The organism is Pseudomonas sp. B22129 (assembly GCF_044218875.1).
Lineage (GTDB): Bacteria > Pseudomonadota > Gammaproteobacteria > Pseudomonadales > Pseudomonadaceae > Aquipseudomonas.
The window spans coordinates 1,259,910-1,317,580 of the sequence record NZ_CP162592.1; the positions used below are offsets into that span (position 1 = coordinate 1,259,910).

32 protein-coding genes, 2 tRNA genes and 4 rRNA genes (2 of these 38 cut by a window edge) are annotated in these 57,671 nt (G+C 58.0%); 20 read left to right on the forward strand and 18 right to left on the reverse strand.

All coding sequences use genetic code 11. The annotated features are described in order from the left end of the window. The 7 genes from AB4P94_RS05740 to AB4P94_RS05770 form a co-directional block, all read right to left on the reverse strand. Nucleotides 1-198: the beginning of a TonB family protein gene (locus AB4P94_RS05740; protein ID WP_395609770.1), read on the reverse strand. It extends 429 nt beyond the left edge of the window; only the first 198 of its 627 coding nucleotides appear in the window; the start codon lies at nucleotides 196-198; its stop codon lies beyond the left edge, outside the window. Between the two features lie 99 nt (nucleotides 199-297). Beyond that, nucleotides 298-1,146, reverse strand: a complete 849-nt coding sequence (locus tag AB4P94_RS05745; RefSeq protein ID WP_395609771.1) for an ABC transporter permease — start codon at nucleotides 1,144-1,146, stop codon at nucleotides 298-300. An 11-nt stretch (nucleotides 1,147-1,157) separates the two neighbouring features. Beyond that, nucleotides 1,158-2,009 (reverse strand): ABC transporter ATP-binding protein, encoded by an 852-nt coding sequence (locus tag AB4P94_RS05750; protein WP_395609772.1) that lies wholly within the window; start codon nucleotides 2,007-2,009, stop codon nucleotides 1,158-1,160. 21 nt (nucleotides 2,010-2,030) lie between these two features. Next, the gene (locus AB4P94_RS05755) at nucleotides 2,031-2,924 is read right to left on the reverse strand and encodes a TauD/TfdA dioxygenase family protein (protein WP_395609773.1); all 894 of its coding nucleotides are present in this window, start codon (nucleotides 2,922-2,924) and stop codon (nucleotides 2,031-2,033) included. Nucleotides 2,925-3,139: 215 nt separating this feature from the next. Further along, on the reverse strand, nucleotides 3,140-4,504 hold the full coding sequence (locus AB4P94_RS05760; protein ID WP_395609774.1) for an HlyD family type I secretion periplasmic adaptor subunit: 1,365 nt from the start codon (nucleotides 4,502-4,504) through the stop codon (nucleotides 3,140-3,142). Then, the gene (locus AB4P94_RS05765; protein ID WP_395609775.1) at nucleotides 4,494-6,650 is read right to left on the reverse strand and encodes a type I secretion system permease/ATPase; all 2,157 of its coding nucleotides are present in this window, start codon (nucleotides 6,648-6,650) and stop codon (nucleotides 4,494-4,496) included. The genes AB4P94_RS05760 and AB4P94_RS05765 overlap by 11 nt, the downstream gene beginning before the upstream one ends. A 41-nt stretch (nucleotides 6,651-6,691) precedes the next feature. After that, the gene (locus AB4P94_RS05770) at nucleotides 6,692-8,050 is read right to left on the reverse strand and encodes a TolC family outer membrane protein (protein ID WP_395609776.1); all 1,359 of its coding nucleotides are present in this window, start codon (nucleotides 8,048-8,050) and stop codon (nucleotides 6,692-6,694) included. 339 nt (nucleotides 8,051-8,389) lie between these two features. Here AB4P94_RS05770 and AB4P94_RS05775 point away from each other — a divergent pair, with 339 nt between their 5' ends. Next, a complete protein-coding gene (locus tag AB4P94_RS05775) occupies nucleotides 8,390-23,206 on the forward strand; it encodes a retention module-containing protein (protein ID WP_395609777.1) in 14,817 nt (4,938 codons plus the stop codon). Nucleotides 23,207-23,358: 152 nt separating this feature from the next. Further along, entirely contained in the window at nucleotides 23,359-23,697 is a 339-nt protein-coding gene (locus AB4P94_RS05780) for a hypothetical protein (protein ID WP_016968775.1), read from the forward strand. A 150-nt stretch (nucleotides 23,698-23,847) separates the two neighbouring features. On the opposite strand, the gene lapD is transcribed toward AB4P94_RS05780, so the two are convergent. Next, nucleotides 23,848-25,794, reverse strand: coding sequence for a cyclic di-GMP receptor LapD (lapD, locus tag AB4P94_RS05785; RefSeq protein WP_395609778.1), 1,947 nt, complete (start codon nucleotides 25,792-25,794; stop codon nucleotides 23,848-23,850). 13 nt (nucleotides 25,795-25,807) lie between these two features. Next, nucleotides 25,808-26,431: a cysteine protease LapG gene (gene lapG, locus AB4P94_RS05790; protein ID WP_254865877.1), complete on the reverse strand. Its 624-nt coding sequence runs from the start codon at nucleotides 26,429-26,431 to the stop codon at nucleotides 25,808-25,810. 320 nt (nucleotides 26,432-26,751) lie between these two features. On the opposite strand from lapG, the gene AB4P94_RS05795 reads away from it, so the two are divergent. The 5 genes from AB4P94_RS05795 (at nucleotide 26,752) to AB4P94_RS05815 (ending at nucleotide 33,375) form a co-directional block, all read left to right on the forward strand. Next, the gene (locus AB4P94_RS05795) at nucleotides 26,752-27,462 is read left to right on the forward strand and encodes a GntR family transcriptional regulator (protein ID WP_395609779.1); all 711 of its coding nucleotides are present in this window, start codon (nucleotides 26,752-26,754) and stop codon (nucleotides 27,460-27,462) included. Between the two features lie 363 nt (nucleotides 27,463-27,825). Continuing rightward, on the forward strand, nucleotides 27,826-28,584 hold the full coding sequence (locus tag AB4P94_RS05800; RefSeq protein ID WP_395609780.1) for a DUF3050 domain-containing protein: 759 nt from the start codon (nucleotides 27,826-27,828) through the stop codon (nucleotides 28,582-28,584). Then, nucleotides 28,581-29,528, forward strand: coding sequence for a diiron oxygenase (locus AB4P94_RS05805; protein ID WP_395609781.1), 948 nt, complete (start codon nucleotides 28,581-28,583; stop codon nucleotides 29,526-29,528). The genes AB4P94_RS05800 and AB4P94_RS05805 overlap by 4 nt, the downstream gene beginning before the upstream one ends. Beyond that, nucleotides 29,525-32,920 carry an amino acid adenylation domain-containing protein gene (locus tag AB4P94_RS05810; protein WP_395609782.1) on the forward strand — a complete coding sequence of 1,132 codons (3,396 nt, stop codon included), beginning with the start codon at nucleotides 29,525-29,527 and terminating at the stop codon, nucleotides 32,918-32,920. The genes AB4P94_RS05805 and AB4P94_RS05810 overlap by 4 nt, the downstream gene beginning before the upstream one ends. Then, nucleotides 32,917-33,375, forward strand: coding sequence for an SRPBCC family protein (locus tag AB4P94_RS05815; RefSeq protein ID WP_395609783.1), 459 nt, complete (start codon nucleotides 32,917-32,919; stop codon nucleotides 33,373-33,375). Before AB4P94_RS05810 ends, AB4P94_RS05815 begins: the two co-directional genes overlap by 4 nt. Before the next feature lie 39 nt (nucleotides 33,376-33,414). On the opposite strand, the gene AB4P94_RS05820 is transcribed toward AB4P94_RS05815, so the two are convergent. After that, nucleotides 33,415-35,295: a methyl-accepting chemotaxis protein gene (locus AB4P94_RS05820; protein ID WP_395609784.1), complete on the reverse strand. Its 1,881-nt coding sequence runs from the start codon at nucleotides 35,293-35,295 to the stop codon at nucleotides 33,415-33,417. A gap of 280 nt (nucleotides 35,296-35,575) precedes the next feature. Here AB4P94_RS05820 and AB4P94_RS05825 point away from each other — a divergent pair, with 280 nt between their 5' ends. The 3 genes from AB4P94_RS05825 to AB4P94_RS05835 all read left to right on the forward strand — a co-directional run bounded on the left by AB4P94_RS05825 (nucleotide 35,576) and on the right by AB4P94_RS05835 (nucleotide 39,617). Then, the gene (locus tag AB4P94_RS05825; protein WP_395609785.1) at nucleotides 35,576-36,091 is read left to right on the forward strand and encodes a sigma-70 family RNA polymerase sigma factor; all 516 of its coding nucleotides are present in this window, start codon (nucleotides 35,576-35,578) and stop codon (nucleotides 36,089-36,091) included. Beyond that, nucleotides 36,081-37,037, forward strand: a complete 957-nt coding sequence (locus AB4P94_RS05830; RefSeq protein WP_395609786.1) for a FecR domain-containing protein — start codon at nucleotides 36,081-36,083, stop codon at nucleotides 37,035-37,037. The genes AB4P94_RS05825 and AB4P94_RS05830 overlap by 11 nt, the downstream gene beginning before the upstream one ends. 84 nt (nucleotides 37,038-37,121) lie before the next feature. After that, nucleotides 37,122-39,617 carry a TonB-dependent siderophore receptor gene (locus AB4P94_RS05835; RefSeq protein WP_395609787.1) on the forward strand — a complete coding sequence of 832 codons (2,496 nt, stop codon included), beginning with the start codon at nucleotides 37,122-37,124 and terminating at the stop codon, nucleotides 39,615-39,617. 154 nt (nucleotides 39,618-39,771) lie between these two features. Here the strand turns inward: AB4P94_RS05835 and rrf (AB4P94_RS05840) are convergent. The 8 genes from rrf (AB4P94_RS05840) to AB4P94_RS05875 form a co-directional block, all read right to left on the reverse strand. Then, nucleotides 39,772-39,887: ribosomal RNA gene (gene rrf, locus AB4P94_RS05840) — 5S ribosomal RNA — on the reverse strand. Between the two features lie 109 nt (nucleotides 39,888-39,996). After that, a 5S ribosomal RNA gene (rrf, locus tag AB4P94_RS05845) occupies nucleotides 39,997-40,112 on the reverse strand. Nucleotides 40,113-40,267: 155 nt separating this feature from the next. Then, nucleotides 40,268-43,159, reverse strand: a 23S ribosomal RNA gene (locus tag AB4P94_RS05850). A 247-nt stretch (nucleotides 43,160-43,406) separates the two neighbouring features. Continuing rightward, nucleotides 43,407-43,482, reverse strand: a tRNA-Ala gene (locus tag AB4P94_RS05855). Nucleotides 43,483-43,512: 30 nt separating this feature from the next. Beyond that, nucleotides 43,513-43,589 (reverse strand) — tRNA-Ile (locus AB4P94_RS05860). 82 nt (nucleotides 43,590-43,671) lie between these two features. After that, a 16S ribosomal RNA gene (locus tag AB4P94_RS05865) occupies nucleotides 43,672-45,208 on the reverse strand. Together the 16S, 23S and 5S rRNA genes with 2 tRNA genes alongside form the textbook arrangement of a ribosomal RNA operon. 627 nt (nucleotides 45,209-45,835) lie before the next feature. Then, on the reverse strand, nucleotides 45,836-47,056 hold the full coding sequence (locus AB4P94_RS05870) for a CaiB/BaiF CoA transferase family protein (RefSeq protein WP_395609788.1): 1,221 nt from the start codon (nucleotides 47,054-47,056) through the stop codon (nucleotides 45,836-45,838). A gap of 12 nt (nucleotides 47,057-47,068) precedes the next feature. Continuing rightward, nucleotides 47,069-48,250 (reverse strand): acyl-CoA dehydrogenase, encoded by a 1,182-nt coding sequence (locus tag AB4P94_RS05875; protein ID WP_395609789.1) that lies wholly within the window; start codon nucleotides 48,248-48,250, stop codon nucleotides 47,069-47,071. Nucleotides 48,251-48,406: 156 nt separating this feature from the next. On the opposite strand from AB4P94_RS05875, the gene AB4P94_RS05880 reads away from it, so the two are divergent. From AB4P94_RS05880 to AB4P94_RS05925, 10 genes are all read left to right on the forward strand, one after another. Continuing rightward, entirely contained in the window at nucleotides 48,407-49,306 is a 900-nt protein-coding gene (locus AB4P94_RS05880; protein WP_395609790.1) for a LysR family transcriptional regulator, read from the forward strand. A 451-nt stretch (nucleotides 49,307-49,757) separates the two neighbouring features. After that, nucleotides 49,758-50,879 (forward strand): Re/Si-specific NAD(P)(+) transhydrogenase subunit alpha, encoded by a 1,122-nt coding sequence (locus AB4P94_RS05885; protein WP_395609791.1) that lies wholly within the window; start codon nucleotides 49,758-49,760, stop codon nucleotides 50,877-50,879. 15 nt (nucleotides 50,880-50,894) lie between these two features. Further along, the gene (locus AB4P94_RS05890; protein ID WP_003220416.1) at nucleotides 50,895-51,215 is read left to right on the forward strand and encodes an NAD(P) transhydrogenase subunit alpha; all 321 of its coding nucleotides are present in this window, start codon (nucleotides 50,895-50,897) and stop codon (nucleotides 51,213-51,215) included. Continuing rightward, nucleotides 51,215-52,651: an NAD(P)(+) transhydrogenase (Re/Si-specific) subunit beta gene (locus tag AB4P94_RS05895; protein ID WP_395609792.1), complete on the forward strand. Its 1,437-nt coding sequence runs from the start codon at nucleotides 51,215-51,217 to the stop codon at nucleotides 52,649-52,651. Before AB4P94_RS05890 ends, AB4P94_RS05895 begins: the two co-directional genes overlap by 1 nt. Before the next feature lie 178 nt (nucleotides 52,652-52,829). After that, entirely contained in the window at nucleotides 52,830-54,323 is a 1,494-nt protein-coding gene (locus AB4P94_RS05900; protein WP_395609793.1) for an acetyl-CoA hydrolase/transferase family protein, read from the forward strand. A gap of 318 nt (nucleotides 54,324-54,641) precedes the next feature. Then, the gene (locus AB4P94_RS05905; protein WP_048721398.1) at nucleotides 54,642-54,857 is read left to right on the forward strand and encodes a DUF1127 domain-containing protein; all 216 of its coding nucleotides are present in this window, start codon (nucleotides 54,642-54,644) and stop codon (nucleotides 54,855-54,857) included. Nucleotides 54,858-55,212: 355 nt separating this feature from the next. Continuing rightward, entirely contained in the window at nucleotides 55,213-55,533 is a 321-nt protein-coding gene (locus AB4P94_RS05910) for a DUF2388 domain-containing protein (RefSeq protein ID WP_395609794.1), read from the forward strand. A gap of 105 nt (nucleotides 55,534-55,638) precedes the next feature. Then, on the forward strand, nucleotides 55,639-55,947 hold the full coding sequence (locus AB4P94_RS05915; RefSeq protein WP_395609795.1) for a DUF2388 domain-containing protein: 309 nt from the start codon (nucleotides 55,639-55,641) through the stop codon (nucleotides 55,945-55,947). A gap of 26 nt (nucleotides 55,948-55,973) precedes the next feature. Continuing rightward, nucleotides 55,974-56,294: a DUF2388 domain-containing protein gene (locus AB4P94_RS05920; protein ID WP_060756468.1), complete on the forward strand. Its 321-nt coding sequence runs from the start codon at nucleotides 55,974-55,976 to the stop codon at nucleotides 56,292-56,294. Continuing rightward, nucleotides 56,291-57,671, forward strand: the 5' portion of a protein-coding gene (locus AB4P94_RS05925) for a DUF4105 domain-containing protein (protein ID WP_395609796.1). 581 nt of this gene lie beyond the right edge of the window; only the first 1,381 of its 1,962 coding nucleotides appear in the window; the start codon lies at nucleotides 56,291-56,293; the stop codon falls past the right edge of the window. Before AB4P94_RS05920 ends, AB4P94_RS05925 begins: the two co-directional genes overlap by 4 nt.

Here is a 57,671-nt window from a genome sequence, read left to right on the forward strand (position 1 = left end):
AGGCTGTGTCGCGTTGAGTGCCTTGACATCGCTGACCGTGCCGTCGTTGTGAATCTTCAGGCTGATGCGTGCGTGCCCTTGCGTGCCTGCCTGGCTTGCGGGATAGGCCGGCTTGGGCATGGACACCGATTGCGGGGTGAACTGGGCAAACACCGAAGACGATAAAAACAAAGCCACCGCCAGGACAAAAAACCGCATCGCCGCAAATCCTTCTATCGGGAATGCCTGACGTCAGGGCGGCGTCAGGTTCGGCCGGTATTATCGGGCGCACACCCGGCACATAGCAATCATTCCTGTTTAGCGCTGCATGCCCCAACGCTTTACGGTGAGCCGCTCGAAGGTGTCGAACACGAGGTTTTCCACCAGCAAGCCGATGAGAATCACCACGGCCAGCCCGGCAAAAACCTTGTCGGTGTACAACTCATTGCGGTTCTGGAAGATGTACCAGCCCAGCCCGCCTTTACCGCTGGTGGCACCGAACACCAGCTCGGCGGCGATCAGCGTGCGCCAGGCAAACGCCCAGCCGATTTTCAGGCCCGCGAGGATCGACGGCAGTGCCGCCGGGATCAGGATGAACAGCACAAAGCGCATGCCCTTGAGGCCATAGTTGCGGCCGGCCATGCGCAGGGTTTCGGACACGCCGAGAAACCCCGAATAGGTGTTCAAGGCCAAGGCCCACAACACCGAATGCACCAGCACAAAAATCAGGCTGTTCTGCCCCAGACCAAACCACAGCAGTGCCAGCGGCAGCAATGCGATCGCCGGCAACGGGTTGAACATCGAGGTCAGGGTGCTGAGCAGGTCACGACCCAACTGCGTGGACACCGCCAGCGTGGTCAGGGCGAACGCGAGCACGATGCCGATCAGGTAGCCCTTGATCAGCACCGCGAGGGAAATGCTCACTTTGCTGAGTAACTCGCCACTGAGCAGGCCGTCGAACAGTGCCTGCGAGGTTTGCAGGAAGCTTGGCAGCAGCAAATCGTTGTTCTGATAACGCGCGACGGCTTCCCAAAGAATCGCCAGCACGATCAGGATCAGCCCTTTGCGCAGCCAGCCCTGTTGCCACAAACGTTGACGCAACGGCAGCTCGCGTTCCACGGGGACGGTGAGCAACGGTTCGAGGTTGACTTCAAATTCCTGGCGCATACGTCGGCCCCTTAGTAAGCAATGCGGATATCGGCGAAGCCCAGCTCTTGCTCGGCTTCGGGCGCTTCATCGAACAGCAGGCGATGGATCCGCCGCGCCGACGCCTGGAATTCCACACCGCCGAGGCTGTGCAGGTCGTATTGATGGCTGTGGATTTCTGCGCGAACCCGCCCCGGGTGCGGCGACAGCAACAGGATGCGATTGCCCACCACCAGCGCTTCTTCGATGGAGTGAGTCACGAACAGCAAGGTGAAGCGCACTTCCTCCCACAGCAGCAGCAACTCTTCCTGCATCTTGCGGCGGGTCAGGGCATCGAGGGCGGCGAAGGGCTCGTCCATCAGCAGGATTTTCGGCTGCATGGCCAGGGCACGGGCAATGGCCACGCGGGCTTTCATGCCGCCGGACAGGGTGTGCGGGTAGGCGTCGGCGAAGGCACTGAGGCCGACTTTTTCCAGGTAATGCAGCGCGCGCTCTTCGGCTTCGCGGCGCTTCAAGGTTTTCGACGCCAGCAGCGGGAACATCACGTTCTGTTTGACGGTTTTCCACGGCGGCAGTTGGTCAAATTCCTGGAACACTACGATGCGGTCGGGGCCAGGCTGTTCGACCTTTTGCCCCAGCAAGCGGATCTCGCCCTCGCAGGGTTTGATAAAGCCGGCGATGGACTTGAGCAAGGTGGATTTGCCGCAACCCGAAGGACCGAGCAACACATAGCGGTCGGCCGGGTCGATTTCGAAGCTGACCTGGTGCGTGGCCCGCACCACGCGCTCGGGGGTGCGGTATTCAAGACTGACGTTATCCACCGCCAGCAACGGCTCGGCGGTGATCGGGTTGCTGGCCGCGTGGCCTTGCAGGGGCGCGTTCATTTCATCTCTCTTGCCGGGGAATCAGAAAGGCGCATCGCCCTGGATGGTGGTGCGAAACAGCTTGCGGCGCAGGTGGCTTGGGCAACCGGCGGCCAGGTGGATCAGCGAGCGGTTGTCCCAGAACACCATGTCGTGGGGCTGCCACTGGTGGCGGTAGATGTTTTCCGGCAGCACGCTGTGGGCGTAGAGCTGGGCCAGCAGGTCGCGGCTCTCGTCTTCCGGCAGGCCGACGACGCGGGTGGTGAAACCTTCGCTGACGAACAGCGCCTTGCGGCCGTTTTCCGGGTGGGTGCGCACGATGGGGTGTACCACTTCGGCCACTTGCGCCAGCTGTTCAGGCGTCAGGGTCGGGCGCCAGTTGCCTTCGAATTTGGTTTCGCTGTAGCGCGCGGTGTAGGAATGCGCGGCGCTGCGGCCTTCCACGGCTTTGCGCAGGTGCTCGGGCAGTTGGTCCCAGGCTTTGTGCATGTCGGCGAACAGGGTGTCGCCGCCTTCTGAAGGCAGCTCCTGGGCGTGCAGCATCGAACCCAGGCTCGGCAATTCTTTGTACGACAGGTCGGAGTGCCAGAACTTGCCTGCGTCACCCAGACCGATGGATTGGCCGTTTTCGATGATGTTGGAGACGATCAGAATTTCCGGGTGGTTGGCCAGCAGGAACTGTTTGAGCACGTGGATCTGCAACACACCGAAACGGCGGCTGAAGGCGATCTGCTGTTCAGGGGTGATGCGTTGGTCGCGGAAGACCACGACGTGGTAGTCCAGGTGCGCGCGGTGGATGCGCGTGAAGTCGTCGTCGCTGACCGGGCGGGACAGGTCCAGGCCGATGACCTCGGCGCCGACGCTGCCGGGGAGTGGGCGAATCTCGAAACGTTGGGTGGTTGCGGTCGCTGTTGGAACAGTAGAGGTGGCGGACATGAGGGGCACTCCCGGTCGGACAGGGGAGTGACTTTATAGATATAAGAAGGGGCGCTTAAATACCGTTAGTGAATATCGATATGCTTAAGGGTTGGGTTGGGTGGTGGGGCTGAGGGCGCCATCGCAGGCAAGCCAGCTCCCACATTTGATGGGTGTACACATTCAAATGTGGGAGCCGGGCTTGCCCGCGATGAGGCCCGTACCGGCGCTGAAGATCAACGCTCGTGCAGAGCCTCGGCCCGCGCCTTGATGATCGGCTTGAGCAGGTAGCTCAGGATGCTCTTCTTGCCGGTGATGATGTCCACCGACGCCACCATGCCCGGGATGATCAGCAACGGCTTCTCATCGGTGCCCAAATGACTGCGATCGGTGCGCAAGGTAATCATGTAGTAGGTGGTTTTCTTGTCTTCATCGGTGATGGTGTCAGCACCGATGCGTTCAAGCTTGGCCTTCAGGCCGCCGTAGATGGTGTAGTCATAGGCGGTGAATTTGACGATCGCTTCTTGCCCCGGGTGCAGGAAGGCGATGTCTTGCGGACGGATCTTGGCTTCCACCAGCAGGGTGTCGTTGAGCGGCACGATTTCAACCATGTCGCTGCCCGGCTGGATCACGCCGCCGACGGTGTTGACCAGCAGCTGTTTGACGATCCCGCGCACCGGCGAGGTGACCAGCGTGCGGCTGACGCGGTCTTCAAGGGCACGGCCAGTTGACTCAGCCTTGTTCAGTTCGGTGCGGGCTTCGTTGAGCTGTGTCAGCGCTTCGCTGCGGAACTTGCCACGGGTTTCGTCGATTTTGCGCTGCACTTCCTTGATCGCCGACTCGGCACGGGGAATCGCCAGCGTCGTGGCGTCCAACTGGCCACGGGTTTCCATCTCGGCGCGCTTGAGGCGCAGCACTTCCACCGGGGATACCGCGCCTTGAGCCACCAGCGGCTCGGACATGTTGATTTCCTGGCGCTGCAGGGACAACTGGCTGCGGTACTGGCCTTGCTTGGAGGTGAACTCGCGCAGTTCCTGCTGACGCTGCACCAGTTGCTCCTGCAAGCCGCCCACTTCGTCTTTCAACTGCTGGCGGCGGCTTTCATACAAGGAGCGCTCGTTGGCGGCCTGGCTGGGCGCGGCCTTGAGCACGTCGTCGGGAATGTTCAGCGGGCGGTCATCTACCTGCGCACTCAGGCGCTCGACGCGCAGTTGCATGGCCAGGCGCAGGGCTTCGGTTTCCCCGGCGTTGGACACGAAGCGGGTGTCGTCGAGGCGAATCAGCGGCGCACCGGCTTCAACGATCTGGCCTTCCTTGACGTACAGCTCGGAGACGATACCGCCTTCCAGGTTCTGGATTTTCTGCAGCTTGGACGACGGAATCGCCTTGCCGTCGCCACGGGTGACTTCGTCGATGCTGGAGAAACCGGCCCACGTCACCAGGAACACGAAGAACGCGATGATCGCCCAGATGGTCAAGCGGATCACCCGCGGAGCATCTTCGATCAGCGCCTTGTTGACCTCTGGCAGGGGTTGGCCCTGCAGCGATTCGGAGCCTTTGAAATAGCGGCCGACCGCGCCTTTGATGGACTTAAGCAACACTGATCTGCCCCTTTTTCAACGCTTCCATAACCACGGCTTTCGGGCCGTCCGCGAGGATCTGCCCACGGTCGACCACCAGCAGGCGGTCCACCAGCGAGAGCAGTGAGGCACGGTGAGTCACCAGCACCACGGTCTTGTTTTGCACCACGGCTTGCAGGCGTTGTTTCAAGCGTTCTTCACCGGTGTTGTCCATGGCGCTGGTGGGTTCGTCCAGCAACAGGATGGGCGGGTTGAGCAACAGCGCGCGGGCCAGGGCGACGTTCTGGCGCTGGCCACCCGACAGGTTCTGCCCACGTTCGCCCACTTGCAGTTCGTAGCCCTGGGGGTGCAGGCGCGCAAACTCGTGCACGCCGGCCAGCTCGGCGGCTTGCAGGACCATTTCGTCTTCGACATAACGCGCACCGGAAACGAGGTTGTCGCGCAAGGTGCCGGCCAGCAGCTGGATATCCTGGGCGACGTAGCCGATGTTGTGGCGCAACTCGCTCACGTCGATCTGGCGCACATCCACGCCGTCCACCAGCAAGGCACCGGAGTCTGGCTGATACAGGCCGACGATCAGTTTGGCGAGGGAGCTTTTACCTGAGCCGCTACGGCCGATGATGCCGATTTTTTCCCCGGGTTTGATCACCAGGTTGATGTTTTTCAGCGCCGCGTTCTGCTGGTTCGGGTAGGTGAAGTTCAGGCCCCGGCACTCGATGGCACCTTGCAGGGTGCGGCGGCTCATGGGGCGCTCTTCGAAATTGCGCTCCTGGGGCAGTTCCATCATCTGGTCCACCGAGGTCATGGTGACCTTGGCTTGCTGGTAACGGGTCAACAGGCCCGACAGCGAAGCCAGCGGGCTCAACGCGCGACCACTGAGCATGTAGCAGGCAATCAGGCCGCCCATGCTGAGGTTGCCGTCGATGATCTGGTACACGCCGAACACGATCATGACCACGCCGGCGAGTTGCTGGATGAGCAGGGTCATGTTCATCGACAGGCCCGACAGCAACTTCACGCGCAGCTCAAGGCGGCTCAAGGTGCCGATGGTCTGTTCCCAGCCGTACTGGCGCTCGCTCTCGGCGTTGTTGACCTTGACCGCGTCCAGCCCGGCGAGGGTTTCGATCAGGCTCGACTGGCGCTCGGCCGCCAGGGCCATGGTTTTCTCCATGGTCGCCACCAGCGGTTTTTGCAGGGCGTAGCCGATACCCAGGGCCAGCGGGAAGGCCAGCACGGGGATCCATACAAGGTGCCCACCGAGGATGGCGATCACCAGGAATATCAGCAGGGTGAACGGCAAGTCGATCAGGCTGGTGAGCGTCAGCGACGCGAGAAAATCGCGCAGGCTCTGAAACTCGTGGATGTTCTGGGCAAAGCTGCCGACCCGTGCCGGGCGGTACTTCATGGACATGCCGACGATGCGCTCGAACAGCGTGGCCGAGATGATCAGGTCGGTCTTTTTGCCGGCCAGGTCCAGGCACAGGCTGCGCAGGCTTTTGAGGATCAGGTCGAACAGGTAAGCGCCGCCGATACCCACGGCCAGCACCCACAAGGTGGCGGTGGCCTGGTTCGGCACCACGCGGTCGTAGACGTTCATCACAAACAGCGGTGCTGCCATTGCGATGATGTTGATCAGGAAGCTGGCGGCGATGGCGTCGGTGTAGAGCCAGCGCGAACGCTTGAGGGTGTCGCGAAACCACGAACGCGCACGCGGAATGAGGGTGCCGTGGTTGACGTCGAATTTGTGCTGCGGCTGAGCGAAGAAGACTTTGCCGATATAGTCGTCGGCGAGCTGCTCGCGCTTGATCAGCACTTCACCGCCGTCGCTTTCGCTGAGCAGGATCCGCGCTTCATCCTCGCCCTGCCAGCCCACCAGGACGGTACTGCGCCCGTCTTTGAGCAACAGCAGCGCCGGTAGCGCAATGGTCGGAATCTGTTCGAGCTTGCGCTGCAACAACCGCCCCTGCAGCCCGGCACGCGCCGCTGCACGTGGCAACAGCTCGGCACTCAGCCGCTGCGAAGGCAGCGGCAGGCCGGTGGTGAGCATGGCCGCGCTGGCCGGCTTTTGATGCAGGGCACAGAGTGCAAGCAACCCGTCGAGTAACGGGTCGTCGTGCAGCGTGCGTGGATCATGACTGAGATGAACTCGACTGACTTCGGATTCCACGCGGTGCACTCTCGACTAACAGTTGGGGCTATTGGGGTGACTCAATTCATCCCGGGCAGTTGGACTTTAGGCTTCACGTCGTTCTGCACGACGGAGGCCATCGGTGCGACCACTCCCTGGCTTTTGAGCAATTCGCCCATGGTCGCCTTGATTCGATATTGAGTAAATAACTGAATGTTCTTGATCTCTTCCAGACGACGGGAAGCGGTGAACAATTCATTTTCGCTGTCGAGCAAATCGAGCAGGGTACGCTGGCCCAGGCTGAACTGTTGCTGGTACGAGGTGCGCACGCGGGTGCTGTGGTCCACGTATTGCTGGGCGACCGGCAACTGCGCGTTGGCGTTGTTCAAGGCGTTCCAGGCCAGGCCCAGTTCTTCATTGAGTTGGCGCAGGGCGTTGTTGCGAATGTCCAGGGCCTGGCTGGTCTGGTACGACTTGGACTGCAGGTCAGCCTTGTTGCTGCCACCGGCGAACAGGTTGAAACGCATGCGCACCATGGCTTCCCAACCGTTGCTGTGACCGGCATCGCCGCCGACGTTGTTGTCGGCATTGGTGCCAAGTTCAGCATCAAAGCGTGGGTAGAAGGTCGACTTGGCCGCTTCGTACTGGCTCTCGGCAGCCGAGATATCCGACTCGGCCGAACGCAGGATCGGGCTGTTGTCGAGCATCTGGCGGCGCGCTTCATTCAAGTCGGCGGGCAACATGGCCATGAACGGGGCCGGGCGCTCAAGCTGGTCGGGCATCTGGCCAACGGCGCTGAGGTAGTTGACCTGGGAGTCGGCCAGGTTGGTCTGCTCAGTGATCAGGTTGTTACGGGCCTGGGCCAGACGCGCTTCGGCCTGGTCTTGGTCGGCACCGTTGCCGACGCCGCGCTGGGTGCGCAATTTGATCTGGTCGTAGATACGTTCGTGGTTGCGCAGGTTTTCTTCCGCCAGGCGCACGAATTCGCGACGGGTCAGCACGTCCAGGTATACCTGAGCGACGGTCAAACCCGTGCGCTCTGAAGTCCCCAGCAAAGAGTAGGCGCGCGAGTTGACGTTGGCTTGTTGGCGCCCGACTTCACTGGAGGTGGCAAAACCGTCAAAGATCATCTGCTGCAGCCGCAGGCTGGATTCGCCGCGGTTGTGCGTATCCCACTGGTTGCCGTTCACGCCAGCGGCGGCGCGGGTGTTGGAGTCATCGGTGCCTTCACGACCGTAACCGGCATTCAGATCGACGCGAGGCAGGTAACCGCCTTGTGCCGCGCGCAATTGGTAATCAGCGGCGATACGGCTGTTCACACCGGCTTGGATCTCCGGGTGCACATCCAATGCCTGCTGCATGGCCTGGGGCAATGTTTGAGCTTGTACAAAACTGGCGGCGAGAACGAACGGTGCTGCCATAAACAGGTGTAAACGCATTTAAAAATTCCCCAGGACTTCTTGTCTCAAATCACAGCATTTAACGTGGCTGCGTCGGAAAATGGCTACCGTAATGACCGTACGTCGGAAAGTTCAAAAAGCGGAACTGCTTCACACATGTAGGACGGTTCGCCGCATAAATATCAATGTGACATTACGGGGCCGATTGTTTAGGATGGCGACCATAAGGTCAATAGTTTGGCATAAACTAGATAGCTAATAAATCTAGCCAATTATTTGACGCCATTAAGTTTGCAGACTACGCCCCTCCAGTCTGGCCCTCCCCCCGCGAGCGGCCACATGGAATTCATCAGAAACGGATCGCCGGAGAAATCTTTAATGAGCAGTGTTGTTGCCATCGTCAAAAGCATTGTTGGTCAAGTTTTCGTTATTTCTCCGGAAGGGGCGCGCCGCGTCCTCGTTGAAGGCGACCGCCTCTTCGCGGGCGACCAGATCGACACCGGCCTGTCTGGCGCGGTCAGCCTGGAGCTGGCCGACGGCCGCACGCTGGACCTGGGTCGCGACACTCAATGGAGCGCTGACACGCCCGACTCCACGCTGGACCTGGCCGCAGCCACTGCGCAAGCCGCGCCGTCGGTTGCCGAATTGCAGCAAGCGATCGCTGCGGGCGCCGACCCGACCACCGACCTGGAAGCCACTGCTGCAGGCCCGACCGCTGCCGGTAATGGCGCGGCAGGCGGCGGCCACAGTTTTGTAGTGCTGGACGCAACGGCGGGCCGCGTTGATCCGACGATCGGCTTCCCAACCGCTCCTATTGGCCAAGCCGGCTCGACGCAAACTCAGCTCACCGGCGCCCAGGGTTCTGCCGATAACGGCAATCTGTTGCTGCAGACTTCGACCCTGACCCTGAGCGCGACCCCGACCATTACCGAAGCCGGCGGCGTGTTGACCTACACCGCTACCGTCACGCAGCCGCCGGTCAATGACCTGACCATCACCCTGTCCAATGGCGCAGTGATCACCATCACCGCTGGCCAATTGACCGGTACGGTCAACGTACCGCTGGCGCCGAATGACAGCCCGTACATCGACCCGAGCCAGATCAACGTCAACGTCACCGGCACTACCGGCGGCAACAACCTGGTGCTGACCATTGACCCGGCGCCGGCTGTCACCCAGATCACCGACACCATCGACACCACCACTGTCACGCTGACGGCTGGCCAGACTGTGGTTGAAGGTGGGCAGATTACTTACACCGCTACCTTGACCAATCCGGCGCAGACGCCGGTGACCGTCACTTTGAGCAATGGCTCGGTGATCACTATCAAGGCCGGTGAATCGGTTGGCACTGTGGTTGTCGATACTCCGGCCAACGACGTTTACAACAACGGTTCGACCGTCAGCACAACGATTACCGGTGCGACTGGCGGTAATTTCGAGAACCTGGTGCCGAGCACTACGCCTGCGGTCACCACTATTACTGATTCGGTCGACACCACTACTATCACGCTGACCGCTGGTCAGACCGTGACCGAAGGCGGACAGATTACCTACACCGCTACCCTGACTAACCCGGCGCAGACACCGGTGACTGTCACCTTGAGCAACGGCTCGGTGATCACTATCAAGGCCGGTGAATCGGTTGGCACTGTGGTTGTCGATACTCCGGCAAACGACGTTTACAACAATGGCTCGACTGTCAGCACCACTATTACTGGTGCGACTGGCGGTAATTTCGAGAGCCTGGTGCCGAGCACTACGCCTGCGGTCACCACGATTACTGATTCGATCGACACCACCACTGTCACGCTGACTGCTGGCCAGACCGTGACCGAAGGCGGACAGATTACCTACACCGCCACTTTGACTAACCCGGCTCAAACGCCGGTAACGGTCACCTTGAGCAACGGCTCGGTGATCACCATCAAAGCCGGTGAGTCGGTTGGCACTGTCGTTGTTGATACTGCGCCTAACGACGTCTACAACAATGGCTCGACCGTCAGCACCACGATTACCGGCGCAACCGGCGGTAATTTCGAGAACCTGGTGCCGAGCACTACGCCTGCGGTCACCACGATTACTGACTCGATCGACACTACCACTGTCACGCTGACCGCTGGCCAGAACGTGGTTGAAGGTGGGCAGATCACCTACACCGCCACCTTGACCAACCCTGCGCAGACCCCGGTGACCGTCACCTTGAGCAATGGCTCGGTGATCACCATCAAAGCCGGTGAATCGGTTGGCACTGTCGTTGTTGATACTGCGCCTAACGACGTCTACAACAATGGCTCGACCGTCAGCACCACGATTACCGGTGCGACTGGCGGCAACTTTGAGAGCCTGGTGCCGAGCACTACGCCTGCGGTTACCACGATTACTGATTCGATCGACACCACCACTGTCACGCTGACGGCTGGTCAGACTGTGGTTGAAGGTGGGCAGATTACTTACACCGCTACCTTGACCAATCCTGCGCAGACGCCGGTAACGGTCACCTTGAGCAACGGCTCGGTGATCACCATCAAGGCCGGTGAGTCGGTTGGCACTGTCGTTGTCGATACTCCGGCCAACGACGTTTACAACAACGGTTCGACCGTCAGCACCACGATTACTGGTGCGACTGGCGGCAACTTTGAGAGCCTGGTGCCGAGCACTACGCCTGCGGTTACCACGATTACTGATTCGATCGACACCACCACTGTCACGCTGACGGCTGGTCAGACTGTGGTTGAAGGTGGGCAGATTACTTACACCGCTACCTTGACCAATCCTGCGCAGACGCCGGTAACGGTCACCTTGAGCAACGGCTCGGTGATCACCATCAAGGCCGGTGAGTCGGTTGGCACTGTCGTTGTTGATACTGCGCCTAACGACGTCTACAACAATGGCTCGACCGTCAGCACCACGATTACCGGTGCGACTGGCGGTAATTTCGAAAACCTGGTGCCGAGTACTACGCCTGCGGTAACCACTATTACTGACTCGATCGACACCACCACTGTCACACTGACGGCTGGCCAGACTGTGGTTGAAGGTGGGCAGATTACTTACACCGCTACCTTGACCAATCCTGCGCAGACGCCGGTGACCGTCACCTTGAGCAACGGCTCGGTGATCACCATCAAGGCCGGTGAGTCGGTTGGCACTGTCGTTGTTGATACTGCGCCTAACGACGTCTACAACAATGGCTCGACCGTCAGCACCACGATTACCGGCGCAACCGGCGGTAATTTCGAGAACCTGGTGCCGAGCACTACGCCTGCGGTCACCACGATTACTGACTCGATCGACACCACCACCGTAACCCTTACGGCTCCGACCGAGGCGAACGAAGGCGGTCAGATTACGTACACCGCCACGCTTTCCAATAAAGCGGGCACTGACGTTACTCTGAAGCTGGATAACGGCTCGACGATCACCATCAAGGCTGGCGACACCGTCGGCACCGTGACCGTCCCTGCCCCAAGTGATGACGTGTTCATCGACAAGAGCACCCAGACCGTCAAGATCACCGATACCACTGGTGGCAACTTCGAGAAACTGGAAGTTGCGGGTGATGGTGCGACCACTACGATCAACGACACCATCGACAAAGTTGATGTGGTCCTGACCGCGACTGGCACCGTTGGCGAAGGCGGCAATATCGTTTACACCGCCAGCCTTGTGGATAAAAACGGCGCGCCGGTGACCAACATCACCAATCCGCTGACCGTCACTTTGGACAATGGCCAGACCATCACCATTGGCGTGAATCAGTCGAGCGGTTCTGTTACTGCTGTTGCTCCTGATGACGTGTACAAAGGTGATCAAACTGTCACCAACGCTATCAAGGGCGTGACTGGCGGTGAGCACTTCGAAAATCTCGTGCCAGGCGCAGATAAAGTCACTACGACTGTCACTGACACCCCAGGCACTGATAACACCACGACCGTTACGCTGACGGCTCCAAGCGCAGTGAACGAAGGTGGTCAGATTACGTACACCGCCACGCTTTCTAATAAAGCTGGCACTGACGTCACTCTGAAGTTGGATAACGGCTCGACGATCACCATCAAAGCTGGCGACACCGTCGGCACCGTGACCGTGCCTGCCCCAAGCGATGACGTGTTCATCGACAAGAGCACCCAGACCGTCAAGATCACCGACACCACTGGCGGTAACTTTGAGAAGCTGGAAGTTGCGGGTGATGGTGCGACCACCACGATCAACGACACCATCGACAAAGTTGATGTAGTCCTGACCGCGACGGGCACTGTGGGCGAAGGCGGCAATATCGTATACACCGCCAGCCTTGTGGATAAAAACGGCGCGCCGGTAACCAACATTACCAACCCGCTGACCGTGACTTTGGACAATGGTCAGACCATCACCATTGGCGTAAATCAGTCCAGCGGTTCTGTTACTGCTGTTGCTCCTGATGACGTCTATAAAGGTGATCAAACTGTCACCAACGCTATCAAGGGCGTGACTGGCGGTGAGCACTTCGAAAATCTGGTGCCGGGTACTACTCCGGTTAACACCACCGTCACCGACACACCGGGTACCGATAACACCACGACCGTCACTCTGACTGCCCCAAGCGCAGTTAACGAAGGTGGTCAGATTACGTACACCGCGACCTTGAGCAACAAGGCCGGTACCGACGTTACTCTGAAGCTGGATAACGGCTCGACGATTACCATCAAAGCCGGTGACACCGTCGGCACCGTGACCGTCCCTGCCCCAAGCGATGACGTGTTCATCGACAAGAGCACCCAGACCGTCAAGATCACTGACACCACTGGCGGTAACTTCGAGAAGCTGGAAGTTGCGGGTGATGGTGCGACCACCACGATCAACGACACCATCGATAAAGTTGATGTGGTCCTGACCGCGACGGGCACCGTTGGCGAAGGCGGCAATATCGTCTACACCGCTAGCCTTGTGGATAAAAATGGCGCGCCGGTGACTAACATCACCAACCCGCTGACCGTGACCCTGGACAATGGCCAAACCATCACCATCGGTGTAAATCAGTCGAGCGGGTCTGTTACTGCTATCGCTCCTGATGACGTGTACAAAGGTGATCAAACTGTCACCAACGCTATCAAAGGCGTGACTGGTGGCGAGCATTTTGAGAACCTGGTGCCGGGCACCACGCCGGTTAACACCACTGTTACGGACACCCCAGGCACTGACAACACCACCACCGTTACGCTGACCGCCCCAAGCGCAGTGAACGAAGGCGGTCAGATTACGTACACCGCGACCTTGAGCAACAAGGCCGGTACCGACGTTACTCTGAAGCTGGACAACGGCTCGACGATTACCATCAAAGCTGGCGACACCGTCGGCACCGTGACCGTCCCTGCCCCAAGCGATGACGTGTTCATCGACAAGAGCACCCAGACCGTCAAGATCACTGACACCACTGGCGGCAATTTCGAGAACCTGGTCGTTGCAGGCAACGGCGCAACCACTACGATCAACGACACTATCGACAAGGTCGACGTTGTTCTGACCGCCACAACAACTGTTGGTGAAGGCGGCAACATCGTCTACACCGCCAGCCTTGTGGATAAAAACGGCGCGCCGGTAACTAACATTACCAACCCGCTGACCGTGACCCTGGACAATGGCCAGACCATCACCATCGGCGTAAATCAGTCGAGCGGCTCTGTTACTGCTGTTGCTCCTGATGACGTGTACAAAGGCGATCAAACTGTCACCAACGCTATCAAAGGCGTGACTGGTGGCGAGCATTTTGAGAACCTGGTGCCGGGCACCACGCCGGTTAACACCACTGTTACGGACACCCCAGGCACTGATAACACCACGACCGTTACGCTGACCGCTCCAAGCGCAGTGAACGAAGGCGGTCAGATTACGTACACCGCGACCTTGAGCAACAAGGCCGGTACCGATGTGACTCTGAAGCTGGACAACGGCTCGACGATTACCATCAAAGCCGGTGACACCGTCGGCACCGTGACCGTCCCTGCCCCAAGTGATGACGTGTTCATCGACAAGAGCACCCAGACCGTCAAGATCACTGACACTGCTGGGGGCAACTTCGAGAACTTGGTCGTTGCAGGCAACGGCGCGACCACAACCATCAACGACACCATCGATAAAGTTGATGTGGTCTTGACTGCGACGGGCACTGTTGGTGAAGGCGGCAATATCGTTTACACCGCCAGCCTTGTGGATAAAAACGGCGCGCCGGTGACCAACATCACCAATCCGCTGACCGTCACTTTGGACAATGGCCAGACCATCACCATTGGCGTGAATCAGTCGAGCGGTTCTGTTACTGCTGTTGCTCCTGATGACGTGTACAAAGGCGACCAGACTGTCACCAACGCCATTAAAGGCGTGACCGGTGGCGAGCATTTCGAAAATCTGGTTCCAGGTACTACTCCGGTTAACACCACCGTCACCGACACACCGGGTACCGATAACACCACGACCGTTACGCTGACTGCGCCAAGCGCAGTGAACGAAGGTGGTCAGATCACCTACACCGCCACGCTTTCTAATAAAGCTGGCACTGACATCACTCTGAAGCTGGATAACGGCTCGACGATCACCATCAAAGCTGGCGACACCGTTGGCACCGTGACCGTCCCTGCGCCAAGCGATGACGTGTTCATCGACAAGAGCACGCAGACCGTCAAGATCACTGACACCACTGGCGGTAACTTCGAGAAGCTGGAAGTTGCGGGTGATGGTGCGACCACTACGATCAACGACACCATCGACAAAGTTGATGTAGTCCTGACCGCGACTGGCACCGTTGGCGAAGGCGGCAATATCGTTTACACCGCCAGCCTTGTGGATAAAAACGGCGCGCCGGTGACTAACATCACCAACCCGCTGACCGTTACTTTGGATAATGGCCAAACCATCACCATCGGCGTAAATCAGTCGAGCGGCTCTGTTACTGCTGTTGCTCCTGATGACGTGTACAAAGGTGATCAAACTGTCACCAACGCCATTAAAGGCGTGACCGGTGGCGAGCATTTCGAAAATCTGGTTCCAGGTACTACTCCGGTTAACACCACCGTCACCGACACACCGGGTACCGATAACACCACGACCGTTACGCTGACTGCGCCAAGCGCAGTGAACGAAGGCGGTCAGATTACGTACACCGCGACCTTGAGCAACAAGGCCGGTACCGATGTGACTCTGAAGCTGGACAACGGCTCGACGATTACCATCAAGGCTGGCGACACCGTCGGCACCGTGACCGTCCCTGCCCCAAGCGATGACGTGTTCATCGATAAGAGCACCCAGACCGTCAAGATCACCGATACCACTGGCGGTAACTTCGAGAAACTGGAAGTTGCGGGTGATGGTGCGACCACTACGATCAACGACACTATCGACAAGGTCGACGTCGTTCTGACCGCGACGGGTACTGTTGGCGAAGGCGGCAATATCGTTTACACCGCCAGCCTTGTGGATAAAAACGGCGCGCCGGTAACCAACATTACCAACCCGCTGACCGTGACTTTGGACAATGGTCAGACCATCACCATTGGCGTAAATCAGTCGAGCGGTTCTGTTACTGCTGTTGCTCCTGATGACGTGTACAAAGGCGATCAAACTGTCACCAACGCTATCAAGGGCGTGACTGGCGGTGAGCACTTCGAAAATCTCGTGCCAGGCGCAGATAAAGTCACTACGACTGTCACTGACACACCGGGCACTGATAACACCACCACCGTTACGCTGACCGCTCCAAGCGCAGTGAATGAAGGTGGTCAGATCACCTACACCGCTACGCTTTCTAATAAAGCGGGCACTGACGTCACTCTGAAGCTGGACAACGGCTCGACGATCACCATCAAAGCCGGCGATACCGTTGGCACTGTGACTGTCCCGGCGCCTAGCGATGACGTGTTCATCGACAAGAGCACACAGACCGTCAAGATCACTGACACCACTGGCGGTAACTTCGAGAAGCTGGAAGTTGCGGGTGATGGTGCGACCACTACGATCAACGACACTATCGATAAGGTCGACGTCGTTTTGACCGCCACAACAACTGTTGGCGAAGGCGGCAACATCGTTTACACCGCCAGCCTTGTGGATAAGTCGGGTAATGCGGTGACCAACATCACCAACCCGCTGACTGTCACCCTGGATAACGGCCAGACCATCACCATTGGCGTGAATCAGTCGAGCGGGTCTGTTACTGCTGTTGCTCCTGATGACGTCTATAAAGGCGATCAAACTGTCACCAACGCTATCAAGGGCGTGACTGGTGGTGAGCACTTCGAAAATCTGGTGCCGGGTACTACTCCGGTTAACACCACCGTCACCGACACACCGGGTACTGATAACACCACCACCGTCACGCTGACCGCTCCAAGCGCAGTGAACGAAGGTGGTCAGATTACGTACACCGCCACGCTTTCTAATAAAGCGGGCACTGACGTGACTCTAAAGCTGGACAACGGCTCGACGATCACCATCAAAGCTGGCGACACCGTCGGCACCGTGACCGTCCCTGCCCCAAGCGATGACGTGTTCATCGACAAGAGCACCCAGACCGTCAAGATCACTGACACCACTGGCGGCAATTTCGAGAACCTGGTCGTTGCAGGCAACGGCGCAACCACTACGATCAACGACACTATCGACAAGGTCGACGTTGTTCTGACCGCCACAACAACTGTTGGTGAAGGCGGCAACATCGTCTACACCGCCAGCCTTGTGGATAAAAACGGCGCGCCGGTAACTAACATTACCAACCCGCTGACCGTGACTTTGGACAATGGCCAAACCATCACCATCGGCGTAAATCAGTCGAGCGGCTCTGTTACTGCTGTTGCTCCTGATGACGTGTACAAAGGCGATCAAACTGTCACCAACGCCATTAAAGGCGTGACTGGCGGTGAGCATTTCGAAAATCTTGTGCCAGGCGCAGATAAAGTCACTACGACTGTCACTGACACCCCAGGCACTGACAACACCACCACCGTTACGCTGACCGCCCCAAGCGCAGTGAACGAAGGCGGTCAGATTACGTACACCGCGACCTTGAGCAACAAGGCCGGTACCGACGTTACTCTGAAGCTGGACAACGGCTCGACGATTACCATCAAAGCCGGCGACACCGTTGGCACTGTGACCGTCCCGGCCCCAAGCGATGACGTGTTCATCGATAAGAGCACGCAGACCGTCAAGATCACTGACACCGCTGGCGGCAACTTCGAGAACTTGGTCGTTGCAGGCAACGGCGCAACCACCACGATCAACGACACCATCGACAAGGTTGATGTGGTCTTGACCGCGACGGGCACCGTTGGCGAAGGCGGCAATATCGTCTACACCGCCACCCTCGTGGACAAAAACGGCGCCCCGGTGACTAACATCACCAACCCGCTGACCGTCACCCTGGATAACGGTAAAACCATCACCATCGGTGTGAACCAATCCAGCGGCACCGTCACCACCGTTGCACCAAACGATGTTTATAAGGGCGACCAAACCGTCACCACCGCTATCAAAGGTGTCACCGGTGGCGAGCACTTTGAAAACCTGGTTCCTGGTACTACGCCGGTTAACACCACAGTTACCGACACACCGGGCACATCCGATACCACCACCGTTACGCTGACCGCTCCAAGCGCAGTGAATGAAGGTGGTCAGATCACCTACACCGCTACGCTTTCTAATAAAGCGGGCACTGACGTCACTCTGAAGCTGGACAACGGCTCGACGATCACCATCAAAGCCGGCGACACCGTTGGCACTGTGACCGTCCCGGCCCCAAGCGATGACGTGTTCATCGATAAGAGCACGCAGACCGTCAAGATCACTGACACCACTGGCGGCAACTTCGAGAACTTGGTCGTTGCAGGCAACGGCGCAACCACCACGATCAACGACACCATCGACAAGGTTGATGTGGTCTTGACCGCGACGGGCACCGTTGGCGAAGGCGGCAATATCGTCTACACCGCCACCCTCGTGGACAAAAACGGCGCCCCGGTGACTAACATCACCAACCCGCTGACCGTCACCCTGGATAACGGTAAAACCATCACCATCGGTGTGAACCAATCCAGCGGCACCGTCACCACCGTTGCACCAAACGATGTTTATAAGGGCGACCAAACCGTCACCACCGCTATCAAAGGTGTCACCGGTGGCGAGCATTTTGAAAACCTGGTGCCGGGCACTACTCCGGTTAACACCACTGTTACGGATACTCCGGGCACTGCCGATACCACCACCGTTACGCTGACTGCGCCAAGCGCAGTGAACGAAGGCGGCCAGATCACCTACACCGCGACCTTGAGCAACAAGGCCGGTACTGACGTGACTCTGAAGCTGGATAACGGCTCGACGATTACCATCAAAGCCGGCGACACCGTCGGCACTGTGACCGTCCCGGCGCCTAGCGATGACGTGTTCATCGATAAGAGCACGCAGACCGTCAAGATCACTGACACCACTGGCGGCAATTTCGAGAACCTGGTCGTTGCAGGCAACGGCGCAACCACTACGATCAACGACACTATCGATAAGGTCGACGTCGTTCTGACCGCTACAACAACTGTTGGCGAAGGCGGCAATATCGTCTACACCGCCACCCTCGTGGACAAAAATGGCGCCCCGGTGACCAACATCACCAACCCGCTGACTGTCACCCTGGATAACGGTAAAACCATCACCATCGGCGTGAATCAATCCAGCGGCACCGTCACCGCTGTAGCACCAAACGATGTCTACAAAGGCGACCAAACCGTCACCACCGCCATTACCAACGTCACCGGCGGCGCGCATTACGAGAACCTGGTGCCCGGCAAGACACCGGTAACGACCACGGTCACGGATACCCCGGCCACCACCGACCTCACCAGCGTCACGTTGACTGCTCCGACGGCCGTCAACGAAGGTGGCACCATCACCTACACCGCCACCTTGAGCAACAAGGCCGGCACCGACATGGTGGTCACGCTGGATAACGGTTCGACCATCACCATCAAGCAAGGCGCGACCGTGGGCACGGTGACCGTCAATGCACCAGGCGATGACGTGTTCATCGACAAGAGCACCCAGACCGTCAAGATCACCGGTACCACCGGCGGTAATTTCGAAGGTGTAACCATCACCCCGGGCGGCGCCACCACCACCGTTAACGACACCATTGATGACGTGACTGTGTCGCTCAAAGCCACCGGTTCGGTCAGCGAAGGCGGCCAGATCACCTACACCGCTTCTCTGGTGGACAAAAACGGCAACGCGGTGAAGAACGTCGGTTCCGACCTGGTGGTGAAGCTGGATAACGGCTCGACCATTACCATCGGCAACGGCCAGTCCAGCAACACCACCACCGCCACCGCGCCTAACGATGCATATGTCGGCGCGAACGATGTCACGGCCAAGATCACCAACGTGGTCAGCGGCGGCGACAAGTACGAGCACCTGATCGTCGACGGCAGCACCGTGACCACCAAGGTGACGGATGTGGTCACCACCACCACCATCAGCATCACTGGCGACGCGTCGGTGACTGAAGGCGGCACGGCGAACTACACCCTGACCTTGAGCAACCCGGCGCAAACCGATGTGACCGTGACACTCAAATACAGCGGTACCGCCACCGACGGTTCGGACTTCACGGGTGTGTACACCGTGAAGATCCCGGCTGGCGCCAGCAGCGTGCCGTTCACCATCGGCACGATCGACGACAAGATCACCGAGCCGACCGAAACCATCGTTATCACCATCGACAAGACCACTGGTGGCAACTTCGAGAACCTGGTGGTTGGCAACGGCAGCGTCAGCACCAACATCATCGACAACGATGCGCCGCCAGTCATCGACCTGGATGCCAACAATTCCAGCGGTGCCACGGGTGCCGACTACAAGACGACCTTCACCGAAGGTACGGCTGGCCCGGGTGTGTCGATTGCCGACACCGATATCAAGATCACCGACCCGGACAGCACCAAACTGACCGGCGCAACGATCACCCTGACCAACGCGCAGGCCGGTGACGCACTGAACCTGGGCAACAGCGTGAATGGCATCACGGTCAGCACCAACAACCAGACGGGCACGATCACCCTGACGTTGTCGGGCAGCGCGACACTGGCTGACTACATGCAGCGCATCCAGAACATCACGTTCACCAACAACAGCCACGATCCGAGCACCACGCCGCGGACCATTACCGTGACCGTGACCGATGGCGGCAACTACTCCAACGTCGCCACGACCACCATTAACGTGGTGGCCGTCAACGATGCGCCGGTCGCTACCGGCAGCGCCGTGACCGGCACCGAAGACACGCCGCTGGCCTTGACCTGGGCCAACTTCGGCGTGACCGACGTGGACTCGCCGCAAAGCAGCCTGGGTGTGAAAATCACCGACCTGCCGGTGGCCGGCAAGCTTCAGTTCCTGGCAGCCGATGGCACCACCTGGACCAACGTGACCGCTGGCCAGACCTTCACCAAAGCCCAAATCGATGGCGGCCAACTGCGCTTCATGCCGAACGCCAACGAATCCGGCGCTGACGGTTATGGCGGCACCGGCATCGGCAACAAGCAGGCGGATTACGCGCAGTTCAAGTTCCAGCCTACTGACGGCAAGGACTTGGGCACCAGCGCTACGGTGAAAGTCGATATCACGCCGGTGGCCGACGCACCGACCCTAAATGTGGCCGACAACAACGTCAACTCGGTGGGCTTGATCAAGCAAAGCTGGAACAGCATCGCGGGTATCGGCACCAACGGTAACGGCGCGGCACCGGCCGACCTAAAGAACGCCATTGATAACGCCGGCACGCCGAACAGCAGCGCCATCGTCACCAATGTCGAATCCACGGCCAACGTCGCAGCGGGTTCCGGCTCGAAGATCTCCGGCCTGATGTACATGGAAGCCGGCAAAACCTATACCTTCAGCGGTACCGGCGATGACAGCCTGGTGGTGAACATCGGCGGCAAAGATGTGGCCAGTGCGCAGTGGGGCACCAACAGCGGCAAGTTCAGCGGCTCGATCACTCCGACTGTGAGCGGCTACTACAGCATTGAGATCTACCACGCCAACCAGTCCGGCCCGGGCAGCTATGACGTCAACCTGTCGGTCAACGGCGCGCCGGCCACGGACCTGAGCACGAGCGGCGTGCCGCTGTACACCGGCATCACCGACCTGACCAACGCTGGCGTGACCGTGTCTGACCTGCATGGCAGCAACGGTGACGGCTACTACGTGGGCTACAAGCTCAACGAAGGCCAGGAAAACGGCACCGTCAAACTGTCCAAGGTCACCACCGCGCTGACCGACACCGACGGTTCGGAAACCCTGAGTGTGAAAATCAGCGGCATACCGGCAGGTTCGGTGCTGTCTGATGCATCCGGCCATACCTTCACCGCGACCAAAGGTGTGGGCGAAGTCAACGTAAACGGCTGGGACCTGAGCACCCTGACCATCAAGCCGCCGACCTACTACAGCGGCCAGTTCAACCTGACCGTCACCTCGACCTCCACCGAAAGCCTCGGCGGTTCGGCCGTGACCACCGCGCAATTGCCAGTCACCGTTTACCCGGCGACTTACAACGCGGTGACGGGCACTTCGGGCAGCGACGCGATCACCGGCACTGACGGCAACGACATCGTCGTGGCCGACATCGGCGGCCTGAACGTGGTGCAGGGCAAGAACTACAACATCGCGTTCATGGTGGACAGCTCCGGCAGTATGAGCACCGCCTCGATCAACGCGGCGAAGGCGTCGCTGACCTCGGTGTTCAGCTCGCTCAAAGACAGCCTGGGCACCAACACGTCAGGGACGGTGAATATCTTCCTGGCGGACTTCGACACCCAGGTGAACAAGTCGGTGGCCATCAACCTCAACGATCCAAACGCGCTGACCTTGCTCAAGGCGGTACTGGACTCGATGACGTCGGGTGGCGGCACCAACTACGAAGACGTGTTCAAGACCACGGCCAACTTCTTCCAGAGCGGCCTGGCGACCGGTAACACCGGTGCCACCAACCTGACCTACTTCATCACCGACGGGCAGCCGACCTACTACCAGAGCGGCGAGCAGACCAACCCGACGCTGTACGGCAACGTCAAGTTCGACGATGTGGTGACGACGTCCAACTACACACCGGGCACCTCGGTGGCCAAGTACCTGGACAGCACCCACTACTTCACTATCGACACCTCGGGTTACGCCGTCCTGCAGACCTTGAGTGGCGGCAAGTGGTCCAGCAGCAACCTTGGTTATGTGCACGCCCAGGGTGACGGTACCTATGAGTTGTCCAGCCTGAACGGCACCGGCAACAGCACCGACTCGGCGACCCTGAGCAACGCCAAAAGCGCCTTTGCGCTGCTGGGCGGGTTGTCGCAAGTGGAAGCCATCGGTATCAACGGCGACGTCAGCCTCAACGACCTCAAACCGTACGACAGCGATGGCAAGCCGCAATCCAACATCGATCCGAAGGACCTGGCCAACGCCATCCTCGGCCACACCGAGGCGACACTGCCAGGCGCAGACACCATCAGCGGTGGCGACGGCAACGACATCATCTTCGGCGATCTGGTGAGCTTCAGCGGCATTACCGGTGAAGGCTACAACGCACTGCAGGCCTTTGTGGCCCAGAAAACCGGGGTGGCCGTTACGGCCGTGACCGCCTCTAACGTGCACCAGTACGTCACCGAGCACTACGCCGACTTCGACGTGTCCGGCGCCAAAGACGGCAACGACACACTGCTGGGCGGCGCGGGCGATGACATCCTGTTCGGCCAGGGCGGCAACGACGTCCTGGACGGCGGCAAGGGCAACGACATCCTGCTGGGCGGCACCGGTAACGACACCTTGATCGGTGGCCCGGGCAACGACATCCTGATCGGCGGCTCGGGTGCCGACACCTTCGTCTGGAAAGCGGGTGACGTCGGCAATGACGTGATCAAGGACTTCAAGGCATCGGAAGGTGACCGGATCGATCTGCGGGACCTGTTGAAAGGTGAGACGGACAGCACCATCGACAACTTCCTCAAGATCACCACCGTAGACGGCGTGTCGACCCTGCAAGTGAGCAGTGAAGGCAAGCTCAATGCTGCGGGCGGCCTGGCCAATGCCGATGTGACAATCAAGCTGGAAGGCAACGATTGGTCCCACACCAGCATCAACTCGTTGATCACTGGCGCCGACCCGACCATCAAGATCGACCACACCGCCTAAGACGCGATTAACCGGCCGCCCCCAGGGGCGGCCGATTTATTTGGGCCACAGGTTGCTGGCCCTGGCGCAGGGTTGCATCGCATACTCGCGCCTATAAACACACCGTTGACCTATGCTGGTAGCGGCGTGTGGCTTATTTTCGAGGGGTTCTTATGTTTTACGTGCAACGTGATGCACAGGGCGCATTGAGTCGCGTGGAGGCTGCCGCCTTTGCCGAGTCGACCGAAACCCTGCCGGCCGATCACCATGAGATTCAGGCCTGGTACGCCAACGAAGTGGTGGAAACCAGCCTGGCTCAGCTCAAGCAGAGCGACCTGGAGATGATCCGGGTGCTGGACGACTTGATCCAGGTACTGACCCGCAAAGGGGTTATCAGCGTGACGGACCTGCCGCCCGCAGCCCAGGCCAAGCTGATGGACCGTACCCACGCGCGGGAAGCGCTGGGTGGGTTGAGCCATTTGATCAATGATGAAGAGACCGGGTTGATCTGATTTTTACAGACGAACCCGATCTAAATGTGGGAGCGGCGGTGCGACGATTCGACTTGCTCGCGAAAGCGGAGTGTCAGTCACTGGAGGTATTGCTGATACACCGCCTTCGCGAGCAAGCCCGCTCCCACATTTGATCGTGGTGTCAGTGAGCTATTTCCACGGCGCCGGTTCACCAAACAACTGCCCCTGCACGCCAAAAATCCCCATCTCGCGAATCACCTTCAGCTCACCCTCGGTTTCCACGCGCTCGGCAATCAGCGGCAAGTCGATGCTGTGTGCGGCGCGCTGGATCGCCTCGATGAACAGGCGCTTGTCGCTTTCCTGGTCGATGGCACGGATGTAACTGCCGTCGATCTTCAGGTACGCCAGGCCCAGGCGCGCCAGGTTGCCGATCATGCTGAAACGCCCGCCGAAACGCTGCAGGCTGAGGGAGAAGCCCAGCTCACGCAGGCGCTGGGTCAACTGTTCCAGCAGGGCCTGTTCGGGCAATTGCTCTTCACCGATTTCCAGAGTCAGGCGCGGGCCCAGGTTGCTGTGCTGGCGCAGCAGCTCGACGATTTTGTTCAACGCCTGAGGGTCCTGCAGGGTCGCCGCCGAGAGGTTCAGCGCCAGGCTTTGGTTGTGGCCAGCCATCTGCTTGAGCACTTGCTCCAGGATCAGGCGATCCAGACGGGCCGACCAGCCGAAGCGCTCCAGCCACGGCAGGAAGCGCCCGGCAGGAATGGTGTGGCCGTCTTCATCCTGCAACCGCGACAGCACTTTGTAATGCAGCACCAACTGCGGATCCTGGCTGGCGACCACCGGCTGGAAGTACAGCTGGAAGCGTTGCTGGGTCAGGGCCTGGTCGAGCAGGTTATGCCAGGCATGGTGATCGTCGCCGACGCTGGCAGCCGCACTGTGGTCGAGGCACACCCAACTGCTGTCACCCTGCCCTTCGGCCTGGGCCAAGGCTTGGTCAGCCAGCGTCAACAACGCCTGCGGTGCATCGCCATGGTTGAACGGCGCCAGGCCGATGTAGGCGACCGGCGTGACATCACTGGCACCGGTGGCTTGCAGGCTTTGCAAGGTGCTTTCAAGGTTCTGCGCCAATTGCAGCGCCTCTTCACGCACCAGCCCCGGCGCCAGCACGGCGAACTCACCCCCGCGAATACGGGTGACGAGGTTGTGGGTTTCCGGGTAAGGCTCACACTGGCGCAACAACTGTGTGCCCACCGCCTGCAGCAACTGGTCGGTGCGCTGGCCGCCCAGGCGTTGATTGAGCCCCGCCAGGTCTTTCACGCGCAACACCAGCAAATAGCCGGAGTTGGTTTCTTCGGGGTTGCTGACGCGGGCGTTGAGTTGCATCTCGAAGTAACGGCGATTGGCCAGGCCCGTAAGGTTGTCTTGGTAGGATTCGGTGCGCAATTTTTCACTGCGCTCCGCCTGCTCCTGGAACAGTGCCTTGAGCTTTTCCACCATCTGGTTCATCGCCTGCACCACGCGGCGCAGCTCCGGCGTGCGCGGCAAGTCAGGCAAGCTGAGGAATTCGCGGCGGGCAATGGCATGGGATTGCTTGACCATGTAGTCCAGCGGCTTCAATTGCCGACGCAGCAACAGCGCGCCCAACACCGCGCTCACCGCGCCACACAACAACAACCAACCGAGGCTGCCCAACGCGCTTTGCCAGAGTTTGGCCAGGGCGAACATCGGGTGGCTGACCACCTCCACTCGCGCCGCCTGCTCCCAGCCGCGATTGACCAGTGCATCGCCACCGGCCGGTTCCAGGCCGATCAATTTGACGAACCAGTTGGGCACACCGTTGTTGTCGGGGATACCGCTGCGCTCAACGATGGTTTTATCGGTCGCCAGGTCCACCACACGGATGCTTGCGTAGTAGCCACTGTCGAAAATCGAACTGACCAGCAACTCCACCATGGCCGGGTCGTCGATATTGGGTGTCAGCGACAGCGCCAGCGCCGTCGCCGCGTCCTGTGCATGGGAGCGCAGCTGGTTGACGTATTGCGTGCGCGAGCTTTCCAGGCTGACCATGAAGCTGCCGCTGAAAGCGATCACCAGGAACAGACAGATTGCGATCAATAGTTGTTTGAACAAAGACACCGATCAGTTACTCCTAGTTGGCAGGCTCGGCCGGGAAGCCTTCCGCACGCATTTTTCTCAGTACATCCTGCCAGCGCGACAAGCGTTTAGTGTCACCGACTTTCTTGTTGCCGGTGGCGCCGGGCAAGTACAAACCCTCGGCGTTGAATGAATACACCGGCACCAGGTCCGTACGACGGGTGGCTGGCAGAATTTCATCCATCAGGCTGTCGAGCACCAGCGGGATCGCGTCGGGCGTCGAATAATAAGTCAGGACCATATGGGCGCGATTCTGACGCAAGGCCTTGACGTAGGTAATGCGCAATTTGTCGCTGGAGACGCCCAGGTGACGCAAGCTGAAATACTTTGCGATGGCGTAGTCCTCACAGTCACCGGCACCTTTCCAGAGGGCTTCGATGGGGGTCTCCCAGTAGTCGACCACATGCCAGAGGTCGATGTCTTCCACGTAGGTCATTTGCTTGTTGAAAAACAGGTTCACGACCTTGAGCTGTTCTTGCTCGCTGACCTGCTTTTGAGTCGCCAGCAGCCGTTGCCAGTCATCAATGCGCCGCTGGCCCTCCCCCAGCGGCCCGTACAAGGCGGTGGCCTTGCGGCTGATCTGGGAGAAATCCCAATCGGCGTGCAGCCCGCCAGGCATCAAGCCGGCCAACAGAATCGCTGAAAGTAGCCAGCTTGGGCATCGAGAGGGAATAAAACTTACCGCCAAGGCGTTCAGTCCGTGAAGAGAGACGGAAATTCAAGGAATGGTGCAGCGTCGATCAACAAAAAACAATGGCACAGTGCAATCATTCATCAATGGGAGGAAGTTTATAACTACCCATTGTGGGATGCTTAAAGTGCGCCCTGTAAGCCCTTACAAACGGAAACTCTGGTTGTTTGACAAGCGTGTGGACCCTCTCTAGTGTGCATTGGATCCAATTAAACACACTGTATTCAAGAAAGGAGGATAGCGTAACCGTGACGCAGAAGCCGAACCCTTTAAGCAGCATCAAAATCAGTGGGCCTATTCCCGCCCATCTTGCTCGCGCCGTAATTGAAGAAACCTTGCGTAATGCCATTCTCGATGGCCGCTTGCCCTGTGGTACCGCAATGCGCCAGCAAGAACTCGCCAGCCTGTTCGGCGTCAGCCGCATGCCGGTGCGCGAAGCGTTGCGCCAGCTGGAAGCGCAATCGTTGCTGCATGTGGTCACCCACAAGGGCGCGGTGGTCGCACCGTTGATCGAAGATAACTCCGCCGAGACTTATGGCCTGCGCATGTTGCTGGAATCCGAAGCGTTGCGCCTGTCGATCCCGTTTCTCACCGACACCGACATCGCCGAAGCTGACGCGTTCATCAATGCGCTGGAGCGTGAACGAGACTACGCCGAAATTGGCCGCCTCAACCGCCTTTTTCACATGTCCCTTTACGGCAAGGCACCCAACCAGCGGTTGCTCAAGCTGGTCGAGCACGGCTTGAATGAGGAGGAACGCTTCCTGCGGTTCAACCTTGAGGCGATGGGGCTGGGCGAGACGTCCCAAGAAGATCACCGTGAACTGCTGAACCTGGTGGCGCAAAAGAAAGTCGATGAAAGCATCCTGACCTTGCGCAATCACTTGATGCGCGGGATGGAAGTAATCACTACCTACTTGAACGGACTTGAAGCCACTGCAAAAAAGGGCGCGCACTAAGCCGTTGCCTGTCCCTCTACGATGTGGGCCCGCCTCCGTTCAGAGAGGGCCCCACGTTAATTCACCTGAACCCATTTCATTTATTTAAACGGTCTTACCTGCACTAAAGAAACTTCACACTTCCAGTAAAACCATCTACTTACAATAAAAACCTTTCCGAAAAAATATCTAATACATTCATCGGCTCTTCAAAGCGTTTAATCAGATTATTATCGCCCCCCTAAAATCAGGCACTTCATCCGGCGGGGCAATCCTGCGTCCGGTGAGCGCCACGGGCGGCGCGGGCGAACATTAATCATCGATATAAAACCACAAAACACCTCACTGTTTCCGAGCTGTCGCAACAACTTATAGGCATCAACCATGTACCTACACTTACTTGAACAAAAAAAACTGCAGTTGTGCAGCCATCCGTTATTTATGGAAATAACTTCAATTAACAAGTTACAACTTTTCATGGAGCACCATGTGTTCGCGGTATGGGACTTCATGACCCTGACCAAACGCCTGCAGCAGGATTTGACCTGCACGCAGCTCCCGTGGCTGCCGCCCTCGGACCCCCACGCTGCACGTCTTATCAATGAAATTGTGCTTGGCGAAGAGTCAGATGAACATCCGGCGAAAGGCTATTGCAGCCACTTCGAGCTGTATCTTGACGCGATGGCCGAGGTCGGCGCTGACACGGGCGCCATCAAGCGCTTCATTGAACTGCAATGCCAGAGCATGGCAGCCGATGCGGCCTTGCAAACGATCGATGTGCCGCCAGGCGTGGCACGTTTTGTCGACAGCACATTGCAGATCGCTCTGAACGCCCCCACCCATTGCGTGGCAGCCGCGTTCCTGCACGGCCGCGAAAGCGTCATTGCGCCGATGTTCGAACGCCTGCTGCACAGCAACGCATGCATCGCCCGCCAGGCACCGATCTTTTGCCATTACCTCACCCGCCATATCCAGCTGGATGCTCAAGACCATGGGCCGGGTGCCGTGCAGTTGCTTCAACGTCTGGTCGGCACCGACCCGGCCCGTCAAGCCGAGGCCAACGAAAGTGCGCTCGTTGCAGTACGCAGCCGCATCAGTTTCTGGGATGACGTGCGCGCCGCCCTGCAAGAGGTACAGCCATGAACACCGCCGACTATCGCTCTTTTGCCGACGATTGGGAGCGTCGGGCCACCATCCGCACACGCCCCCGGCGTCAGCTGGAAGACGACGACAAGTTGATCTTTCCTGTGTGTCGCCAACCCTTGGTGCTCAGCGCAACCTTTCTTGAACACTGCTCGCAACAGCGCGATTTTGTATTAACGCAAAGCTTTTACAAATTCCTGAATGACGTTGTGATCTTTGAAACAGAGATCGTCGACAAGACCGCCCGCAGCATTGCCAAGAACCGTTTCTCCCCCCCCTTCCCCCTCGCCTGCCGCTATGACGCGATGACCGTCGTGGTGGATGAGGATTACCACGCGCTGGTCGCGCTGGACTTCCTGCAACAAACCGCAGCAATGACCGGTATACAACCGCTCGCTCTACCCGCAGAAATCGAACTCAGCCGCGCCTTGCAGGCCGCACGGGCCTTGGCCCCGACGCACTTGCGCGATGCCGTGGAACTGATTGCCGTCGGCATCGCCGAAAACACCGTCACCCACGACGTAGCGGCGTTTTCCAAGGACGACAGCATCAAGTCTTCCATCCGCGGCCTGATGGCCGATCACTTGTTTGATGAAGGACGTCACGCACAATTCTGGACAAACCTGGTGCGCATTTACTGGCAGGCGGCAAGCCCGGCCGACCGCGATAGCATCGCTGAAATATTGCCGGTCTTTTTGCAGCATTACCTGACCAACGAATTGCAACAACGGTTCGACCTGCAGCTGATCGAACACCTGGACATCGGCGCCCCCCTTCGCCAAGCGTTGCAGGACGACGTCATGGCGCTGGATTTCCCCATCACCCGTCATCACCCGTTGCTTGGCAACATCATGGGTTTTCTGCGCCACAGTGGCGTGCTGCAGACGGCAAGTGTCGCTCGCTCACTGGATGACTACCTTCCCGAATCGTGGAGGTTGGCATGAGGCAGCTTGCGATCGGATGGAGCGGTACCAGCCGGGCTTTGGGAGCCATCAAGAAAGGGTTGGAACCCTACGGGCATCTCCACGTCACCGAGGCCCCTGACGTGCTCATTGACGATGGCAGCCAGGAACCGCTCTCCCATAACGGCGGGACTCAAAGACTCAACCTGCGCCTGGGTATCGGCCCCGTGTCCGAGTGTGGGTTGCCTCTTTTACAGTTGCGCTGCTATGACCAGGACCAACGCATTGTGGCAGTGCAAGCCATTCCCGGGGAGCCCAGCGGTAATGGCCAGCGCCTGTGTCGGCGCGCGACGAGCGCATTAGTGGAGTGGGTGGCCTCGCTCATCAGCGGCTTCTCCAGGGACCCGGGCTTCTTTGCCACAACCACCACGGTAAACACTTGGCCCGAGCACGGCTTGCTGGGCCTCGACGCACTGGCATTTGCGCACCGGTTCAACCGCACTGCACAGCCAGCACTGTTACAAGCGGCCCAAGTGCCCATGATCGAACGGCTGGAGGCCAGCCTTCAACGCTTTGCCGAGCGGCCGGCGCTGAACATCGCAGGCAGCAGGCTGACCTATCACCAATTGCAGGTTCGGGCGCTGTCGATCCAGCAACGCCTGCGGCCCCTGCTCGAGGGCGTCGAGTCGCCTCCAGTGGTGGGTGTGTGCCTGGAAAAATCCGTTGATTTGTACGCCAGCATTCTCGCAGTGCTGGGCTGCGGTGCGGTGTACCTGCCGCTTGCACCTGACCACCCGCCACTGCGCCAGCAGGCCATGATGGAAAGCACCGGGGCCAGGGTATTGCTGGACGATGGGCACCACCCCTTGCGCAATAACTTCAAAGCCCTGGATGTCCGAAAGGGGGAAATGGCCAGCACTGCGTTACCGCTGATGCTCAACCGCCCTGATCTCGACGCACCCTGCATGGCGCTATTCACCTCGGGTACTACCGGGCAGCCCAAAGGTGTGCTGCTCAGCCAAGCCAACCTTGCACACTTCACCGCGTGGGCGGGTGGCTGTATGGCGTTGGACGAACAAAGCCGGGTCCTGCAGTTTTCGCCATTGAGTTTCGACTCCTCGCTGATCGATATTTTCCCGGCCTTGATCGCCGGTGCCGAATTGATCGTGCCAAGCGAAGATCAGCGGCACGATCCTCGGCAACTGATCGACCTGATTCGCCAGCAACGTGTGAGCCACGGATTTCTGCCGCCGGCACTGCTGGGCATTTTGCCAATGGATCAACCGTTGGGCCTGACCCACCTGTTGACGGGCGGAGACACCTGCGAGCCGCTGGTGATCGAACGGTTGGCGAGCCAGTGCCAATTGCACAACCTCTACGGGCCCACGGAAGCCACGGTGCTGGTCACTCACCGAAGGTTCCGGCCCGGTGACAGCAACCGCAACCTGGGCCGCCCCATCGCCAACAGCCAGGTGCTGATTCTCGATGATGACCTGCAGCCGGTGGATGAAGAGGTCATGGGGGATCTGTACATCGTCGGCCCTGGGGTCAGCCTGGGATATGTGAACGTTGTGCAGCAAGCCGACAATCCTTTCATCAGGCTAACGCTGCCAGACGGCAGTTTGCTATCGGCGTACCGCAGTGGCGATCAGGCGATGTGGACAACGCAAGGGATCGAGTTGGGCGGGCGGCGAGATGATCAGGTGAAGATCCATGGCTTTCGGGTCGAACCCCGAGAGATCGAGCAATGCCTGCGCGGCAGCCGATTGTTTCGCCAAGTCGTCGTGGTGATCGATGCGGACCGCAGGATTTTCAGCTTTGTTGCCCAGCCCGAGCCGGGTGCCACGCTGGCGAGTCTGCAGCAGCATGCCCGGGAGCGGCTGCCGGTTTATATGTACCCTCATGTGTGGACCGAACTGCCCGCGATGCCTTGCTCTCACAACGGCAAGATCGACCGCCAGGCATTGCTGGCCATGCCGGTACACGCCTCGCCTGTCGCTGCGCGCCACTCGGCGCTGACACCGATGCAAGCGCGGCTGGTGGCGTTGTGGGGCGAGTTGTTGAGCGTGCCTGACGCAGATATTGGCATCGATGACAGCTTTTTCAATCTGGGCGGCCACTCCATCTTGCTGTCGACCCTGTTGCTGCGATTGCGCGAGCAATTTGGCCGCAGTATCTCGTTGAGCCGTTTCTTTGAAGCGCCGACGATTCGTACGCTCAGCGCCTTGATCGAAGATGGAGCGCTGCCCAACGTGCCGTCAGGCCAGATGGAAAAGGATGCGGCGCAGCCATTGAGCCTCGAAATGCTGGATGAAGCGCACGCAGGCGACCCCTGCAAAGTGATTGTCACGGGCGCCAACAGCTTTGTCGGGGTGCATATCGTCCAGGCGTTGTTGGCGGCCGGCGCGCAACAAGTCACCTGCCTGGTGCGAGAGCGACCGGGCTGCTCGGCGATGGCTCGTTTTACTCAGGCGTTGCATGAGAACCGCCTGGAACATCTGGACCTCGCGCGGGTGCAAGTCTACGCCGCCGACATCAGCCTGCCCCGCCTGGGCCTGACCGAGGATGTATATGACCATCTCGCGCGAAGCCACGGCGTGTTGGTGCATAACGCGGCGCGGGTGAACCATGTGCTGGACTACGCGTCGCTGGCCAGGGACAACGTCGATCCGGTGCTTGAGTGCCTGCGCCTGTGTGAAACCCATTGCAAAAAAGTCTTCAACTTCATCTCGACACTATCGGCCTGCAGCCATATCGATGCCTGCGGCAACATCCTTGAAGCGCCAGCCGTCGCGACCCATCCGCTTTATCTCAAGAATGGCTACAACCTCTCCAAATGGGTTGCCGAGCGGTTGTTGGGGCGAGCGACCGAACAAGGGGCCTGGGTAAACATTCATCGCCCGGGGAACATCGCCTTCAACAGTGACAGCGGGGTCTGCCAGCCGCACAACAACCGCTTGATGCTGATGCTTAAAGGTTCGCTGCAACTCGGCATGGTTCCCAGCCTGAAGGCCAACTTCGATTTGATGCCGGTGGACTTCTTTGCCCGTTTCGTTGCGTTTCAATGCAGCCACTTTGCCGTGGGGCGAAACATATTCAACCTGCACAACCCACACCCCTTGAGCTGGGATGACTACCTCGATGCATTCCATCAGGCCGGCCACTGCTTCCAGCGGGTGAGCGTCGAACATTGGCAGAAAGCCCTGCGAACGGTAGGGCCCGATAACGCGATGTTTGGCGTGGTCGGTTTCTACCTGAATGACCTCGCCGAAGATATCGGCGACACCGCCATGATTTGCCACGAAAACGCACGCCGGGCTGTGGAAGCGATGGGCGAGCAGTACCCGCAACAAAGCCCGGCGCTGCTGCTCAAAGGCTGCGAACACCTCAAGGCCATTGGCTTTCTCCGGCCCGCCTCCAGGACCCGCTCATGAAACCGTTGCAACCCGATACATTAATTCGTAACCCACAAGGCACACCGGTGGTGGCCTCTATTGAAGTGGCCTGCGAGGCCGCGGGCCTTTGGCATTTGGTAGGCAATTTCGCGGGGTTCGATGCCTTCATTCCTGCCCTTTCGCACATCGAAATGACCGGTGTGGGTATAGGAGCACTGCGCAAAAAAAACTTCCGCGATGGCCATTGCGTTGTAGAGCAACTCAACAGCCGAGATGAAGAGGCCATGTGCATGACATGGACCACGCTCTACAACACCTTGGGTATCGCCCGGCTGTGGGCTGCCATGCGTGTGGAAGCGTTGGAACCAAGGCGCTCGAAGGCGACCTGGACCCTTATCGGAGAGCCCGTCGATATGACGCAAGCCGAGTTTGAAAGGTTTGCGCAGGGCTTCATCGACACTGCGTTGGAGAGCGTTCGCCAGATACTCGGCTGATCAGCAGGAGCGAGAGACCTCGCCCCTGCACAACCCTGGTCAGATCTTGAAACTGTCGACCAATTGCTTCAATCGGCTGGCTTGCTGGGAAAGCGCATCACAGTCCTTGAGCGTTTCATTGAGGTTGGCGACACCCTGCTGGTTCAGCAGGTTGATCTGATTAATATCGACGTTAAGGGTTTCCACTACGGCGGTCTGCTCTTCGGTGGCGGCAGCGACCGACTGGTTCATACCGTCGATCTCGACGATTCGCTGCGTCACGCTGACCAGGCGCTCACCCGCCTGGTTGGCCACTTCAACGCTTTCTTCGCTGGAGGTCTGGCTTGCGTTCATCGTGGTCACGGCTTCACGCGAGCCCACTTGCAGCGACGTGATCATCTTGTGAATTTCTTCAGCGGACTCCTGGGTGCGGTGGGCCAGGTTGCGCACTTCATCGGCCACCACGGCGAAGCCACGCCCGGCCTCCCCGGCACGCGCGGCTTCGATCGCGGCGTTGAGCGCCAACAGGTTGGTTTGCTGGGAGATACCTTTGATCACATCGAGGATGTGGCCAATGTTGTCGGTGCTCGCGTTGAGCGTTTCGATCTGGGTACAGGACAAGCTGATTTTTTGCGACAGCTGCGACATCGCCAGGATGGTTTGCTCCACCACCTTGCGCCCATCATCAGCCTGCTCGCTGGCACCGCTGGCGTGCTGCGAAGCGTCTGCGGCGTTACGCGCGATTTCCTGCGTGGCGGCGCCGAGCTCGTTGATCGCCGCTGCGACACTGTTGGTGCGCGCACTTTGCTCGTCCGAGCCGATGATCGAGGCGTTGGAGGACGCCATCACGCGCTGGGACAGTTCGTGTACCTGACGTGTTGCCGAAGACACTTCGGAAATGGAGGCGTGGATACGCTCGACGAACTGGTTGAAGGCACTGCCTACTTCTCCAAACTCATCCTTGCTGGTGACATCCAGGCGGCGAGTCAAATCGCCTTCGCCCTGGGCAATGTCCTGCATGGCGACGCCCATGGTGGTGAGCGGGCGCAGCAGTACTTGAATCAACAAGCTCAACAACACGGCAATCGCGACCACCGCGATCAACATGGCGATCAATGCCGAGGTGCGGAATTTACCGAGTGGCGCGTAGGCTTTGTCTTTGTCGATCGACAGACCGATGTACCAATCTGCACCCGGCAGACCGCTGACCGGGGTAAACGAAAGAATACGATCCTTGCCATTGAGGACAACATCCTGATTGACCTTCTCAATGCGCACGCTAGAACCCGGGTAGATGTCCTTCAGGTTTTTCATCACCTGATCCTGGTCAGGGCTGACGATGACCTGCCCATCTGCACTGACCAGAAACGCGTGGCCGATGCCGCCGAAGTCGACCGAGTTGATGATCTTCACCAGGGTTTGCAAGCTCAGGTCACCGCCTACGACACCCAACAGCTCACCGTTTTTCTTGACCGGCAAGGCGATGGTTACGATCTGCCCACCCACTGCTGCCATGTAAGGCGGCGTCAGCATGGTTTTATCGGCGGCGACGGCTTGTTTGTACCAAGGCCGCTGACGTGGGTCATAACCGTCAGGCATCTTGGCATCCGGGCGTTGCGTGAACACGCCGTTGGTTTGGCCGACATAGGTGAACTGGAAGTTCGAAGTGAAAGCAGGCTGGTCAACCAACCCTGGAAGGTCGGCACCACTGCCTTGATGAGCAACGTTCTGCGCCAGGCTTTCCAGCACCAGGATTCGGCCACTGAGCCAGTTCTGCACACTGCTGGCGGTGAGCTCACCGGATTGCTGAATGGACGACTCCAGGTTTTGCTTGATGGTGCTGCGTTGCAGGTAGTCGTTGTAGAGCGTGAATAACGCGAAGGCCAAAACCACAACGCCTGACGCGGCCAACAGAATTTTATGACTGAACTTGAGATTCATTTCATCGACTTCTTTTGCCAAAGGGGGATGAGCGTGCCGAGTGGAACATTCCATGTAACGGGATAGGCAAGCTCTGTCGGCTGCTCTATTTCGGTGCGCGCATGGCTCATCAGGCTTTCGGCCACATCTCGGCAAATCTTAGAAAATTGTGAGAAGCATCTATTTTTTACGTGGGATACCGACCAACGGTCGCACTCTGCGGCTCAGAGTTGCAAAATCCTTCGGCCTTTCAGACAATGCGACTAATTATCATTTGTGGCGTTTAGCCAGGCCTGTTTGAATGCCGTCTTCTGAGTACATTTCGTGTGAAAGTGTTGTGCAGACGCTTTACAGCACCCATCACAACTGGCTCCACACGTGGCTGCGCAGCCGCCTGGGCAACGCCGCCGATGCCGCAGACCTTGCGCAGGACACCTTTGTACGCCTCCTGCAGAAGACCGAACGCTTTGAGTTGAAGGCACCTCGCGCCTTCCTGCGTACCATCGCCCGAGGCTTGGTGATTGATCATTGGCGGCGCGAGGAAATCGAACGCGCTTATCTCGAGTCAATCGCCCACCTGCCTGAAGCGTTAGCCCCCAGCCCGGAAGCGCGTGCGTTGGTGCTGGAGCTTCTGGAGGAAATCTCCCGCCTGTTGGACGGGTTGAGGCCGAAAGTACGCAAGGCGTTTCTATTGGCTCAGTGTGACGGGCTTACCTACAAACAGATTGCGCAACAGATGGGTGTTTCGCTGCGCTCCGTAGAAAGGTACGTCGCAGACGCGCTCTATCACTGCTACATCGTGCGTTATGAAACCTGACCCTTTGGTGGTCAGGCAGGCCATCAGTTGGGCACTGCGCTTGCGTAATAACCGTGCCAACGTGCGCCTGCAGGCGCAGTGCGAACACTGGCGCGCAGCTCACGGTGAACATGAGCTGGCCTGGCAACGGGTGCAGGCTCTGCAACAGGAGTTGAGCAGCCAGTTGACGACGATTCCCGGAGCGCAGGCGGCGCTGGAAAACAGCGCACAAGGCTTGGGCCGACGCCAGGCACTGAAGGTGTTGTCGGGCGCAGTGCTGATGGGATCGGCGGCCTGGATGGGTCGAGACCTTACCGGTTGGCCACGCTGGACGTCCGACCTGGCGACCGCAACGGGCGAGCGACGGAGCGTTCAACTGCCGGACGGCACTCGCCTGCAGCTCAATACCGACACTGCGGTGGATCTGAACTTCAGTTCGCAAGAACGCCTGATCACGCTGGTTCGCGGCGAAATCCTGGTGACCTGCGGTGCTGTGTCGCCAGTGCCACTGCTAGTCAACACTCGGCACAGCGTGCTCGAAGGGATCGACGGGCGTTTTGCGGTGCGTCAGGACAGAGACTGCACGCGGCTAACCGTGGTCAGCGGCAACGTGGCTATTCATTCGCCGCACAGGGCAGATGGGCTGTCGACGCAAGTTCACACCGGTGAAAGTTACCGGGTGCAAGAGCGTCGGGCCATTCTCACGCCCTCCCCAGACATGGATATGGGGGCCTGGGCCGATGGACTGATCGTGACACGGGGTATACGTCTCGATGAGTTCCTTGCTGAGGTCGGGCGTTACCGGCATGGCTACCTGGGCTGTTCGGCAGATATCGCCGGCTTGCGGTTGTCCGGTGTTTTCCGCCTGGAGGACACAGACAAGCTATTGGCAGTGCTCGCTCAAACACTGCCCGTTCAAGTGCGCTACCGAACACGATGGTGGGTGAGCCTGGAGCACTTGGCCTGACTTTTTTTGGCGGCTTTTTTCCGTGAGCCCGGCTTAGACAGTAAGCCTTCAATCTGCCTTCACCGGCCTCAACGGACCCTGATCATGACTGTGTGTTTTCTTCGCGAATCTTCAGACGCTTCCCATCCTCTTTTGGCCATAGCCGTGCGCGCGGCAGTGTTATCGAGTGCCATCGGTATTGGCGTTGCTCCAATCGCTGTTATGGCTGCGCAAGCAGGTATTGAGCGGGTCAACCAACGCTACGACATTCCTGCCGGCCCACTGAGTGATGTACTCAATCAGTTCGCCCGTAAGGCGGGCATTACCCTTTCCAGCACACCTGCGCAGACTCAGGGCCGCACATCCGCCGGGCTTCATGGCGAATACTCGACCGAACAGGGTTTGGATCATGTACTCACCGGCTCGGGGTTGCGGGCTGATTCGCAGGACAGTGTCAGTTTTATTCTGCGAGCGCAGCAGGAAAGCAGCACATTGACGCTGCCCGCCACCGATATCAAAGGCTTCGCACTGGGCAATGCCTTGGGAAGCACGGAAGGCTACAACGCGACCCACAGCCAGATCGCCACCAAAACCAGCACCGCCCTGCTGGAGACGTCGCAAACCGTGTCCGTGGTAACGCGCGAGCAGATGGACGATCAGGGCTCCCAGACGGTTGCCCAAGCCATGCGCTACACCCCTGGCGTGCTGACCAACCCCTATGGTGCGACCCATCGCTATGACTACGTAGCCATGCGCGGTTTCAACGATGGCTCTGTGGATAACATCTACCTTGATGGGTTGAAGTCCATGGGGGATAGCGGCACTTACAGCACGATGCAGGTGGACCCGTATTTTCTCGAGCGCGTGGACATTCTGAAAGGGCCGTCTTCCGTCCTGTATGGACGCAGCTCACCCGGCGGCCTGGTTGCGTTGACCAGCAAGAAACCGCTGTTCGAGCCATATCACCAGGTTCAGGTAAGCGCCGGCAGCCACGGCCAGCAGGGCATGGGTTTTGACCTCACCGGGCCGGTGGACGATGACAAGCGCATCGCCTATCGGCTGACTGGGTTAGCGGACAAGTCCGACACTCAATTCGACCACACCAAAGAAAAGCGCTACGCACTGGCACCCACGCTGAGTATCGACTTTACCGAGGATACCTCGCTGACACTTCAGGCTTATCTTCAGCATGACCCTGACGGCGGCTATCACGGTGGTATGCCGGCGGATGGCGCGTTGCATCAGCGAAACGGCAACCGAATCTCCAGCCACTTTTTCGAAGGAGAACCAAGCGTTGATGGTTACAAACGTGACCAGCAGTCGTTTGGCTATCAGTTTGAGCACCGGTTCGATGATGTGTTTACCGCACGGCAAAACTTCCGCTATCTGGACTCCAAGGTGCAACTGGACCAGGTGTACGCCTATGGCTGGACCACGCCCACCAACAATGAACTGAACCGTTATTACTCGGGAGGCGATGAGAAGCTGCATGCGTTTATCCTCGACAACATGCTGCAGGCGGAGTTTTTCACCGGGTCGACTAAACATACTGTACTGATGGGGGCAGACTATCAGCGGCGTAAAACAGTGGTGGATTGGAGCAGCGGTTCGTTGCAGCCAATCAATGCGTTCAACCCTGTTTACGGCAATTCTGCTATCTCCTATTACAACCCGACCAGCTACCTGCGGCGGCTAGAGCAAACCGGCGTTTATCTGCAAGACCTGATTGAGATGGATAAGTGGCGGTTCTCACTCGGGCTGCGTCAGGATTGGGTAGAGACGTCGGATGAAAACCGCATTGCTGAAGCGGGTCGCCCCTTGGGTACCGAAATCAGCGATAAACGTACCAAGCTGACGGGGCGTGCGGGGGCGCTGTATCTATTTGATAACGGCCTGGCGCCGTATGTCAGTTATTCAGAGTCTTTCAATCCGAACTCCTACTCCGACAGCGCCGGCAATCCTCTTGCGCCGACCAATGGAACGCAGTGGGAAGCGGGCTTGAAGTATCAACCGCCGGAAACGGACAACCTGTTTACAGCTTCCTGGTTTCGCATTGATCAGGAAAACCTGGCGACTAAATTGCCTCAGGAAAACTTCTATCGGGCTGTAGGCGCTGTTCGCTCACAAGGCCTTGAGCTGGAGGCGCATCTGCAACTCACCGACAACCTCAAGTTGCTGGGCAGCTACACCTTTACCGACATCAAATACTCCAAGTCGATGGTGAGTACATTGAGCTCTGCGGATAACCTGATCGAGAACAAAGGCAACTCTCCAACGCAGGCGCCTCGTCATATGGCGTCGGCGTGGGCAGACTACAAATTCAATAGCGGTGCGCTGGATGGTTTGCGGTTTGGAGGCGGAGTGCGGTACGTCGGTTATAGCTGGGCAGACGCCGAGAACACGATGAAGGTACCGGCCTATACCTTGTTTGACGCTTCGGTCGGATATGACTTGGGTAAAGTCGGGTTCAAAGGCGTGGACGTACGTTTGAACGCCAACAACCTGACCAACGAGACGTATGTGGCGTCCTGTGCCAGCCTGAACTTCTGCTACCTGGGTGAAGAGCGTAACGTTAGTGCGACGGTAAGCTACCAGTTCTGATTTCGCTATCGTTCAAACCAAGCCAGCGCCTGTCTCGGAGCGCTGGTTTTTTTGCGTGTGCATCGAAGGGGGCTAACGAAGTCGTTTCGATTTTTACGGCCCCTGAACGACAAAACCCCTGTCTGCGTGAGCAGACAGGGGTTTCGGAATTTAATCTTGACAATGACCTACTCTCACATGGGGAAACCCCACACTACCATCGGCGATGCATCGTTTCACTGCTGAGTTCGGGATGGGATCAGGTGGTTCCAATGCTCTATGGTCGTCAAGAAATTCTGTGTACCAGTTCGTCGCGTCAGCAACGCACCGGTGAAATTCATGGACTTCTACATAAACAAAACCCCTGTTTGCGTTAGCAAACAGGGGTTCTGGAATTTAATCTTGACGATGACCTACTCTCACATGGGGAAACCCCACACTACCATCGGCGATGCATCGTTTCACTACTGAGTTCGGGATGGGATCAGGTGGTTCCAATGCTCTATGGTCGTCAAGAAATTCGGGTACTGAGTCGTGGCTTATGCCTCGCTTCAGCAAATTGGGTATGTGACAGCTTTCAGTGTTTTGTGAACGTCGAACTTTCGGTTCATCTCGTCTTCACACACCGCAATCTGATGCTCTTTCGAGTAGTCAAATTGCTTGGGTGTTATATGGTCAAGCCTCACGGGCAATTAGTATTGGTTAGCTCAACGCCTCACAGCGCTTACACACCCAACCTATCAACGTCGTAGTCTTCGACGGCCCTTCAGGGAACTCAAGGTTCCAGTGAGATCTCATCTTGAGGCTAGTTTCCCGCTTAGATGCTTTCAGCGGTTATCTATTCCGAACATAGCTACCCGGCAATGCCACTGGCGTGACAACCGGAACACCAGAGGTTCGTCCACTCCGGTCCTCTCGTACTAGGAGCAGCCCCTCTCAAATCTCAAACGTCCACGGCAGATAGGGACCGAACTGTCTCACGACGTTCTAAACCCAGCTCGCGTACCACTTTAAATGGCGAACAGCCATACCCTTGGGACCGGCTTCAGCCCCAGGATGTGATGAGCCGACATCGAGGTGCCAAACACCGCCGTCGATATGAACTCTTGGGCGGTATCAGCCTGTTATCCCCGGAGTACCTTTTATCCGTTGAGCGATGGCCCTTCCATACAGAACCACCGGATCACTAAGACCTACTTTCGTACCTGCTCGACGTGTCTGTCTCGCAGTCAAGCGCGCTTTTGCCTTTATACTCTACGACCGATTTCCGACCGGTCTGAGCGCACCTTCGTACTCCTCCGTTACTCTTTAGGAGGAGACCGCCCCAGTCAAACTACCCACCATACACTGTCCTCGATCCGGATAACGGACCTGAGTTAGAACCTCAAAGTTGCCAGGGTGGTATTTCAAGGATGGCTCCACGCAGACTGGCGTCCACGCTTCAAAGCCTCCCACCTATCCTACACAAGCAAATTCAAAGTCCAGTGCAAAGCTATAGTAAAGGTTCACGGGGTCTTTCCGTCTAGCCGCGGATACACTGCATCTTCACAGCGATTTCAATTTCACTGAGTCTCGGGTGGAGACAGCGCCGCCATCGTTACGCCATTCGTGCAGGTCGGAACTTACCCGACAAGGAATTTCGCTACCTTAGGACCGTTATAGTTACGGCCGCCGTTTACCGGGGCTTCGATCAAGAGCTTCGCGTTAGCTAACCCCATCAATTAACCTTCCGGCACCGGGCAGGCGTCACACCCTATACGTCCACTTTCGTGTTTGCAGAGTGCTGTGTTTTTAATAAACAGTCGCAGCGGCCTGGTATCTTCGACCGGCATGAGCTTACGGAGCAAGTCCTTCACCCTCACCGGCGCACCTTCTCCCGAAGTTACGGTGCCATTTTGCCTAGTTCCTTCACCCGAGTTCTCTCAAGCGCCTTGGTATTCTCTACCCAACCACCTGTGTCGGTTTGGGGTACGGTTCCTGGTTACCTGAAGCTTAGAAGCTTTTCTTGGAAGCATGGCATCAACCACTTCGTTAACTAAAAGTTAACTCGTCATCAGCTCTCGGCCTTAAGATCCCGGATTTACCTAAGATCTCAGCCTACCACCTTAAACTTGGACAACCAACGCCAAGCTGGCCTAGCCTTCTCCGTCCCTCCATCGCAATAACCAGAAGTACAGGAATATTAACCTGTTTTCCATCGACTACGCTTTTCAGCCTCGCCTTAGGGACCGACTAACCCTGCGTCGATTAACGTTGCGCAGGAAACCTTGGTCTTTCGGCGTGGGTGTTTTTCACACCCATTGTCGTTACTCATGTCAGCATTCGCACTTCTGATACCTCCAGCAAGCTTCTCAACTCACCTTCACAGGCTTACAGAACGCTCCTCTACCGCATCACTTACGTGATACCCGTAGCTTCGGTGTATGGTTTGAGCCCCGTTACATCTTCCGCGCAGGCCGACTCGACTAGTGAGCTATTACGCTTTCTTTAAAGGGTGGCTGCTTCTAAGCCAACCTCCTAGCTGTCTAAGCCTTCCCACATCGTTTCCCACTTAACCATAACTTTGGGACCTTAGCTGACGGTCTGGGTTGTTTCCCTTTTCACGACGGACGTTAGCACCCGCCGTGTGTCTCCCATGCTCGGCACTTGTAGGTATTCGGAGTTTGCATCGGTTTGGTAAGTCGGGATGACCCCCTAGCCGAAACAGTGCTCTACCCCCTACAGTGATACATGAGGCGCTACCTAAATAGCTTTCGAGGAGAACCAGCTATCTCCGAGCTTGATTAGCCTTTCACTCCGATCCACAGGTCATCCGCTAACTTTTCAACGGTAGTCGGTTCGGTCCTCCAGTTAGTGTTACCCAACCTTCAACCTGCCCATGGATAGATCGCCCGGTTTCGGGTCTATTCCCAGCGACTAGACGCCCTATTAAGACTCGCTTTCGCTACGCCTCCCCTATTCGGTTAAGCTCGCCACTGAAAATAAGTCGCTGACCCATTATACAAAAGGTACGCAGTCACAGAACAAAGTCTGCTCCCACTGCTTGTACGCATACGGTTTCAGGATCTATTTCACTCCCCTCTCCGGGGTTCTTTTCGCCTTTCCCTCACGGTACTAGTTCACTATCGGTCAGTCAGTAGTATTTAGCCTTGGAGGATGGTCCCCCCATATTCAGACAAAGTTTCTCGTGCTCCGTCCTACTCGATTTCATGACTAAGAGATTTTCGCGTACAGGGCTATCACCCACTATGGCCGCACTTTCCAGAGCGTTCCGCTAATCTCAAAGCCACTTAAGGGCTAGTCCCCGTTCGCTCGCCACTACTAAGGGAATCTCGGTTGATTTCTTTTCCTCAGGGTACTTAGATGTTTCAGTTCCCCTGGTTCGCCTCTTACGCCTATGTATTCAGCGTAAGATAACCATCTTATGATGGCTGGGTTCCCCCATTCAGACATCTCCGGATCAAAGTCTGTTTGCCGACTCCCCGAAGCTTTTCGCAGGCTACCACGTCTTTCATCGCCTCTGACTGCCAAGGCATCCACCGTATGCGCTTCTTCACTTGACCATATAACCCCAAGCAATCTGGTTATACTGTGAAGACAACATTCGCCGAAAATTCGAATTTCTCAACTAAGAGAACTCACAAATTTTACCTTAGCCTGATCCGTTACCAGTGAAAGTAACGTTCAGTCTATCTTTCTATCACATACCCAAATTTTTAAAGAACGATCTAATCAAAGACTAGAAATCAACATTCACCATCAACCTGATGGAATGCTCATTTCTAAGCTTTCATAACGTAGAAGCAGTAGTGGTGGAGCCAAACGGGATCGAACCGTTGACCTCCTGCGTGCAAGGCAGGCGCTCTCCCAGCTGAGCTATGGCCCCGTATTTCTACAGGCGTTTCCCACACAAAATTGGTGGGTCTGGGCAGATTCGAACTGCCGACCTCACCCTTATCAGGGGTGCGCTCTAACCAACTGAGCTACAGACCCAATTTCGGGCTGCTTCTTATCGTCTTCTTCAATGAATCAAGCAATTCGTGTGGGAACTTATGGAGCAGCTGATGTCGTCGATTAAGGAGGTGATCCAGCCGCAGGTTCCCCTACGGCTACCTTGTTACGACTTCACCCCAGTCATGAATCACACCGTGGTAACCGTCCTCCCGAAGGTTAGACTAGCTACTTCTGGTGCAACCCACTCCCATGGTGTGACGGGCGGTGTGTACAAGGCCCGGGAACGTATTCACCGCGACATTCTGATTCGCGATTACTAGCGATTCCGACTTCACGCAGTCGAGTTGCAGACTGCGATCCGGACTACGATCGGTTTTATGGGATTAGCTCCACCTCGCGGCTTGGCAACCCTCTGTACCGACCATTGTAGCACGTGTGTAGCCCAGGCCGTAAGGGCCATGATGACTTGACGTCATCCCCACCTTCCTCCGGTTTGTCACCGGCAGTCTCCTTAGAGTGCCCACCATTATGTGCTGGTAACTAAGGACAAGGGTTGCGCTCGTTACGGGACTTAACCCAACATCTCACGACACGAGCTGACGACAGCCATGCAGCACCTGTCTCAATGTTCCCGAAGGCACCAATCTATCTCTAGAAAGTTCATTGGATGTCAAGGCCTGGTAAGGTTCTTCGCGTTGCTTCGAATTAAACCACATGCTCCACCGCTTGTGCGGGCCCCCGTCAATTCATTTGAGTTTTAACCTTGCGGCCGTACTCCCCAGGCGGTCAACTTAATGCGTTAGCTGCGCCACTAAAAGCTCAAGGCTTCCAACGGCTAGTTGACATCGTTTACGGCGTGGACTACCAGGGTATCTAATCCTGTTTGCTCCCCACGCTTTCGCACCTCAGTGTCAGTATTAGTCCAGGTGGTCGCCTTCGCCACTGGTGTTCCTTCCTATATCTACGCATTTCACCGCTACACAGGAAATTCCACCACCCTCTACCATACTCTAGTCAGTCAGTTTTGAATGCAGTTCCCAGGTTGAGCCCGGGGATTTCACATCCAACTTAACAAACCACCTACGCGCGCTTTACGCCCAGTAATTCCGATTAACGCTTGCACCCTCTGTATTACCGCGGCTGCTGGCACAGAGTTAGCCGGTGCTTATTCTGTCGGTAACGTCAAAGCAGCAAAGTATTAATTTACTGCCCTTCCTCCCAACTTAAAGTGCTTTACAATCCGAAGACCTTCTTCACACACGCGGCATGGCTGGATCAGGCTTTCGCCCATTGTCCAATATTCCCCACTGCTGCCTCCCGTAGGAGTCTGGACCGTGTCTCAGTTCCAGTGTGACTGATCATCCTCTCAGACCAGTTACGGATCGTCGCCTTGGTGAGCCATTACCTCACCAACTAGCTAATCCGACCTAGGCTCATCTGATAGCGCAAGGCCCGAAGGTCCCCTGCTTTCTCCCGTAGGACGTATGCGGTATTAGCGTCCGTTTCCGAACGTTATCCCCCACTACCAGGCAGATTCCTAGGCATTACTCACCCGTCCGCCGCTCTCAAGAGAAGCAAGCTTCTCTCTACCGCTCGACTTGCATGTGTTAGGCCTGCCGCCAGCGTTCAATCTGAGCCATGATCAAACTCTTCAGTTCAAACATCTTTGGGTTTTTAAGAAACCCTAAACTTGGCTCAGCAATCGTTGGTTACATCTTTGATTTCTCGCGGAGTAACTTGTGATGCTGATAATCTTGTTGACTATCAGTCTGACTCCACAAGCACCCACACGAATTGCTTGATTCAGTTGTTAAAGAGCGGTTGGTTAAGATCTTTCGTCTCAACCGAGGCGCGCATTCTACAGCAGCCTCATTTGCTGTCAAGTGATTATTTTCAGAAGTTTTCGAAGATTTCTTCAACAACTTCAACCACTTGCGCTTCCGATCTCTCGTTAGCGGGAGGCGAATTCTACAGCGTTACACGCTGCTGTCAACACCTCTTTTTCTCCGCTTTCGACCGAGAAGATCGAAACGTTAATAGAGCCAAACAACACCGCTCTATCAACTCCTTCTGGGCTTCGATGAACTGAAGCAACTCGCTGTCGAATCTCGCATAACTCTTTGTTTACCAAGGAGTTTTCCGTTTCGACTGCGCCGGAAGTGGGGCGAATTATAGACTTCCAGAATCTGCCGTCAACCCTTAATTTTGCTTTTCTATCAATTAGTTAGGATTGATTAAAAAACCACCAGACGCCTCGTAAATTCCCTCTATATAGAAGAGAGCATTCAGACAACCCCCAACAGCCTTAACTCAGCCACGGTTGCAGCCCCCAGCCCCAATACCTCCTGCAGCACTTGCGCGGTGTGCTCTCCCAATAGAGGAGGCGCACTACGGTACTCAACGGGCGTCTTGGACAACCGTATCGGGCTGGCCACCTGGGGCACCATGCCCGCCAGCGCATGCGGCATCGCCATCGCCAACCCACGCGCCTTCACCTGGGGGTCGGCAAACACCTGCGCCAGATCATTGATCGGCCCACACGGCACACCCACTTGCTCTAACTGCGACACCCACTCAGCCGTCGTCTTGAAGACAGTCGCCTGGCGAATCAGCGGAATCAGCTCCGCCCGGTTGGCGACCCGCACCTTATTAGTAGCGAAGCGCGGATCGTCCGCCCACTGCGGCTGCCCGGCCACCTCGGCAAACTTGCGAAACTGCCCGTCATTACCCACCGTCAGAATGAAGTCACCGTCAGCAGTGGGAAAGTCCTGATAAGGCACGATATTCGGATGTGCATTACCCAACCGTTTCGGCGACACACCCGTTGTCAGATAATTCATAGCCTGGTTAGCCAGACAAGCCACCTGCACATCCAGCAATGCCATATCGATATGCTGCCCACCGCCATCATGGTCTCGATGAGCGAGCGCCGCGAGAATCGCTACCGTTGAATACAGGCCTGTCAGAATGTCGGTCAACGCAACACCAACCTTGACCGGACCGGCACCGTCATCCCCCTCAGGCCGGCCAGTGAGGCTCATAAGCCCACCCAGACCCTGAATCATAAAGTCATATCCCGCGCGCGCGGCGTAAGGCCCCGTCTGGCCAAAACCGGTGATCGAGCAGTAGATCAACTCCGGATTGATCTCCTTCAGCGATTCATAATCCAACCCGTATGCGGCAAGGCCGCCTACCTTGAAGTTCTCGATGAGAATGTCGGACTTGGCTGCCAGGTCACGCACCAACTTCTGCCCCTCCGGCCGCGTGAAGTCGATGGTCACCGACTCCTTGTTGCGGTTGGCCGACAGGTAATACGCCGCCTCGCTGGTATTTTCACCATAGGCATCCTTAAGGAAGGGCGGCCCCCACGCACGCGTGTCGTCACCATTACCCGGTCGCTCGACCTTGATGACTTCAGCCCCAAGGTCCGCAAGAATCTGCCCGGACCAGGGGCCCGCCAGCACTCGCGATAAATCCAGTACCCGCAGATGTGAAAGCGCGCCCATGCCGTGCCCCTATTAATAGAAAGCCTGAAGACCGGTTTGAGCGCGTCCGAGAATCAAGGCGTGCACGTCATGGGTACCCTCATAGGTATTCACCACCTCCAGATTGACCAGGTGACGCGCCACCCCGAATTCGTCGGAGATGCCGTTCCCCCCCAGCATGTCCCGCGCCATGCGTGCAATATCCAGCGACTTGCCGCACGAATTGCGCTTCATGATCGAGGTGATCTCGACCGCCGCCGTGCCTTCGTCCTTCATGCGCCCCAAACGCAGGCATCCTTGCAGCGCAAGGGTGATTTCGGTCTGCATATCGGCCAGCTTTTTCTGGATCAACTGAGTAGCCGCCAGTGGACGACCGAACTGCTGACGATCAAGGGTGTACTGGCGAGCGGTATGCCAGCAGAACTCCGCAGCACCCAAAGCGCCCCAGGAGATACCGTAGCGCGCCGAATTAAGGCAGGTGAAAGGGCCTTTCAAGCCACGCACGTCCGGGAAAATGTTCTCCTGCGGCACAAACACGTTATCCATGACGATCTCGCCGGTAATGGAGGCCCGCAAGCCAACCTTGCCGTGAATCGCCGGAGCACTCAGCCCCTTCCAGCCTTTCTCCAGGACAAACCCACGAATATCGCCGGCGTCGTCCTTGCCCCACACCACAAACACATCTGCGATAGGGCTGTTGGTGATCCACATTTTGGCGCCCGTGAGGCTGTAGCCGCCGTCCACCTTGCGTGCGCGGGTAATCATCGCGCCCGGGTCAGAACCGTGATCTGGCTCAGTCAGACCAAAGCAGCCGATCCACTCACCAGAAGCCAATTTCGGCAGGTACTTCTGCTTCTGCGCCTCGGTGCCGAATTCATTGATAGGCACCATGACCAGTGAAGACTGCACACTCATCATCGAGCGATAACCGGAGTCGACACGCTCGACTTCACGGGCTATCAATCCATAGCTGACGTAATTCAAGCCACTGCCACCGTATTGCTCCGGAATCATCGCACCCAACAAGCCGATTTCACCCATCTCCCGGAAGATCGCAGGGTCGGTCTGTTCATGGCGGAAAGCCTCCAGCACACGCGGCGCCAGTTTGTCCTGGGCGAACTGCTCAGCACTGTCACGCACCATGCGCTCTTCTGCTGTGAGTTGTTGATCCAGCAGCAGTGGATCAATCCAGTTGAAGCTTGCCTTGCCAGCCATGAATAAGCCCTCGAGAAGAAATCAGAAGTCGTAGAAGCAGACTAGGCCGGGCAGGCGAGGAGGGCAAACGAGGTTTCAGCATAGGGTTGTGCTAGTTTCTCACTTCGAAATCGCCGTAAATGCCATATATGCGTTTTATAAGTGAGCACAACGTACATGCGCAGAAAAATTCCCAGCACCACAGCGCTCGTCAGTTTTGAAGCCGCAGCCCGCCACGAGAGCTTTACCAAGGCGGCGCATGAGCTTTCCATCACTCAGGGCGCGATTTGCCGACAAATCGCGAGCCTCGAGGAGTTTTTGAGTGTCGAGCTGTTTCGACGCTCACGGCGCGGGGTCAAGCTGACCGAGGCTGGGCTGTCTTATAGCCGTCGCGTGGCCATGCAATTGGACGCGGTGGAGCGCGACACCTTGTCCGTGATGGGCCAACAGGGCACCAATGTTATCGAGTTGGCGGTGGTGCCCACTTTCGGCACCCAATGGCTGATTCCCCGCCTTAAGGACTTTCAAAGCAAACACCCGGAGGTCACGGTCAACCTCACCAACCGCACGCGCCCGTTCCTGTTCGCCGATACCGAGTTCGACGCGGCAATCTACTTTGGCGATGCCGACTGGTCAGGCACCGAATCCCACCGCCTGATGGGAGAAAACCCTGTCCCTGTGTGCAGCCCTCGGCTGCTCGGCTCTCGCAGCCGCTTCAGCCCCCAGGAAATCGCGGAGCTACCACTGCTGCAACAAACCACCCGGCCCTACGCCTGGCGCCAATGGTTCAACGCCAAGCAACTGAACATACCTCGCGACATGACAGGCCCCCGTTACGAGCTATTCTCGATGTTGTCCCAGGCCGCCATGCATGACATGGGGATCGCGCTGATTCCTCCGTTCCTCATTCAGCGCGAGCTGGACGAGAAGCAATTGGTGATCGCGAACCCCGAGAAGCTGACCAGTTCGAAGGCGTATTACCTGATGATCCCCGAAAGAAAGGTCGAGTCGGCGTCACTCCACGCGTTCCGAGACTGGCTGATTGACCAATCGCAACGCTACAGCCCTCGGATTTAAAGGGGAGGCCGTCTACTTGACCTTGTAGTCAGTTATTTTTAAATACTACAGATATACATATATGTCGCATTTAAACAGACTGTACCTGTCAATCAAAAATCTCGCTCAACGCCATGATTATCATGGCCTCCAGCGACTATTACCTGCTAATGCACGACCATTCACGCCAACCATGCAAAAACACGCTATAAACACCTGAAGCCCTTTAAACACCTGTATTTAAAGAGGTTATTTCAGGGTGTTGCGACAATCAGTCACAGGGTGACTTGTAGTTAATTTTTCGTCACCCGTCATAATCCCTTGATGGCCGTAAAGTTCGCCTGCAAAATGCCGCGCCCCGCTGTCATTTCAGCGGGATCGTGCTGATCGGCCGCCCCAGATGCGCCACTCACGGTGCACTGGCCTTTTTACAAAAAGATCAAAAGCAAAAAGATCATGCAGGAGATTTGACGTGCACATTGGTGTTCCTCTCGAAACCCAGACCGGTGAAACGCGGGTGGCTGCCACCCCGGAAACCATCAAGAAGCTGATCGGCCAGGGCCATAAGGTCACTGTACAAAGCGGTGCAGGCATCAACGCCAGCATCGTCGACAGTGCCTATGAAACGGCAGGCGCAACCATTGGCAGTGCCAACGATGCGTTTGGCGCAGAGCTGATTCTCAAGGTGGTTGCCCCCAGCGACAGCGAACTGGCGCTGATCAAAAGCGGCACCGTGTTGGTGGGCATGCTCAATCCGTTCAGCAACGAAACCATCGCCAGGCTGGCCGAACGCGGCATTACCGCTTTCGCCCTTGAAGCCGCGCCGCGTACCTCACGAGCCCAAAGCCTCGACGTGCTGTCTTCCCAGGCCAATATCGCCGGTTACAAGGCCGTGCTGCTCGCCGCGCATCACTACCCGCGCTTCATGCCGATGCTGATGACGGCGGCCGGCACGGTTAAGGCAGCACGCGTGCTGATCCTCGGAGCCGGCGTCGCAGGCCTGCAGGCGATTGCGACAGCGAAACGTCTGGGTGCAGTCATCGAAGCGTCTGACGTACGCCCGGCCGTTAAGGAACAGATCGAATCCCTCGGCGCCAAGTTCGTCGACGTGCCCTACGAAACCGATGAAGAACGCGAATGCGCTGTCGGCGTCGGCGGTTACGCCCGCCCTATGCCAAGCAGCTGGATGCAGCGCCAGGCCGTGGCCGTGCATGAGCGCGCAAAGCTTGCCGATATCGTGATCACCACCGCGCTGATCCCGGGCCGCAAGGCACCCACCCTGCTGAGCGCCGAAACTGTCGCGCAGATGAAGCCCGGCTCGGTGGTCATCGACCTCGCCGCCGCCCAAGGCGGCAACTGCCCGCTGACGGTTGCCGACCAAGTGGTGGTGGAGAACGGCGTGATCATTTGCGGCCCGACCAACCTCGCCGGCGCTGTCGCTGCCGACGCCTCGGCCTTGTACGCGCGCAACCTGCTGGACTTCCTGAAGCTGGTCTTCACCAAGGAAGGGCAGTTTGAAATCAACCTCGAAGACGACATCGTCGCCGCGTGCCTGATGTGCCGCGACGGCCAAGTCATCCGCAAAAACGCCTAAGCAGGGATTCAGACGATGGAAGAGCTTATCTCCCCCGGTATCTACAACCTGATCATCTTTGTGCTGGCGATTTATGTCGGTTACCACGTGGTCTGGAACGTGACCCCCGCGCTCCACACGCCGCTGATGGCGGTGACTAACGCGATTTCCGCGATCGTGATTGTCGGCGCCATGCTGGCCGCCGCCCTCACCGTGACCCCATTGGGCAAGACCATGGGCACCCTGGCCGTGGCCCTGGCGGCGGTCAACGTGTTCGGCGGCTTCCTGGTCACCCGCAGGATGCTTGAGATGTTCAAGAAGAAAGCCCCGAAAGCAAAAGAAGAGGCGCCTAAGTAATGAGCATGAATCTGGTCACGACGCTCTACTTGATCGCGTCGATCTGCTTTATCCAGGCTCTCAAAGGCCTTTCACACCCAACAACTTCGCGGCGCGGCAACCTGTTCGGCATGCTCGGCATGGCGCTGGCGGTGCTCACCACCATCGGCCTCATCTATAAGCTCGGCGCTGAGCTGGCGACCGCCGGCATCGGCTATGTGATTGTCGGCTTGCTGATCGGCGGTACCGCCGGCTCGATCATGGCCAAGCGCGTTGAAATGACCAAGATGCCGGAGCTGGTGGCGTTCATGCACAGCATGATCGGCCTGGCGGCGGTGTTCATCGCGATTGCCGCGGTGGTCGAGCCGCAATCGTTGGGCATCGTCAAACACTTGGGCGACTCGATCCCTGCGGGCAACCGTCTGGAGCTGTTCCTCGGCGCAGCCATCGGTGCCATCACCTTCTCCGGTTCGGTGATTGCCTTCGGCAAGCTGTCGGGCAAGTACAAGTTCCGCCTGTTCCAGGGCGCACCGGTACAGTTCGGCGGCCAACACAAACTGAACCTGGTACTGGGCCTGGCAACACTCGGCCTGGGCTTGGCGTTCATGTTCACCGGCAACCTCACCGCCTTCGCGCTGATGCTGGCCCTGGCCTTCGTGCTTGGCGTGCTGATCATCATTCCGATCGGCGGCGCCGACATGCCGGTGGTGGTGTCGATGCTCAACAGCTACTCCGGCTGGGCAGCGGCGGGTATCGGCTTCTCGCTGAACAACTCGATGCTGATCATCGCGGGCTCCCTGGTGGGCTCCAGCGGCGCGATCCTGTCTTACATCATGTGCAAGGCGATGAACCGTTCCTTCTTTAATGTACTGCTGGGCGGGTTCGGCAACACGGCAGACGCCGGTGCAGCGGCGGGTTCGAAAGAGGCGCGCCCGGTGAAGTCCGGCTCGGCTGATGATGCGACCTTCCTGCTGACCAACGCCGACACCGTGATCATCGTGCCGGGCTACGGCCTCGCGGTGGCGCGGGCGCAGCATGCGCTTAAAGAACTGACCGAAAAACTGACCCACCGTGGCGTCACCGTCAAGTATGCGATCCACCCGGTGGCGGGTCGCATGCCGGGCCACATGAACGTCCTGCTGGCCGAGGCGGAAGTGCCTTACGACCAAGTGTTCGAGATGGAAGACATCAACTCCGAGTTCGGCCAGGCCGACGTGGTGCTGGTACTCGGCGCAAACGACGTGGTCAACCCGGCCGCCAAGAATGATCCGAACTCGCCGATTGCCGGCATGCCGATCCTCGAAGCGTTCAAGGCCAAGACCATCATCGTCAACAAGCGCTCCATGGCCAGCGGTTATGCCGGCCTGGATAACGAGTTGTTCTACCTCGACAAGACCATGATGGTCTTCGGAGATGCCAAAAAGGTCATCGAAGACATGGTCAAGGCCGTCGAATAACACTGCGCCAGCGCAATACAAAAAACCCTGGCCTCCCGTAGGCTGGGGTTTTTTATTGCCGCATGAAACCGACCAAAGGCTCTAAATCGCCGCCTGGCATTCGACCATGGTAGCGGGCCGAATTTTTTTGAAATCACTAAACTGCGCACCTTGCTTCCGTAGCCTGAGATAACAATCCATGTACCGTGATCGTATCCGCTTGCCTTCGTTGTTGAACAAGGTCATGAGCGCGGCAGACGCCGCCGCACTGATCGAGGACGGCATGACCGTCGGCATGAGCGGCTTCACCCGTGCCGGTGAAGCCAAGGCCGTCCCCCACGCCCTGGCCGAACGCGCCAAGACTTCCCCGCTGAAAATCACTTTGATGACCGGCGCCAGCCTGGGCAATGACCTGGACAAGCAACTGACCGAAGCCGGCGTGCTGTCGCGCCGCATGCCGTTCCAGGTCGACAGCACGTTGCGCCGCGCAATCAACGCCGGCGAAGTGATGTTTATCGACCAACATTTGTCCGAAACCGTCGAGCAACTGCGCAACAATCAGCTCAAGCTGCCGGACATCGCCGTGATCGAAGCGGTTGCCATCACCGAACAAGGGCATATCGTGCCGACCACCTCCGTGGGCAACTCAGCCAGTTTCGCGATTTTTGCCAAGCAGGTGATCGTCGAGATCAACCTCGCGCACAACCCGAACCTGGAAGGGCTGCACGACATCTATATCCCGACCTACCGGCCAACTCGCACGCCGATCCCGCTGGTGAAAGTCGACGACCGTATTGGCAGCACCGCGATTCCGATCCCGCCGGAAAAGATCGTCGCCATCGTCATCACCAACCAGGCCGACTCCGCCTCCACCGTGACGCCGCCCGACGCCGATACCCAAGGCATCGCCAACCACCTGATCAACTTCCTCAAGCAGGAAGTGGACGCAGGGCGCATGACCAACAAGCTCGGCCCGCTGCAGGCCGGGATCGGCAACATCGCCAATGCCGTGATGTGTGGCCTGATCGAATCACCGTTCGAAGACCTGACCATGTATTCCGAAGTGTTGCAGGACTCAACATTTGACCTGATCGACGCCGGCAAGCTGAGCTTTGCGTCCGGCAGCTCGATCACCTTGTCGGAACGCCGCAATGCCGACGTGTTCGGCAACCTGGAGCACTATAAAGACAAGCTGGTGCTGCGCCCGCAGGAAATCTCCAACCACCCGGAAGTGGTGCGTCGCCTGGGCATTATTGGTATCAACACGGCGTTGGAGTTCGACATCTATGGCAACGTCAACTCCACCCACGTCTGCGGCACGCGGATGATGAACGGCATTGGCGGCTCCGGGGATTTCGCGCGCAATGCGCACCTGGCGATCTTCGTTACCAAGTCAATTGCCAAGGGCGGTGCGATTTCCAGCGTGGTGCCGATGGTCAGCCATGTGGATCACACCGAACACGACGTGGACATCCTCGTGACCGAGGTCGGCCTGGCCGACCTGCGCGGCCTGGCGCCACGCGAGCGTGCGCGAGTGATCATCGAAAACTGTGTGCACCCCGCGTACCGCGATGCGCTGAACAGTTATTTCAACGCCGCCTGCGCCATCGGCGGCCACACCCCGCACATCCTGCGTGAAGCACTGAGTTGGCACATCAACCTGGAAGAAACCGGGCACATGCTCAAGGCGTGATTGATACAGATGCGGGCTGATGCAAACACAGTTTCATCAGCTCGATACTCTAGCGAGCCATTTCGTAAAAAACTGTACTGCTGTACCGGTCTTTTCTTACCGAAATATCCTACCCGCATCATTGAAAATGCCCATTTCGCACTACTTCAGTGCAGACAGGTACAGTTGCCCAATTTCTGTACAGTACAGCCCCTATAAACAGTTAACTGGGCCCTCACAATACAGGTGAACTGTATCTGGAGAGTCTTGCGCAGGAAGAGGATCATTGGCATCAGTTAAACCACTACCTAATCCCGCCACAAGCGGAAGGATGTCATCATGGAACGTACACTCAGTTCCGATCTGTTCTTCGAAGAAAAAGCTGTAAACACCCAGGCTTCCATGCCTCTGCGCGTTCTCGCCAACCTGATGTTGTGGCAGCGCCGCATCTCCAGCCGCCACCAACTGGCTCGTCTGGATTCGCGCCTGCTGGCTGACGCCGGTATCAGCGAAGCTCAACGCTACGAAGAGCTGAGCAAGCCGTTCTGGCGCTGATTTAGCGCTCGCTGGCCCTGACCTGCCGGGTCCACTGCCAGCAACCTGATTTGTCAAAACAAAGCCCGCCCCGGGAAACCGGAGGCGGGCTTTGTTGTTTCTGACGTTTGGGTTTGAAAGGGAGAACCAAAGGCGAAAACCGAGAATAGGTACAGTTTAAAAAACATAGAAATTAAGCAGTACAATTTAAACTCAACGCATCTATATCACTTCCCCAACGGATAAACGGCAGCTTAAGATCCATATCCCACGTGGCGAACCTTGTAGAGCGGGCGTCTGATGCTCAAAGCAACAATGTCCGTTTCACAGTGGCCGTTTGGCGCCGCTTTAATTGTTCTTCTACAGGAGTCATTTCATGTCCCGTCTTCGCCTGCTGAGTGTTGCCGCCCTGTTGGCCGTTGCCGCCAATGCCAGCGCCTCCAGCCTCATCGTGACCACCGATTCGATCGTCGGCGCATTGAAAGCCACTTCCGATGCCAGCTCCGACGCCACGTCCTCCCTGCGTGACAACAAAGTCGTGCAGGCCGCCCGCGATGACGCCGCCAGTTTCGTCGCCAGCGAAGGCGCCATCCGTGGCGTGAAGCTGGAAAGCGCCCTGGCACAGATCCGCCAACAAGCGCCACAGCTCAGCAGCGCAACTGACACGCAACTGGCCCAAGCCATTCTGGCGATTTAACGGCAGATGAAATTTGGAGGCGCCAGCCGCTTCCAAATGTGTCAACGCTGGCCCTCGCCGGGGCATTAGGCTAGCCTTGGCGCTCGCTTTCAGTTGTCGAGTCCCATGGCTTTTTCTTACCGCCTGTTGATTGTTCCCGTATTGATTTCTGCCTGCTGGTCGCCCTTGGTTTCGGCCTTTGATATGACGACCCAGAACACCGTCATCAGTGCGTACGCCACCAGCAAGGTGACCTCCGCACCCTTTGACAAAAAGTTAGTCATGGCCGCCCAGGATGACGCTGCCGCGTTTATCGCCACCGATGGCCAATGGCGGGGCGCACGGCTGGAATCCGCACTGGATTACCTGCGCCGCACCCAGCCAAAACTTAACGCCAGCGACCTTGAACTGGCGCAAGCAATTCTCGTCCAATAATCATCTTTGTATTCTGGAGTCATTCCATGCGTAGCCCGCTGATCGCCGCCGCTCTCGGCCTGCTGTTGTTGGCCGATGTTGCCCACGCGCAAACCCTGAAAGCCACCAGCAACATCATCGTGCGTGCTTCCGCGCGCACCATTGATTTCACCTCGGACACCACGACCTCGATCCGCGACTCCAAAATCGTGCGCGAAGCCCACGATGACGCCGCCAGCTTCGTCGCCTCCAATGGCGAAATCCGTGGCGCGCAACTGGAAGCCGCCTTCGACACCCTGCGCACCCGCGTGCCGGAAGCCCGCGATGCCAGTGACCAGACGCTCGCCGAAGCTATCCTCGCTCTGTGAGGCGCCTGGCGGCCTGGCTCCTGGCCGGGACTGTGCTGCTCTGTGCAGGCGCAGCCCAGGCCAGCCTGCACCTGCGGCTCAAGACCGATGGCTTGAGCCCGGCTGAACAGCAGGCCAGCCAGGCCTTGCTCGATGAAGCGATGCGCTCGTTACCGCCGCGCTTTATCGAGCAACTGGACCGCACCATCGATGTCGGCTGGACCGACAAGATGCCCGAAAACGCCTACGGCCAAGCTTCCTTGGTATCCGAGCTGGACCTGAATCAGAACCTGCTCGCCAGCCTGACCGACGGCAGTGCCGCCACCCAGAAGACCAATCGCCCCCACGGCACCGTGCGCCGCGAAATGCTCGCCACCGTGCTGCATGAACTGACCCACATCTATGACCGCGCGCGCCTGTGGACCAAAGAAGACCGCACGCTGATCAACCGCTGCAGTCGCCAGAACAAACTCACCGGCCTGATCGGCTTGCCCGATCAATGCCGTGGCCAGAACGATCGCCGCTTCACCCTCAGCGACGACCCGCGCCTGCTCGACCTCGCCGGCTGGCCCCAATACGTGGGCCGTCGCGGTGAACGCGAGCAAAACAACCACCAGGTGGCCCGCAGCCCGGACATCTACGAAACCACCAGCCCGCTGGAGTTCGTGGCGGTCAACATGGAGTATTTCCTCCTCGACCCCAGCTACGCCTGCCGTCGCCCCTCGCTGTTTCGCTATTACAAGGAACACTTCGGCTGGGCGCCGCCCGAGCAAGACACCTGCGCCAAGACCTACGCCTTCCTGAACGCGGGCAATGATTTTGCCAAAACCCCGCTGGGCCAGATCGACCCGGAGCGCGTCTACGAGATCGACTACCTGCTGGCCGAAGCCAATGAAAACCTGGTCAGCCGCTGGGGCCACAGCATGTTGCGCCTGGTGATCTGCGCACCCGGTCGCCCACGTGGTCCGGATTGCCGGCTGGATCTGGACCAGCACTTGGTGCTGTCCTATCGCGCCTTTGTCGGCGACGTACAACTGTCGAGCTGGGATGGCCTGGTCGGCAAATACCCCTCACGCCTGTTTGTATTGCCTTTGGCCCAAGTGATCGACGAATACACCAAGACCGAGTTGCGGGGTCTCGCCTCCGTGCCGCTGAAGCTCTCACGCCAGGAAATCAACGATACCGTCGAGCACGCCGCCGAAATGCACTGGAGCTACGACGGTAATTACTTCTTCATTTCCAACAACTGCGCAGTGGAAAGCCTGAAGCTGCTGCGCAGTGGCAGCGCCAACCCGCAATTGACCGGCCTGGACAACATCACTCCCAACGGTTTGCTGGAAGTCCTCGCTGCACGCGGCCTGGCGGATACCAGCGTGTTGAACGACAAGCGCGAAGCGC

Excerpts from the sequence above, each read along its gene's own strand:
- AB4P94_RS05745 (WP_395609771.1), bottom strand. The coding sequence starts at position 1,146 with ATGCGCCAGGAATTTGAAGTCAACCTCGAACCGTTGCTCACCGTCCCC.
- AB4P94_RS05750 (WP_395609772.1), bottom strand. The coding sequence starts at position 2,009 with ATGAACGCGCCCCTGCAAGGCCACGCGGCCAGCAACCCGATCACCGCC.
- AB4P94_RS05755 (WP_395609773.1), bottom strand. The coding sequence starts at position 2,924 with ATGTCCGCCACCTCTACTGTTCCAACAGCGACCGCAACCACCCAACGT.
- AB4P94_RS05770 (WP_395609776.1), bottom strand. The coding sequence starts at position 8,050 with ATGCGTTTACACCTGTTTATGGCAGCACCGTTCGTTCTCGCCGCCAGT.
- AB4P94_RS05775 (WP_395609777.1), top strand. The coding sequence starts at position 8,390 with ATGAGCAGTGTTGTTGCCATCGTCAAAAGCATTGTTGGTCAAGTTTTC.
- AB4P94_RS05780 (WP_016968775.1), top strand. The coding sequence starts at position 23,359 with ATGTTTTACGTGCAACGTGATGCACAGGGCGCATTGAGTCGCGTGGAG.
- lapG (WP_254865877.1), bottom strand. The coding sequence starts at position 26,431 with ATGCCTGGCGGGCTGCACGCCGATTGGGATTTCTCCCAGATCAGCCGC.
- AB4P94_RS05800 (WP_395609780.1), top strand. The coding sequence starts at position 27,826 with ATGTACCTACACTTACTTGAACAAAAAAAACTGCAGTTGTGCAGCCAT.
- AB4P94_RS05805 (WP_395609781.1), top strand. The coding sequence starts at position 28,581 with ATGAACACCGCCGACTATCGCTCTTTTGCCGACGATTGGGAGCGTCGG.
- AB4P94_RS05810 (WP_395609782.1), top strand. The coding sequence starts at position 29,525 with ATGAGGCAGCTTGCGATCGGATGGAGCGGTACCAGCCGGGCTTTGGGA.
- AB4P94_RS05815 (WP_395609783.1), top strand. The coding sequence starts at position 32,917 with ATGAAACCGTTGCAACCCGATACATTAATTCGTAACCCACAAGGCACA.
- AB4P94_RS05820 (WP_395609784.1), bottom strand. The coding sequence starts at position 35,295 with ATGAATCTCAAGTTCAGTCATAAAATTCTGTTGGCCGCGTCAGGCGTT.
- AB4P94_RS05825 (WP_395609785.1), top strand. The coding sequence starts at position 35,576 with ATGCCGTCTTCTGAGTACATTTCGTGTGAAAGTGTTGTGCAGACGCTT.
- AB4P94_RS05830 (WP_395609786.1), top strand. The coding sequence starts at position 36,081 with ATGAAACCTGACCCTTTGGTGGTCAGGCAGGCCATCAGTTGGGCACTG.
- AB4P94_RS05835 (WP_395609787.1), top strand. The coding sequence starts at position 37,122 with ATGACTGTGTGTTTTCTTCGCGAATCTTCAGACGCTTCCCATCCTCTT.
- AB4P94_RS05870 (WP_395609788.1), bottom strand. The coding sequence starts at position 47,056 with ATGGGCGCGCTTTCACATCTGCGGGTACTGGATTTATCGCGAGTGCTG.
- AB4P94_RS05875 (WP_395609789.1), bottom strand. The coding sequence starts at position 48,250 with ATGGCTGGCAAGGCAAGCTTCAACTGGATTGATCCACTGCTGCTGGAT.
- AB4P94_RS05880 (WP_395609790.1), top strand. The coding sequence starts at position 48,407 with ATGCGCAGAAAAATTCCCAGCACCACAGCGCTCGTCAGTTTTGAAGCC.
- AB4P94_RS05890 (WP_003220416.1), top strand. The coding sequence starts at position 50,895 with ATGGAAGAGCTTATCTCCCCCGGTATCTACAACCTGATCATCTTTGTG.
- AB4P94_RS05895 (WP_395609792.1), top strand. The coding sequence starts at position 51,215 with ATGAGCATGAATCTGGTCACGACGCTCTACTTGATCGCGTCGATCTGC.
- AB4P94_RS05900 (WP_395609793.1), top strand. The coding sequence starts at position 52,830 with ATGTACCGTGATCGTATCCGCTTGCCTTCGTTGTTGAACAAGGTCATG.
- AB4P94_RS05905 (WP_048721398.1), top strand. The coding sequence starts at position 54,642 with ATGGAACGTACACTCAGTTCCGATCTGTTCTTCGAAGAAAAAGCTGTA.
- AB4P94_RS05910 (WP_395609794.1), top strand. The coding sequence starts at position 55,213 with ATGTCCCGTCTTCGCCTGCTGAGTGTTGCCGCCCTGTTGGCCGTTGCC.
- AB4P94_RS05915 (WP_395609795.1), top strand. The coding sequence starts at position 55,639 with ATGGCTTTTTCTTACCGCCTGTTGATTGTTCCCGTATTGATTTCTGCC.
- AB4P94_RS05920 (WP_060756468.1), top strand. The coding sequence starts at position 55,974 with ATGCGTAGCCCGCTGATCGCCGCCGCTCTCGGCCTGCTGTTGTTGGCC.